Genomic DNA, 57671 nt, shown 5'->3' with positions numbered 1-57671 from the left:
GCAGAAAATAAATCATATTTTTGACTAAATTTTAATAAAATAAGCAGAATTAAAGCTTTTTTATGTTTAAAATTACTACTTCAAGTTTAATATAGATACACAACAGATATTTTAACAACCATAAACTAATGAAAAGTCTAAGAACAATTGCTCTAAAAGAGGCGCAAAACAGAATTTCTCCTGATGTTAAAGCACCTTCTACTAAAATTTCTGAATTTTTCGGTTCAAACGTTTTTGATAAGAAAAAAATGAGAGACTTCTTATCAAAAGAAGTGTTTGAAAAACTGATGTCAACTATCGGTCAAGGAGAATTAATTAATCAAGAAGATGCAAATCAGATTGCCTCTGCAATGAAAACTTGGGCAATGAGCAAAGGTGCTACGCACTATACCCATTGGTTTCAGCCATTAACTGGTTCTACAGCAGAAAAACATGACTCATTTTTTGAGCCAAGTGGCGATGGAGCAATTGAAAAATTTGCTGGTAGCGCATTAGTTCAACAAGAGCCAGATGCATCAAGTTTTCCTAACGGAGGTATTCGTAATACTTTCGAAGCTCGTGGTTATACCGCTTGGGATCCTTCATCTCCGGCATTTATTATGGAAAGCAAAGCTGGTAAGACACTTTGTATCCCTACTGTATTTATATCTTACACTGGCGAATCTTTAGATTATAAAGCTCCATTATTAAAAGCATTAGCTGCAATGGATAAGGCTGCTGTTGATGTTTGTCAATATTTCGATAAAAGCATTAGCAAAGTAAACGCATCATTAGGTATCGAGCAAGAATATTTCTTGGTAGATCTTGCTTTGTTTAACGCTCGTCCAGATTTAGTAATGACAGGCCGAACTTTATTCGGACATATGTCTGCTAAAGGCCAACAATTAGAAGATCATTATTTTGGTTCTATTCCTGAGCGTGTTTTCGCTTACATGGTAGATTTCGAAAACGAAGCTTTAAAATTAGGAATCCCTTTAAAAACTCGTCACAACGAGGTTGCTCCATCTCAATTTGAGTGTGCTCCTATTTACGAAGAAATTAACTTAGCTATCGATCACAATCAATTATTGATGGATTTGATGGAAAAAGTTGCTCGTCGCCATAACTTTAAAGTACTATTACACGAAAAACCTTACGCAGGTATTAATGGTTCGGGTAAACACAATAACTGGAGTTTAATTACTGATACTGGTAAAAATTTATTAGCTCCTGGCAAAACACCTAAAAACAACTTAATGTTCTTAGCGTTTTTTGTAAACACAATTAAAGCCGTTCATGAGCATGCAGATTTGTTAAGAGCAAGTATCACTTCTGTAAGTAACGATCACCGTTTAGGTGCTAACGAAGCTCCTCCAGCAATTATTTCTATTTTCTTAGGTCAGCAATTAGACGAGATTTTAGATGAAATTGAGCATTCACGTATCAGTAAAAAAATTAAAGAAGATAACGGTCTTTGGTTAGGCATTCCTAAAATTCCACAAATTATTTTAGACAATACAGATCGTAACCGTACCTCTCCTTTTGCATTCACAGGTAATAAATTTGAGTTGAGAGCGGTAGGTTCTACAGCTAACTCTTCTGCTCCAATGACAGTTTTAAATGCAATTGTTGCAGATCAGTTAACTAAATTTAAGGTTGATGTAGATAAATTGATTAAAAAAGGCGACAAAAAAGATGTGGCTTTATTAACTGTAATTAAACGTTACATTAAAGAATCTAAAGATATCCGTTTCGAAGGAAATGGCTATAGCCAAGAGTGGGCAGATGAAGCTGCAAAACGTGGTTTATCAAACATCAAAACTACTCCTAAAGCGCTAGATGCTTACGTAAGCGATAAAACTACTGAGTTGTTTACAAAAACAAACATTTTTAGCAAACGCGAATTACATGCTCGTCACGAAATTTTATTAGAAAGTTTCTTCAGAAAACTTCAAATCGAAGCTCGTGTAATGGGTGATGTTACCAATAGTCAAATTTTACCAGCTGCAATTGCTTATCAAAACACATTGATAGAAAATGCTAAAGGTTTAAAAGAACTAGGCTTAAGCAAAGAAGCTATTGCAACTCCTTTAGCTATCATTAATACACTTTCTGAGCATATTGGTATTGTTAAAACTAATATCGATGCGATGCTAGAAGAGCGTAAAAAAACAAATTCTATCGAAGACAGTCGCGATAAAGCAATTGGTTATGACGAGAATGTTAAAGTTTACTTTGATACCATCCGTTACCACGTTGATAAATTAGAGCAAATTGTTGATGACAGCGTTTGGCCTTTACCGAAATTCCGCGAATTACTATTTTTAAAATAGATTATTTTTCCTTAAGGTTAAGGCGTTTCGAAATTTCGAAACGCCTTTTTTTATTGATCACAACCCGTCATACCCAACTTGATTGGGTATCGTAATGCAAACAGACGCTGCTCTATACACTTTTGGAAAAGCAATAACAATCAAAAATTAAAGTCAGTCCTTCTTTCCGCTAAATCTTTTACCCCTAAATCCCCTAAAGGGGACTTTGGTAAAAGGATACCGCTGCAATAAGGTTTATGAAACAAAACCTATGCTACTATGCTTGGTTGCTAGGCGCCTAAAAAAACCTAATTAACTACCAAAATCGGTTTTGTCATCCAGAGCGCAGCGAAGCATCTCAAACAATTATTAGAAAAGCATTAACAATCAAAAATTAAAGCCACTCCTTCTTTCCGCTAAATCTTTTACCCTAAATCTCCTAATGGTGACTTTGGTAAAAGTATATCGCTGCTATAAATGTTAGCCGTGGCTGAATGTTTAAAATGCAAAACCTATGCTACTATGTTTGGTTAAATGGTGCACAAATCCGTTCAATAAAAACTTACGAAGTCTCTGTTAATATGCACAATTAGACTTCTTAATTTTAGGTGTAGCCGCACAAACCCAAGTTTCATAAACGGGATTGAAATGAAAAGCCCACAGGTGAGGAACGAGCCGAGGACTTGAAATGTAAAGCCCGAGTAACAATAAAAAATGTTACTGTCACTGCTTTTCAAAAACATAATGGCAAAATCCAAAATACACCTTTATTCTTTGGTCTTTCAGCTTTAGTGTTTCAGCTTAAAAACTTATCTTTGCAGCAATTATGAGCGATAACAGGTACAACCAACGTGGCGTTTCTGCATCAAAAGAAGATGTGCATGCTGCAATCAAAAATATTGACAAAGGCATCTTTCCTCAGGCATTTTGCAAAATCATTCCAGATATTTTAGGTGCTGATGAAAATTACTGCAACATTATGCATGCCGATGGCGCTGGTACAAAATCTTCACTAGCCTACACCTACTGGAAGGAAACTGGAGATATTTCTGTATGGAAAGGTATTGCTCAAGATGCCATCATCATGAATTTAGATGATTTAATTTGTGTTGGCGCTACCGATAACATTTTGTTGTCATCAACCATTGGTCGTAACAAAAACCTAATACCAGGTGAAGTTATTGCTGCAATAATTAATGGTACAGAAGAAATTTTAGCTGAGTTACGTGAACTTGGAATTTCAATTTATAGCACTGGCGGTGAAACAGCCGATGTTGGCGACTTGGTAAGAACAATTATTGTAGATTCTACAGTTACTTGTCGCATGAAAAGAGATGAAGTAATTAGCAACCATACCATACAAAATGGTGATGTGATTGTTGGTTTAGCATCTTACGGACAAGCAACTTACGAAAGCGAATACAACGGCGGAATGGGCTCAAATGGATTGACTTCTGCCCGTCATGATGTTTTCGAAAAATCAGTCGCAAAGAATTATCCGGAAAGTTTTGATCCAGCTGTTCCATTTGATTTGGTATTTTCTGGCGGTAAAAAATTAACAGATAAAGTTGACATTTCGACTACGCTCAATGTGACAGCGGGTAAGTTAGTGCTTTCTCCTACGCGTACATATGCTCCAGTAATTAAAAAAGTTTTAGATAAGTATAGAAGTCAAATACACGGCTTGGTACATTGCAGCGGTGGGGCACAAACTAAAGTTTTACATTTCATCAATGATGATATTCACGTTATAAAAGACAACCTTTTCCCTGTTCCGCCTTTATTTAAATTAATACAAGAGCAATCTGGAACCGATTGGAAAGAGATGTATAAAGTGTTTAACATGGGCCATAGAATGGAAATTTATGTGCCAGCTGAAATTGCCAATGACATTATTGCGATTTCAAAAAGTTTCAATATAGATGCACAGATAATTGGCAGAGTAGAAACTGGAAGCCAAAAACAAGTTACTATTAACAGCGAATTTGGGGAGTTTGTTTATAACTAAGAGATCACAATTTAAAAAGAAAGGCTTTTTACATTTTGCAAAAAGCCTTTCTTTTTTGCTACCACCACTTACTATAAATTATTTAGAACCATTGCAGATGTAGTGATAGCATCTTATCTTAATTCTAAAACTACAGGATCTTCTCCGTTATATACTATGATTTGGTCTGACATGATCCTAAATACATGAGTTCCGTTTGCTACCTTCAATGTAATTTTCTTGCCTTTCACTGTGTAGGTTCCTCTTTCCATAATATCACCTGCAAATAAAAAGTCTGCTTTACCATCAGGCATAAGCTTTAAGTACATGCCACCATACCCTAAGTTACTACCTACAGTTCCTTTTTGTATATAGGTTTGTTCTACTAAAATATCAAGCTCCTTCTCACAAGAAACCATAAACAACATCAACGCACCAACTATTAAAAATGTAAATTTTTTCATCAATTACTAATTATATTTATTATCCTATTTTTTCCTTAAACAAATCTAAAGTTCTTTGCCAAGCTAATTTAGCAGCTGCTTCATTATACCTAGTTGGCGATGTGTCATTATTAAATGCATGGTTCACACCATCATAAATAAATATTTTGTAATCTTTTTTATTATCCTTTAATGCAGCTTCATAAACTGGGATACCTGCATTAATGCGTTCATCTAATTGACCATAATGCAACATTAAGCTAGCTTTAATTTTTGGCACATCTTCTACTTTTGCCTGGGCACCATAATACGCTACAGCCGCATTTAATTTAGGATCAGCAACTGCCAATTTATTAGCCATACTACCTCCCCAACAAAAACCTACAACAGCAGTTTTACCATTACCATTTTTATGATTTCTTAAAAACTCAAGCCCTTTTAAATAGTTTTGTAAATTTTTATCGGCATCAAGTTTACTAATCAACTCTCTTCCTTTAGCCTCATCCTCTGGTGTACCACCAAAAGGAGATAGTGCATCGATACCTAAAGCAACATAGCCAGCTAAAGCAACTCTTTTAGTTACATCTTTAATATGAGGCGTTAGACCTCTATTTTCATGAATTACTACCACAGTACCCAACTTCTTTTTATTACCTTTTGGCATGGCTAACAAAGCTTTTACTTCACCATCAACACCAGCATATGTAATCATTTCACTATCAACTTCGGCATCGCTAACTGTTGCGGCAGCTGCATAATTGCTTTCTAACATTGGCAAAACGGTTAGCGCTAAAGCAGTGCTTCCAGTTAAAACAGCCAACTTTTTCATGAAGCTTTTTCTGTTAATTTGGCTATGTGTATAGGAATCGTAAAGGTTAATAATTTTCTGATCCATGGTTTTGTTTTATAAAGGATAATTGAATTTACGAATAATATTGGTTAATCAAACGTAAAATAACAGGTACAAAAAAACCCGCTAACAAAAGCTAGCGGGTTTAGTTATTAATTAGGTATTAGTTAAAGTTGTAACGAATACCAAACTGCATATAGTATGTAGAAGATATAGTTTGGTTAACACCAAAAGTTTCTCTTACAACATCTCCATTAGCCTGTGCTAATCTGAAAGTTGGTTTTGTTGTAGCATTAATTGCTGAAACGTTTTGAGGAACTAAAATTTGTGAGTTGTTCACAAAATTCAATTCACCCCAATTTTTATTTAACAAATTACCAAAATTGAAGATATCTAATGAGAATTGTACAGAATTTTTAGATCCTCCAAAATTTTTGAAAACTTCTTGAGTTAATCTGAAATCAACTTGATTTCTCCATGGAGAAGTTGCTCCATTACGCTCTGCATATTGACCTTTACGAGTTTTCAAATATTTATCTTGCTCGATGTAGGCGAAGAATAAATCACTTTGTTGTTGAGGAGTATAAGTAACTGCAGAAGCACCGCTACCGATAACTACGTTACCGCTGAAAGTAATTTCTGAAGGATCTCTTGGTACGTATAATAAATCATTTCCTGATTGACCATCACGGTTAAAATCACCTGAATATACATATGAGAACCTACCTTGCTGAGAACCTTCATAGAAAAGTGAGAATGAAGTAGCTAAGTTCTGGAAGTATTCTTTTTTGTATGAAACTGATGCAATTACACGGTCAGGATTCAAGTTTTGAGAATAACTTAAGCTTGGTACATTAGGGTTACCTGCTGTTGGCGGAATAGACCATAAGTTTAACAATTGATCTCCAGCACCATCACCAAAATTGCGTTGGTCTGATTTAGTATAAGCAACCATTAAGCCTAAACCTTGGCTAAATTGTTTCGATAATTGAGCAGTAACCATCCAGTTATAACCACCTTTAGCATTGCTCATTACAATTGTATTAAATGCATTAGCACCTGTTGCTGCACCATTAGCTACCGGTAAACCACCCGTAGTTAAAGGATTAATAAATTTATCTCTATTTGCGGCCGGGAAAAATGCACGATTATCTGCATAACCACCAACTACAACATTAGGATTAACTAAGTTTACGTTTTTAGCAACCGCTGCATATAAATCCTTACCGTAAATACCTTCTAAAGTACCAACTATACCCCAAGGTAATCTTGCATCAACAGCTAAACTTGATTTCCATGTTTGAGGGAATCTTAAATCTGGTGACATAGCACTAATTGGACTTGGAATTGTAGAACCAGCTGGTGGAGCAGCGCTTGTTAAGTTTGGCGCAATGCTTGGATTGAAGAATGGAGTATTTGCTCCAGAATAAGCTTGAGTATACTGTAATAAACCAGCATCACCAGATTGAGCAACTAACCATACGAATGGTACCCTACCTGTAAAAATACCTGTACCACCTCTAAGTTGTAAAGAACGATCTCCTTTAACATCCCAGTTAAAACCAAAACGTGGAGAATACATTAATCTGTTTTTAGGCAATGTACCAGTATTTACTTTTTGACCGTCTGCAAAAGTTAAATTCGCTACTAATGGATGCGTTCTAATTTCATCAACTCCAGGATAAGAAGCTCTTTCTACTCTCAAACCAGCAGTTAATTTTAAACGATCAGTAACTGTAAATTCATCTTGAATATAAGCTGAATATTGAGCAAACTTAAAGCTTGGGAAAGCTTGAGAACCATCTGCAGTTAATGGATAAGTAACTGTATATTGTGCTGGTCTAGCTCCAGTTACAAAATCATTCCACGATCTGAAAGTATAAAAACCAGTACCAAAACGTTGGAAACCATTTTTAGTTGTACTAAATTCTGCTTGTAAACCTAAAGTCAAATTGTGCTTACCAAAAGCAGCAGTTAAATCATCACTATAAGTATAAGTAGTAACATCTCTTAAGTTACCATAAGTAAATGCCTCATAACCAAAGGTTGTTAAAACATTACCTAAATTGGTAGTACCTCCTGTACCATCCATAATATCAACCATTGGAAATGGAGCGCTATCAGATGTTCTTGGGTCATTTTGGTGTGAATAAGCAGCACGTAAAGTATTAGTGAACTTACTACCAAAAGAGGAATTTAATTCAGCAGTTGCTGAATACAAGTTTTGTGCTTGATAATAATTTGAGTTTGAGAATTGTAAACCTGCTTCTTTGGCTGTACCAGATCTTTGATTTACATAAGCAAAGCCTGTTGTACCCACTAATGAACCTGAAGTAGATGTACTTGCAAAACTTGGATTTTTACTTTCTACTTGGTTGTAACGAATACTAAAACGATGATTTTTTGAAATATTCCAATCTAATCGAGCAAATAATTTATCATTATTACTTAAGTTCTCATAATTCTGATATGATCCTGGATCATAGTTGTATGTACTTAACAAATAAGATCTAACACCGTTTAAGAAGTCAGCTGTTGGTCTTGCAATAAAACTTGGAGAAGTTGTAGTGAAAGGTAAAGCCGGAGTAGAAGCAATTCTATTGTTACCTGGTGATTTAGTTTTTTTGAATTCGGTGTTTACAAAGAAGAATAATTTATCTTTAATAATCGGACCACCAAAGCTAAAGCCAAAGTTTTTTTCGTCTAAACGTTGAATGTTGTTGATGGTAACATCACCAACTTTTTTACCTTGTTGATCATCACCACGCATGGTATAAAATGCATTACCAAAAAACGTATTTGTACCAGAACGTGTAACTGCATTTACTGCAGCCCCTGTAAACCCAGTCTGACGAACATCATAAGGAGTTACATTAATAGAGATTTGCTCTAACGCATCAATTGAAATCGGAGAACCATTTGCAGGAATATTTTGCCCAATACCAAATTGGTTATTATAGTTAGCGCCATCAACCATAAAGTTATTAGAACGATAGTTACCGCCGCCGATAGCGCCATTTGGGCCTCCACCTTGTGGTGTTAAACGGGTAACATCATTTACACTACGAGTAATAGTTGGCAATGATTGTATTTGCGCTTTACCTACTACAGTGTTTGCTCCGCTTTTGTTAGAATTCATTATAGAATTCGAAGCAGTACCTGTAATATTAACAGTAGCTAAAGTAGAACTGTTATCAGCTAACGTTACATTTAATACGAAAGGCTCACCTAATTTAAGTGTTAAGTTTTCGAATTTTTGTGTTTTGTAACCAATGAAGCTTACTTCAACAATGTAAGGACCACCAACACGCATGTTTCCAATAGTGTAACGACCATCTGCATTTGTAATTACGCTGTAAACCGTTCCGGTTGGCGTATGTGTAGCTTTAACGCTGGCACCCGGCATCGCATCTTTTGCATCCCTAATGGTACCTGTTAATGACGTTGTGGTGATCTGTGCATTCGCTGCAGAGATAAATCCAACAAAGGCAAGAACAATTACTACAATTTTTAATAGTAAAGATTTCTTCATACTCTTTTAATTATTTTTTTGTTTTGTTAAAATATGTTAAAATAACGCCACAAAGGTAAATATTTATTTCATTCAGTTGTTCAATTCCAATGTTAAATAATTATTAATTCTACCCAAAACTTATCAACACTTAACATATAGGTTAAATTGTGTAACTATCAGTTTATCAATAGCTTTATATTTACTGTTTTTTCCCTATATTTTTGTTTAGCTAAATGTTAATTAACCTATTTTTGTCAAAACTAGGTTACTAGCAATCTTTAGACTTATTTTAACCAACATTTTTTTTAATTTTGACACCGTATTAATTAAGTTTTCCTCTTTTTTATAAAATATGAACTACGATTTAATTGTAATTGGTAGCGGTCCGGGTGGATATGTTACTGCAATAAGAGCTTCTCAATTGGGTTTAAAAACTGCAATTATTGAGCGTGAGTCTTTAGGTGGCATTTGCCTAAACTGGGGCTGTATTCCTACTAAAGCTTTGTTAAAAAGTGCTCAAGTGTTCGAATATATTAATCATGCAGCAGATTATGGCATTAACGCACCAGAGGCTACAGCAGATTTTGCAGCTGTTGTTAAACGTAGTCGTGGTGTTGCCGAAGGCATGAGTAAAGGCGTTCAATTTTTAATGAAGAAAAACAAAATTGACGTAATTATGGGCACTGCCAAAGTTAAGGCAGGCAATAAAGTAGATATTAAAGGAGCTGATGGTTCTCAAAAAGAATTAACAGCAAAAAATATAGTGATCGCAACTGGTGCTCGTTCTAGAGAATTGCCAAACTTAAAGCAAGATGGTAAAAAAGTAATCGGCTACCGCCAAGCAATGGTATTACCTGAGCAACCAAAATCTATGGTTGTTGTTGGTTCTGGCGCTATTGGAGTTGAGTTTGCCTATTTCTATGCTACGATGGGTACAAAAGTTACTATTGTAGAGTTTATGGAAAATATTGTTCCAGTAGAGGATGAAGATGTTTCTAAACAATTATTGCGTAGCTTAAAGAAAACTGGCATCGATATCATGACTTCAGCAAGTGTTGAGTCTGTTGATACAAGTGGTGCTGGTTGTAAAGTTCAGGTTAAAACTGCATCGGGCATGCAGACGATAGAATGTGACATTGTTCTTTCTGCTGCAGGTGTTGTAGCCAATATCGAAAACTTAGGTTTAGAAGAAACAGGTATCAAAACTGAAAAAGGAAAAATTGTTGTTGATGAGTTTTACAACACATCTGTTAAAGGTTATTATGCCATAGGCGATGTTGTTGGCGGTCAATCTTTAGCTCACGTGGCCTCTGCTGAGGGTATTATTTGTGTAGAAAAAATCGCCGGCCAACATGTTGAGCCATTAGATTATAACAATATCCCAGGTTGTACTTATTGCTCGCCAGAAGTTGCTTCTGTAGGTTACACAGAAAAAGCAGCTAAAGCAGCGGGTTACGAACTAAAAATTGGCAAATTTCCTTTCTCTGCATCGGGTAAAGCAAGTGCTGCTGGTGCTAAAGATGGTTTCGTAAAATTAATTTTCGATGCTAAATACGGAGAATTATTAGGTGCGCACATGATTGGTGCTAACGTAACTGAAATGATTGCTGAAATTGTAGTAGCTCGTAAATTAGAAACAACTGGCCACGAAATGATTAAAGCTGTACACCCTCACCCAACCATGAGCGAAGCAATTATGGAAGCTGCCGCTGATGCTTACGGAGAGGTAATACACTTGTAAATAATGTGAAATGGAAAAGGTATGATGGAAGATGTATCTTAATCCTTTAATAATTTGATAAAAAAACCTGTTAGCCAAGTTAACAGGTTTTTTTTATTTGGTATCGATTATCAAACAACCTATTTTTACAACACATCTTCCATTTTATATCTTACATTTCCCCTTTATGAAATTACACACCATAAATACTGGCTTATTTAAATTAGATGGCGGTGCTATGTTTGGCGTTGTGCCTAAATCTATTTGGCAAAAAAGCAATCCGGCAGATGCCAATAATTTATGTACTTGGGCCATGCGTTGTTTATTGATTGAAGATGGCAGTAGATTGATACTGGTAGATAATGGAATTGGGAATAAACAGGATGAAAAATTTTTAGGCCACTATTATTTGCACGGCGATGATACTTTAGATCAATCTTTAGCTGCTGCTGGATTTAGCAGAGATGACATTACCGACGTATTTTTAACACACTTACATTTTGATCATTGTGGAGGCTCTATTGAAAGATATGGCGACAAATTTCGCCCTGCGTTTAAAAATGCTTTGTACTGGACTAACCAGCAACATTGGGATTGGGCAATTGAACCAAACGCTAGAGAAAAAGCTTCATTTCTTAAAGAAAATATTATTCCAATTCAAGAGAGTGGACAGTTGAGATTTATTCCGTCACAAGATGGTGTTCTTTTTCATGAAGGAATTAAAATCCGCTTTGCGTACGGACACAGCGATGCCATGATGTTGCCGCAACTGCAATACAAAGACAAAACCATTGTTTACATGGCAGATTTGTTACCATCTGTTGGGCATATTCCCCTACCTTACGTTATGGCCTATGATATGTTTCCGCTACAAACACTAAAAGAGAAAAAGAGCTTTTTAGAAGAAGCTGCCGCGAATGGATACATTCTTTACTTAGAACACGATCCAATTAATGAATGTTGTACTGTGCAGCAAACCGAAAAAGGAGTGCGATTATTAGATACTTTTAGTTTAACAGAAATTCTTTAAAATTTACCGAACATTTCTAAACTTCATCTGTTGTAAAACGGATGAAGAAAAACTTACTTTATTTTTTATTTCTTGTATTTGTAATGGGCTGTAATTCTGATGAATATAGTCCGAACCAGGTATTTAACAGAAAAACAGCTAGCAATGTTAACGAAAAACAGATTGCGCTTTTAAATCAAAAAACGCCATCAACAAATATTAGAATTGCATTTTCTGGTGATACCCAAAGAAGTTATGCAGCCGCTAGAGATTTTGTAGCAATGGTAAACGCCAGAAACGATATCGACTTTGTAATGTTAAATGGCGATATCTCAGACTTTGGTCTTTTAGCAGAGTTTGATGCGATTTACGATATTTATGCCAAACTAAAAGTTCCATTTATTAGTGTAATTGGCAACCATGATTTGGTGGCAAATGGTAAAGATATCTACAAAAGAATGTTTGGGCAACTTAACTTCACTTTTAGCTATGGCAATGTAAAATTCGTTTGTCACGATACCAATAGCAGAGAATATAATTTTGATGGCTCTACACCTAACATTAATTGGTTAAAAGACAATTTAAAACTTGGCAATGGCATAACTCATTTGGTTGCAGTTTCTCATGTATCACCTTTTGGAGGTGATTTCGATCCAGCATTAGCCCAGCCTTACAAAACGCTATTCAATCAAACTCCAAATTTGATCGCTTCTTTGCACTCTCATAATCACTCTAAATTGGAAACATTTTATCAAACTGGCACTACTGGAGTACCGTTTATAGTCACAAATGCCATTTACCAGCGTGCTTATACAATTATTAATATCTCTAACGGACAAATTGATGCTCAAGAAATTAACTTTTAGTGTATTTGTACTGCTGTTTTTAGGTAAAATAAGTTTTGCCCAAAATAAGTTTCTAAATACTATAACGCCAGACCATATTAACCTTCAATACGCCGGAAGTATTGGTTTTTTAAGCTTGGGAGCAGGTTACGATTTGTTTAACGAAAAAGCAGAATTAAGCTTTCACATTGGTTACGTACCCGAAAGTTTGGGTGGAGAATTAACAATGGCGGCAATTAAATTCCATTATAAACCTTTTAATATCCCAGTGGGAGATAAAATACTCATAAAACCATTTAACCCGGTATTTTTTCCATCATACACCATCGGCGAAAATTTTGATCTTCAGTTTGATGCACCTCAATATAGAAAAGGTTATTATTTTTGGTCATCAGCTTTGCGCTTACACTTAGGTGCAAGTACCGAGATTAAACTATTAAGCAAACCAAATTCTAAAATTAAGGATTTAAGCATCTATGCAGAAGCCAACACAAACGATTTGTATGCCATTAGTTGGTTTAGAAATAGAACTAGCTCATCGTTTTTAAAAATGTTTAGAATGGGTTATGGCGTTAAAGTTCACTTTTAAATGATTAGAAAAGCTAGCGCAGCAGATGCCGATGAAATTGTAGATTTAATGATGCTGGCCATGGGCGATTTGCCTTATAAATTTGCCGCATCGGCGGATAAATTAATTGCATTTGAGCTATTGAAGAAGTTTGTACTAACAGACGGGAACCAATATAGCCTCAATAATACCTTTGTTTACGAGCTGGATGAAAAAGTTGTAGGATCGATAAATGCTTACAATGGAGGTGCAATTGAACAATTACGCGAACCTTTTTTTAATTACATCCGCAAAACTTTTCATCATGGCATTTTTGATATGGATGTAGAAAGTGAAGCTGGGGAATATTACATCGATACCTTGGCCGTAAATCCATCCTACCAAGGAAAAGGAATTGGCAAAGATTTAATTAAATATGTAATTGATCATGCTGAAAATATTGGCTTTAAAAAAATCGGCTTGTTAGTTTCAAATCCAGATGCAAAACGATTGTATGAAAAGCTTGGCTTTAAAAAAGTGGGCACTAGAAACTTGCTAGGCAATAAACATGAACACTTGGTATTTAGCACCTCGTCATCTCGATCTTAGCGCAGCGAGGAGAGATCTATTTTATTACTCAGTTTCTTCGCATTAAAAGCATCTAAATCGCAAATACCCTAAACTCTAAGATATCACCAGGCTGACAATCTAAAGCTCTACAGATGGCTTCTAAAGTTTCTAATCTTACTGCCTTTGCTTTACCTGTTTTCAATATCGAAAGGTTAGACATGGTAATCCCCACCCTTTCACTGAGTTCCGTTAGCGACATCTTTCGCTTGGCTAACATTACATCTAGATTAATAATTATTGGCATATAAGGATTGCTGCAAAAATACTGCTTAAATTGTTAAATCTTGTTCTTTTTGTAATTCTATTCCTTTTCTTAATACAAATCCGATTATCAACATCGTAATTCCAAAAATCACCAGCCAAAAATCAAAATTCACTCCCACCACTTGCTGATAAATTGAATTAGCATTTAGTTTAATATCATTTTCGAAGAAATAAAAAACATATAATAATATAGCTTGCAAAATGCAAAACCATCCAATCCATGTAATTCTTTCAATATTTACCAAACTGAAAACACTGTCGTTTTGAATGGAATTAATGAAGGAATAAATTTTTAGCACAATACCAATTCCAATAATAGGTATGATTATAAGCATGATAAATGAAACAGGATGTAAACTTTTAGGTTCAACTCCATTCGAGGCATCATTAAAACCTCTTTGCATGTCTCCAAAATCATATATTAGTGCTAAAATTAGAACTAATATATAAGCAAACTTTAACATCAATATCTGATTTTTTGTTTTCATATTTATATCGTTAAATCTTGTTCTTGTTTCAATTTCAACCCAAAACTAAACACACCCGCAAAAATTAAGTATTCTAGTCCTGGCTTTAATTCACGTAATAAATCAAAATAATCCGGTGAAAAAGTCAATCTTGAGTCTACAATTGTTTGATTGTTAAAAAAATATGTAAACACTAAATAAACTAAAACACCAATTGGAATTAGAGATAGTTCAATTATTCCAATTAACCTTAGCCTCTTAACATTTAATTCGGTAAATATCTTCTTATTTATCACATCGCTAATAAATTCCCTAAATAATTTAAGCTGGTAAAGAGCTATCAAAAGACTAAGCAGACCCGTTAAAATGTACCATATTACAAAAGGATCTGCTAATTTAGCTAGCTTAATTTTTGATAATTTAAAGGAAACAGTAGCTGTATCTATTTCCGAAAATAGGTAAGCATTTTTAAAGGTTCTTAAATCAAAATTAGATAGTTCGAATTTTAAAGGAAATGCATTAAAACTCAGCCCATGAAACTCTTTAAAAAAAATCATCCTAACCATATTAACGACAAAATACATAGCTGATACTATGATAATACTGTACCATGCAACGTCTAGTAAGTTCTTATAAATTCTAAGTGAGCGTAATTTTTCCATAACATGATGATGTTTTATTTTTACTTTAAATCAACAATAATTTCTAATGCAAATGAAATCAAAATATATTATAAAACAAAATTTATTTATTGATTTAAAATATATATGTAGTGTAAATCAACTAAAAATTAAATAACTGACAAAATAAATTTGGAATGGTTTTTGTTGTTAGGTAATTGTTAAAAAATGTGACATAAAGCATTACATTTTCAACCATTTACATACCGAAACTGTACTTTTTTTCATACTTTTGCAGCTTCGAAATTTATTAAGAGGACTAAAACACATAAATGAGACAACTCAAAATAACCCAATCCATCACCAACCGCGAAAGTCAATCGTTAGACAAATACTTACACGAGATTGGAAAAGTAGATTTAATTACCGCTGAAGAAGAAGTTATATTAGCTCGTAAAATTCGTGAAGGTGATCAAGCCGCTTTAGAGCGTTTAACAAAAACCAACTTACGTTTCGTTGTATCTGTAGCTAAGCAATACCAAAATCAAGGTTTAACATTAGGTGATTTAATTAACGAAGGTAACTTAGGTTTAATTAAGGCAGCTAAACGTTTTGATGAAACTAAGGGTTTTAAATTCATTTCATATGCTGTTTGGTGGATCCGTCAATCAATTTTGCAGGCAATTGCAGAGCAAAGTCGTATTGTACGTTTACCTCTAAACCAAGTTGGTTCATTAAGCAAAATCAGTAAAGCTTTCTCTAAATTAGAGCAAGAATACGAGCGTGAGCCTTCTCCAGAAGAATTGGCAGATATTTTAGAAACTACGGTTGACAAAATTTCTGACACATTGAGTAACTCTGGTCGCCATGTATCTATGGATGCGCCATTTGTTCAGGGTGAAGAAAATACGTTATTAGATGTATTAGAAAACCACGAACCAAATACAGATAGCAACTTAATTAACGAATCACTTTCTGAAGAGATTAGACGTTCTTTGTCTACTCTAACCGAACGTGAGCGTGAAATTATTGTTTTGTTCTTCGGTTTAAGTACAAATCACCCACTTTCATTAGAAGAAATTGGCGAGAAATTTAACTTAACTCGTGAGCGTGTTCGTCAAATTAAAGATAAAGCTTTACAACGTTTACGTCATACTTCACGTAGTAAAATTTTAAAATCTTACTTAGGATAATCCTAAAAAAAACGACTACTTAGTGTGTTTTAAACACCTTGTAGCACAGATTTTTACAAGAAAATAAATCAAAAAAGATTGGGTACTCGCCCGATCTTTTTTACTTTTGCAGCAATTCTAACCAAATTAATTTTCTTGTATGTTAAACAAATATCAATCAGAGTTTCAGAACTGGATTGAGAAAGAAAAAAAAGCACTCGAGCTGATCAGTGTTGTAGGCAAACTATGGTTCGATCGTTCTATCGAACTTGTTCTCTTTCGAAAACCTTTATTCGATGTTGGCAGTAGCGAAATACTAGCTTATCACCAATACGCAAAAGAAGTAAGTGGCAAAGATATTTCCATTTACGAAACGCTAGAATTGGCAGCCACTATTGCCAAATGCAGTTTAGCTCCTTCTCGCATAGATATTGGTCGCTTGGCAGCCGAATGGCTGGATGAAAAAAATACGCACTCAGGCATGCATAATTTTGTGGTAAGTCAGCTAAGTAAGCACATTGGCAAAGACAAAATTAGTTTAAAGCCTAAAGATGTTGTTTTGTATGGTTTCGGCAGAATTGGCAGAATTGCTGCCAGAGAATTAATTGTACAAGCTGGCAAAGGCGAACAATTAAGGTTAAGAGCAATCGTTACCAGAACTTACAGTGATGAAGAATTGATTAAGCGAGCCGAACTGCTTAGAACAGATTCTATTCATGGCCCATTCAATGGCACTATTGTAGAGGATTTTGAGAATAAAGCTTTGATTATTAATGGGCAAACCATTTACCTCATTGTGGCAAAAAATCCTGAAGATGCAGATTATACTGCATATGGAATTAATGATGCTTTATTGATTGACAATACCGGAGTTTTCCGCGATCGCGAAGGTTTAAGCAGACATTTACAAGCCAAAGGAATTAGTAAAGTTTTATTAACCGCACCAGCCAAAGGCGATATACCTAATATTGTAACTGGCATTAACGATGCAGATTTCAATTATCAAACAGAAACAATTTTTTCAAACGCATCTTGCACAACAAATGCAATTGTACCCGTTTTAAAAGTTATTGATGCTAATTTTAGTATTGAGAAAGGCCACATAGAAACTGTACATTCTTACACCAACGATCAGAATTTATTAGACAATTACCATAAAAAATATCGTAGAGGCCGTTCTGCAGCTTTAAACTTAGTCATTACTGAAACTGGAGCAGATAAAGCTGTGGCCAAAGTCATTCCGCATTTAGCTGGCAAATTAACTGGCAATGCCGTACGCGTACCTACTCCTAATGTTTCTTTAGCTATTTTAAATCTTTCGCTTGCTAAAACCACCACAAAAGAAGAGGTGCAAGAAATCTTAAAAAAAGCTTCCTTATTTGGAGATTTGTCTGAGCAATTGGAATACTCTATCTCTAATGAATTGGTAAGTAGCGATTTAATTGGCAATAGTCATGCTTCAATTATTGATGGCCCTGCTACAATTATAGCTAACGATAATCAGTCAATTGTACTGTACGCTTGGTATGATAACGAATACGGTTATACCCGTCAAGTAATACGCTTGGCTAAGAAATTAGCTGGCGTAGTAAGGCTTACTTATTATTAAAATATTTCCGTCATTTCGAAATGAGCCTTTCGCGATTGAGAAATCTGTAAAATAACTCCACAGTTAGGTTATTAACCTTGTCAGTTATTTATACATGTAGGTTTCTCATTGCTACGCTTCTTCGAAATGACGTTTTATTTATATTTCTATTTGTAAATTCGTAAAAATCACCGATCATGAAATTACCAATTTACCAAGTAGATGCCCTTACCGATAAACTTTACGGCGGAAACCCAGCTGCCATAATCCCGCTTAAAGAATGGTTGCCTGCACCTATAATGCAAAAAATTGCTGTAGAGAACAACCTATCAGAAACCGCTTATTTTGTACCAGAAGGAGATCATTTTGAATTAAGGTGGTTTACACCCGAATACGAAATAGATTTATGCGGTCATGCTACTTTGGCAACTGCACACATTTTGTTTACAGCACTAGGCTACCAAAAAGACACCATTCATTTTCATACACAAAAAGCTGGCACCTTAACAGTTGGCAGAAAAGACGATGTATATACGTTAGATTTCCCATCACGACCTGCGAAAAATACGGATGCACCAGATGGATTGATTGACGCATTAGGTGGCAATGCACCAATAGAGGTGTTAAAATCTAGAGATTATATTTTTGTTTATGAAACAGAAACCGATATTGTTGCACTAAAACCAGATTTTTCTGCACTGGCAAAATTCGATATCATGGGTATAATTGTTACTGCAAAAGGCGATCACAGCGATTTTGTTTCTCGATTTTTTATTCCTTCCGCTGGCATAAACGAAGATCCGGTTACGGGTTCTGCTCATTGCAATCTTATCCCCTATTGGGCCGAAAAACTTGGCAAAACAGAACTGCATGCTTTACAACTTTCGGCACGCCGTGGCGAGTTATGGTGCGAACATAAAGGAGATAGAGTTTTAATGGCAGGTAAAGCGGTAACTTATTTAAAGGGAGAGATTTATTTGTGAGATATGAGATGTGAGATACTAGATGCGGGATGAGATAAGAGTCTATATCAATAATTAGTTTTTTTTTGAAAAAGAATGGAAGTAACTTTTGGGAGAATGTAGCCCTGCTATCCGTTTTATCCCGATAAATCGTGATGTTCACTATCAGGTTTGTATAATAAAATCAGTTTTTCATAACAGTGTTGCATGTTGCAAACCTAAATAGTTGCAAAAAATTTGCTTTGCTGGTGCGAGCTTGCAGCTCTTATCTAAAAAATAAACTTTTTGTAAGTTGTCTCAATTTTAATTATAAATTAGTAATAAAAAGCTACCTCAAAAAATTTAAAAGGCTTATTACAAAATTAGTCCGAGCCACAGGCTCGAACTAGCGTTGCTAAAACTAGCGTTTTGCCTATCGCAAACTTAAATAGTTGCACAGCTTTTGTATAATAAACTGGATTGGAGTGACATCCTTTTTTGCCCTTGAGTATTAAACTTACGAAGTTGACTAGCTAATGCTTTCATACACTTCGTAAGTTTAATTTAATATTCGCAAAAAAGATATAACGAAAAGCCAGTGTTGCTTAAATCTGTGTAGTTATTTGCTTTTCAAAATGTCAATTAAAACGGCGGCAACTCTGGTTTAGTGCCCATTAGCTGATCAATATTTTGCATTACTTTATCAGTTAACAATGGCACAACTTCTAATACGGTTAAGTTCTCTTTCAACTGATCTACTTTAGAAGCACCTAAAATCATGGTGCTCACATTTGGATTTTTTAAGCACCAAGCTAAAGCTAATTTTGCCAATGGTAAATTCATCTGATCTGCCATTTTTTGCAGCTCAATTACCTTGTTCATTCGCTCTTCAGCTAAAACTCGGTCCTTCAACCAATCCATACCTTTCAGCTCTAATCTCGTATTCTTCGTATCACCTTTCGTATATTTACCCGAAAGTAGACCTGATGCCAATGGAGACCAAATGGTTGTGCCCAAACCATAATTTTTAAACAAATGCAGGTATTCTTTTTCTAATTTTTCACGTTCTAATAAATTATATTGAGGCTGTTCCATTGTTGGGCCAATCAAATGATTTTGCTTGGCAATAGAAATAGCTTCCATAATTTCTGATGCGCTCCACTCAGATGTTCCCCAATACATAATTTTGCCCTGTTGCAGCAAAGTATTCATTGCAAAAACAGTTTCTTCAATTGGTGTGTTTTTATCTGGTCGGTGGCAAAAATATAAATCTAAATAATCTACCTGCAAACGTTGCAAAGCAGCATTACAAGCTTCGATAACATGTTTACGAGATAAACCCATTTGGTTTGGGCCTTTTCGCTCTGCCCCAAAAAACACCTTACTTGAAACTACAAAAGTATCTCGTTCCCATTTTTGGGCTTTGAGTATTTTACCCATTACAATTTCAGATTTGCCCTCGGCATAGCCTTCTGCATTATCGAAAAAGTTAACACCAGCATCATAGGCAACACCCATTAATTGGTCGGCAACTTTATCTGTTATTTGGTTGCCAAAAGTTAACCAGCTACCAAATGAAAGCGCACTAACCTGCAAACCTGATTTCCCTAAACGTCTATATTCCATGTTAAATAATTAAAGATCCAAATTAAGATTTTAAAACTAACATTGTTTCATCAATATTAGTTTTTTACAAAAAGCAAATGTGAAATTTATCATACAATATATTTACCTTTAGCTGCATATTACAAAAAAGACACTCGATGAATAAATTATTCCTGATACCGTTAGCTTTTATGCTCAGTTGTAGTACCGTTAAAACAACACAAAATACAACACAAGGAAGTGAGCAGCTGTTAAAAGATGTAGAAGTATTAGCTTCTGATGCTTATGAAGGCCGAAAAACTGGCACTAAAGGTGCTGAAATGGCGAGAACTTATTTAACTGGTCGTTTAAAAGAACTTGGGTTACAACCTTATCCTGGTAAAAGTAATTATGAGCAATCTTTTGAAGTTAAAGGAAGAAATGGCGCTGCTGCAGTAGAAGGTAAAAACTTAATTGCTTATATACCTGGTAAAACAGAAAATGTAATTGTAATTTCTGCACATTACGACCATGTTGGTATTATTAAAAATGAAATTTACAACGGTGCCGATGATAATGCATCTGGAGCCGCAGCATTATTACAGTTTGCCAAATACTTTGCTAAAAACAAACCTAACAACACCTTAATCTTCGCACTTTTTGATGCAGAGGAAATGGGTTTGCAAGGCGCTAAAGCATTTGTAGCTAATCCGCCAGTTGCCTTAGATAAAATTAAGCTAAACATTAATATGGATATGATTAGCCACAACGACAAACAAGAGTTATATGCAGTTGGTACTTTTAAATACCCACAGTTAAAACCCTTTTTGGTTACCACAAACCCAAATTTAAAGCTTTTATTAGGTCATGATGACCCTAAATTAGGCAGCGATGACTGGACAAACCAAAGTGATCAAGGAGCTTTCAATGCTAAAAACATTCCTTTTATTTATTTCGGTGTAGAAGATCATAAAGATTACCACAAAGCTACTGATGAGTATCAGAATATTAACAAAACGTTTTTTGTTGATGCTGCTAATGCTATACAAGAAGTAATTGTTAATATTGATAAGCAAAGAGATATACAAACTATTTTTAGAGAAAGTTTGCAAATGAAAAAACAATAAGCATACTAATTATGTGCTATAAAAAAATGCCCGTTGTATTAACGGGCATTTTTTTTTAAAATTCAATATCAATTAAACTTTTAATTGGGATATGAATACCATTTTTAAGTTGAATGTATTTCTCTGTGACTGACCAAACTGTAGTAATAACTTTTTTTGCTCCTTCTGTAGTGTTAAAGGTAATAGTGGCCTTAGATTTAAATTCATTACCTAGGCGTGGTGCTGTGGCTAATCTATCTGCTAATTCGCCAGAAAGATCTGTTTCTGCTTTTATAATTTTTGTTACGTCTATTGCTTCCTTTTCAATTAATTCGATGGTCATATGTATTCTTATTTTGTGTAAACAAGTTAATTAAAAATTATCATACAACAAGAATGCCAATCGACAAAATGTAAAATAAATGATAGACGTAAGCATAAAAAAAAGGCCATTTTCATGGCCTTTTTAGATTATCTTTTTAAGGTATGCTTTGTATCTATCATCCCATTAAACTCATTTCCATCAATTACGGGTTTCATGGGCTGTAGGCTTTGGGCTTTTACCGCTCTGCCACCAATAGACATTGTAACATTTGCTCTGGCTGATATAGTAGTAACTCCTGGTGCTAAAGCATTTAATGCTAACTCTGTATAGTTTTCTTTAGGATCACCAAAATTATGCAAGGGATCATCAAAAGTATCTGCAACATCAGGTGCAAATCCATCATAATAATCTCCCTGACCTAACGAATTTTTTGTGCTAAACATTGAATAATACACTTCGTATCTGTTTTGTATTCTTATAGGGAAAAACCCAACAGGCTTACCATAAGTTTTGGTACCTACCAATTTTACATTAACGTATGGTTTTAATGAATTAATTACCAATTCACTTGCAGATGCTGTACTGCCCGATACAATGAAAACAATATTGGTAATTCCTGTTAACGGACCAGCTTTTACAAATTTTTCTGTATTAGCAGCTAATGAATAATTTACATCAGCATAGGTAACCATTCTTCCATTTTGAAATTGAACTTTGTCATTTGCATCCAATAATGGTTGTTTAGCTAAAATAGTTGCTGCTCCACTCTGCATCATGCTGTTGTAGTGTTCAGCAAACATAATTGAACCATTAATACTTGATGGAGCAATTTGGTTAATTAAATATTGAGCTGTGTTGATGTAACCACCTCCATTATATCTTAAATCGATAATTAAATCAGTAACGCCATTTGTGCTAAAATCTGCAAATGCAGCATCAAAATCTGCTTTTGAATTTGTTAGAGTAGAGAAGCGAGCGTAAGCTAAGTAACCAATTTTTTTAGACCCTGCAGTAAAAACTTTTGCAGCGTAAACAGGACTGCTTTTATAGCTTGCCTTAGTTAAACTAACTGAAAAAGTTCCATTAACAACTCCATTAACATATTTAGATCCTTCCAATTCTATAGAAGTTCCGGCAAATGCAGTATTGATAAAATCTCTATCGTTGTTAAAGTTTGCCCCGATAGTCCTTCCATTCACCTTAGTAATACGATTACTTCTTACCATACCTGCTTTATCTGCAGGAGAATTTTGATAAACCGCAGTTACGAATAATGCATAGGCGTTGGCATCAGTTGAACTTGTTCCGTAAGCTCCTAATTTTAAACCTAAATCGTTTCCATTACCCTCTAAATCTACTGCACTTTTTGCAGTTTCTATAGAAGCAGATGGGTTTTGAGTAGTAATGTCAGAGATGTATGAATATTTGTTTCCGCCAGAAGCAACATATTCATATGCTCGACCTGTTGTTGGATTAATTTTCTTTTGAACAATTGCGTTTAACTCTATATTATAATTGGCCAACTCAGTCGAACCACTTACATACTGGCGTGGATTAAATGCTTCATAAGTAGGCAAAGCATCATTCCACAAAAACACCTCTTTAGCATACAAAAAAATAGAATCTTTAGACAACTCTTCTCTCGTAGCAGTTGCAGTTGCAGGTGGGGTAGTTGGCGGAGGTGTAACAACATCAGGCGTAACCTTATTTTTTTTACATCCAGTAGCAATACCAATTAAAAGTGCAGATAGCACAAATATTTCTTTCAGTTTCATTTTTAGTTCAGATTTCAACGTAAATTAACGAAAAAAAATCTACAATAGATTTGTTACAGAAAAATAATCTACTTCAATAGGTTTTAATGACTTAACACCTTCTATATCATTACCTATAAATACGATATCTGAATGGTTTAATTGGTGTATTGATTGTATATTTTTAATACATTCATCTAGCGATTTATATTCTTCAACAAAATATAATTTAAGATGTTTTTCTAAACCATGCCATTCGGTTTGCTTTATTTTATTTAACTGTATTGCTGGATCTCCATCTAAAACTAAAAAAATCTCTTTTTGCTCAACTACCAAATCCTGTAATAAAGATAAAATTTGCTGATAGAGTAATAATTTTAAAGGTAATCTTGCTGTTTGGTGCAATAGCTTAAAATTATCTTGGTATTTCAATGGAATATTGAATTTTTCAGCTGTTTTTTCGAAAATTTGACCACTCCCGTTTTGTTCAAATTTTAATTTCATAAAACTTAAGATTTCATTAGAGTTTTGCAACTCAGCATAAGTTAAAAACTCTGAAAACAGATAATAAACTTGCAATAAGTAATCTTTGTGAGGGTACAATACATCATCAAAAGCGAATATAAATGCCTTTTTAGATTTGATATGATCTTGAATATCCATTCTTCTTAAATCGTGATTAATTTTAGCTTATCGTCAGTATAATAAAATGCGCCGTTTAAATGCTCTCCCCTACCATGCAAAATCAATAATTCTTCATCTATTGTGGTAAATGTGATTTCACCACCAAAATAAACTACATAATTGCTTGATTTTACTTTTTCATCAACTGAGAAATAGGCATTTAAAATTTCATTTCTAGGCAATAGCAATTGTATATTAAACTCTTCAAATAACACTTCAGATTTTGAAAGAGGCTCAATTTCAAAGCTTTGCAAAGGTAAAATTGCATCAACTTCGTGATCTAAGCAGCTATTTAATAAATTATGAGCAATGGTATCTTCATTTTTATCTCCCAAGCTAACCATGGTGTAGGTAGCAGATTTAATGTTTGGCACCTGACCATAATCTCCCAAAATAATTTGATGACCATTTAAAGCATTACACAATTTAAGTGCAGCTGCAGAAGTGCCTCCTGTTATTAATATTTTCAATTTGAATGAGTGAGTTTGAATGAATGAATGAGTGAATTTTGAATGAGTGAATGAGTGAGTTTTGAATGAACCATTGAACCGAATGACCCATTGAAACAAATGATACTAGTGAATTGATCTAAACCACCAATCCATCTTTCATAGTCACTACCCTATCGCTTATTTTAGCTAAATCTTCATTATGCGTTACAATAACAAAGGTTTGTTCAAAGTTATCACGCAAGTGGATAAAAAGCTCATGTAATGCTTTGGCATTCTCCGAGTCTAAATTACCCGAGGGTTCATCTGCCAGTACAATTGCAGGATTATTGATTAGTGCCCTTGCCACCGCAACACGCTGCTGCTCACCCCCAGAGAGTTCATTAGGTTTATGATTTGCCCTACCCTTTAAACCAAATAAATCAAGTAATTCGTAAGCTCGTTGCTCAGCTTCCTTTTTTCCCTTTTTTGCAATGTAAGCTGGTATACAAATATTTTCTAAGGCAGTAAACTCTGGTAAAAGATGGTGAAATTGAAAAACGAAACCAATATTTTTATTTCTAAAAACACTTAACATCTCGCCAGAAAGTTTATTGATTAGGGTATCTTTTAGTTCTACAGTACCTTCATCAGGGTTATCTAAACTACCTAAAATATGCAATAAAGTACTTTTTCCGGCACCAGAAGCACCAACTATACTTACAATCTCTCCTTTCGCTACTTCAAAATCTACCCCTTTTAAGATGGCTAGGTTACCGTAGGCTTTTTTTATTCCTATTGCTTTTAGCATGTTGTAAAGTTACATAATTGTTAAATTGCTCGATTGTTAAATTATTAATTTATTTAAAACAATTACTAAATAGCTTTATTGTTAAATTGATAAATTGCTTCATTGTTTTATTTTTAAATTGTTGGGGCTTATCACAGCAACATTAATGCAATCAAACAATATTTAACAATCTTTTTTTTCAAAAATATTTGCAAATTCAATATTGTTAGTTAACTTTGAAAAACAAAGTGCTTTTAAATATGAGTAATCAAGATGAACAACTAAGTGCATTGAGCGACATCAGAAATATGATGGACCGCTCATCGAGATTTATTTCTTTAAGTGGTTTGTCCGGAGTTTTTGCTGGCCTAACCGCTTTAGTTGGAGCATACTTTGCCAATGTCGAATTAAACAAATATATTAATGGCGATTATGGATTTGGCATTGATGCAGATGCAGAAATTGAAGCCAACCTCATTAAAATTGCATTTTTTGTACTAATCATCGCCTTAGCAGGAGGTTTTATCTTCACTTACAGACAGAGTAAAAAGAAAAGCCTCCCATTTTGGGGCAAAACAGCAAAAAACTTAATAGTTAATTTGGCTATCCCTCTGATTGCTGGAGGTCTATTTATTATTGTTTTACTCATTAATTTTCCTAATTCCATAGGCTTAATTGCTTCATCTTGCTTAATATTTTATGGCTTGGCCCTTATAAACGCAAGTAAATACACTTATTCAGATATTCGATTTTTGGGCATTTGTGAAGTGATCTTAGGTTTAATAGCCATGTTTTATATAGGATATGGTTTATACTTTTGGGCAGTTGGCTTTGGGATACTCCATATTTTTTACGGATTGATCATGTACTTTAAATATGAAAGGAACAGCTAATGAACAATCCGATTGGAGCACTTAACAAAATTTTTGATAGCAGGATTAGATTAGGCGTGATGTCTATTCTTATCGTAAATGAAAGCGTTAGTTTTAACGACTTGAAGCAATTACTTGAATTAACTGATGGCAACCTGGCCTCTCACCTCAACACTTTAGAACAGGCAGAGTATTTAAAAATTCAAAAAGCTTTTATTGGCAAAAAAACCAATACCACCTATTATATAACCGAACTCGGCAAGCAATCTTTCAAGGCACATTTAGATGCTTTAGAAAAAATGATAAAAGGCATTTAATTTTTTTTTAATTATTCACTTTGAAATACAAAGCACTTTACAATAAACCATTTAAATATATGAAAACAACAACACCAATAAATTCGAACTTAACACAAAGAGTTGCAATTGTTATAGGCATTGTAGCTCTAATCCTGTTAATACCACTTGTGGCTATGCAATTTACAAAAGAGGTAAAATGGGATTTAACAGATTTTATAACGATGGGTTTACTCCTATTTATCACAGGTATGGGCATTGAAATCGTAACCAGAAAAGTCAAATCGACTAAAATAAAATTAGCGCTCACGTTAACAATCTTATTTATCCTTTTCTTAATCTGGGCAGAATTGGCAGTTGACCTATTCGGGACACCATTCGCTGGTAATTAATCTTAAAACTAAAAAAATGAAAAAACCAATCGATTTGCAACTTTTAGCCATTTTTGGTGGCGGATTGTTATTTAATTTCCTTTTTTGGAACGAAGGACTAGGAATAAATTTATTATTACATTCTTTGTTTGTGATAATCGTACTCTTTGTTGACAAGGCGAATAGAACCAACAAAAAGACGATAACTATTGCTGCTTCTCACCTAATTGCTGCCCTATTGGTCGTTATTAATCATTCGGTATTAAATATATTTGGTTACTATATTACCCTCATTGTATTTATCGGCTTTGTTCATGCCACAAGAATTAAATCTGTATTTGCGGCCTTATTGGCTGGCTTTTTACAGCTGGCTTCCTCTCCGGTAAACCTTATTAAGAAATTAATGAATGCTAGAATTGGCAATGTTTCAGTTAAACCTATTTTAAGGCCGATTAAATATATCATTATACCGATTGCTGCGGTAATATTTTTCAGTATAATTTACAGCATAGCCAACCCTGTTTTTTCAGAATATTTAGGGCTATTTATTTCTAACATTTCCAATTTTATTAATAATGTGTTTTCCTTCATTTTTGGCGATTTAAGTTTTGCCCGTTTCTTACATGTTGTTTTAGGCATACTTTTTACTGCAGGTATACTTTTAGCCTTTAAAGAAACTACGTTAGAAAGAATTGATGCAGAAGCAACTGATGAGCTAATTAGGAAAAGAAAAGTTAGAAATTCAAGCTCATTTATCGACGAGTTAAAATCGATATTTATGGGCTCAATCATCAATAAAAAGATGGCGCTCAAAACCGAATACATTATCGGGATCATTTCTTTTTTAGCGTTAAACCTGCTTCTACTCATACTCAACATTATAGATTTTAACACCCTTTGGCTGGGCAACGTAAGCTCTTTTGATGATACCTATCTGTCAACCCAATTACATGAAGGAGCAAATTCATTAATCTTTAGCATTATTATGGCTATGCTGGTTATTTTGTTCTTTTTTAGTGGTAACCTCAATTTTTTTAGTAAAAATAAAACACTTAAAATTTTGGCTTACGCCTGGATTTTACAAAATACATTCCTTGTTTTTTCTGTATTGATAAGAGATTACCATTACATTAATCTGAGTGGATTAACGCATAAAAGAATTGGTGTAATCGTGTTTTTAACTTTATGTATTATCGGTTTGTTTACGGTTTACATTAAGGTTTCCAAAAAGAAAACGCTTTATTACCTGCTAAAGGTTAACGGACAAACCTGGTATATTTTACTGATTGTATTCGGAATGTTTAATTGGGATTCGCTTATTGTGAATTACAATATCAATAGCAGAAATGAAATTGCATTAGATGTAAAACATTTAATGGAGATGTCTGATAAAACACTTCCCATATTAGCTAAAAACAGGCAATTATTAACTAAATATGCATCAAAATCAAGCGATTACGATGTAATATATACTGAAGCCGAAAGTGCAGTAGTAGCAGTACAAATTGACACAACTGCCACAGCGCAATTACCTCAACCTCCTATTGATAGCGCAAAAGTAAAAAGAGAAATAGCGCAGCAAAGAATGAAAAGTTTTAATGAAGATTTAGATCTGCGTATCGAAAGATTTAAAGAAGAGCAAGAAAGTTTATCTTGGTTATCATGGAATTTTAGAGATTGGAGAACTGAGGAGTATTTTAATTTTAAAAAAGAAGATTAGAAAAGCAATTTCAGTGGAACGATTAATGGTTGGTCGGGCTATTTGCTACAATCTTTTTTGTGCTGTCACACTGAGCGTAGTCGAAGTGCTTTGTGAAACAAAAAAGTATTTCCGCTCCTATCCCGTTTAAAAACAAAGGTTTCTGCAACTATTTGAGGTAGCAGGATGAAGTTATTAGTTCATGAATACGCGAACTAAGGCTTAGAGAACAGACCCATATCTACTACATAAAACTAATACTAATTCTTTAGCTATGCATAATTCATTGTATTGGGTAAATTATTATACCCAAAATTTAAAAAATAAAAGAATAGATTGGAGCATACAGCCAACTCTTTCCGAAGCAGAAAAAAAATCGATTTTAAAATCATTACAAGCTTGGCAACTTGGTGAAACTTCCGAAGGTAAGAACCTGATAGAAGCAGCATCTAAGCACGCAAAACAGCTTGACGATAAGAATTATACCAATGCCATTAAATTATTTATAAAAGAAGAGCAGAAACATGGCAATAACTTAGGTAGATATATTGACTTAATTGGAGAGAAACGAATTGATAAAGATTGGGGCGATAGTTTGTTTAGAAAAGCAAGGGGATTAAATACCCACATGGAATTTTGGACGATAGCCGTAATAACCGTTGAAAGTACCGCTCAACTTTTTTATCAATGCTTAAAGGATGCTACAAATTGTAAACTTTTGAAACAAATTTGTACTGACATATTAATTGATGAAGCAGCCCATATTACCTTCCAGACAGAAAGACTGCGCTTATTGTATAATGTTAAGCATTCTTTTTTCAGGTATTTTAGCTACTATTTTTATACCGTTTTTTACTTCTCTACAACTTTAGTTGTGTGGTTAGCGCACAGAAAATTATTTACGGCCGGTCATTTAAATTTTAGAGATTATTGGCGTAAAATGAAATTAAAGTTCCAGAAAACGATTAAGAAAATAAGGATAGAAAGTTTGGCTGATGAAAATCTTGCAGCCAATAAAAAAGTTAATGGAACAAAATATGTATTTGAAAATTAAACTAAAGAAGCATTTATTTGGAAAGCCATGGTTCGTGTTTCAACGAACCAGAAGCACATTACATAGTGCATTTGCAACCCCTCCTATTTGTACAAGCTTTTATTTTCTAAACCCGGTTGCAGCGTAAATACTTTTTGTAAAGCGAAACAAAGTGGAGCACAAAAAGATTGCAGCGAAAAACGGGACTAACATTAATAAGAGCAAAGACATTGCTTTTCAAAAAAATACTGTCTATTTAAGCAACAATTTTGTGCGATAGGCGCATATCGCAAACTGTTTGCATTTTAATTGATTTTTGGCTTTGTATAAAGGTTTTGAAATTGTAGATTTGAGCAAATTTTTGAACAGATGAATATCCACGAATATCAAGGTAAACAAATTTTAAAGAGTTTTGGCGTTGCCATACAAGAAGGCATTGTAGCTGAAACTGTTGACCAAGCTGTAGAAGCTGCTAAGCAAATGAAAACCGACTATAACTCTGATTGGGTTGTGATTAAAGCACAAATACATGCAGGTGGTAGAGGTAAAGGCGGCGGTGTAAAGCTGGCTAAAAACTTAGATGAGGTTAAACAACGTGCTACCGATATTTTAGGTATGCAATTGGTTACGCCACAAACTGGTGCAGAAGGCAAAAAGGTAAATAAAATTTTAGTAGCTCAGGATGTTTATTATCCAGGTGCTTCTGAAACTAAAGAATTTTATGTTTCTGTTTTGTTAAACCGTGCTAATGGTACTAACATTATTATGTACAGTACTGAAGGTGGTATGGATATCGAAGAAGTTGCAGAACATACGCCACACTTAATTTTTAAAGAAGAAATTGATCCTAAAGTTGGTTTACAAGGTTTCCAAGCTCGTAAAATTGCTTTTAACTTAGGTTTAAGCGGTGGTGCACATAAAGAGATGGTTAAATTTATAACTGCCCTTTATAAAGCTTATGATTCTACAGACTCTTCAATGTTTGAGATTAACCCTGTATTAAAAACAAGCGACGATAAAATTATTGCTGTTGATGCGAAGGTAGATTTAGATGAGAATGCATTGTTCCGTCATCCAGATTATGCAGCAATGCGTGATAAATTAGAGGAAGATCCAACTGATGTTGAAGCTAGCGAAAGTAACTTAAACTATGTTAAACTTGATGGTAATGTTGGCTGTATGGTTAACGGTGCTGGTTTAGCAATGGCTACAATGGATATTATTAAAATTGCTGGTGGTGAGCCAGCTAACTTCTTAGACGTTGGTGGAACAGCAAATGCAACAACTGTTAAGGCTGGTTTTAATATCATTTTAAAAGATCCTAATGTAAAAGCAATTTTCATCAATATTTTTGGTGGTATTGTTCGTTGCGATAGAGTTGCACAAGGTGTTATTGATGCTTACAAAGAAATTGGTGATGTGCCAGTTCCTATTATTTGTCGTTTACAAGGTACAAATGCAGTTGAGGCAAAACAGTTAATTGACGATTCGGGCTTAAAAGTTTATTCAGCAATTGCTTTAAAAGAAGCTGCAGATTTAGTTACTAAAGTTTTAGCTAGCTAGTCGGAAAGTTTTTAGTCCGCGAGTCGGAAAGATATAATTTAAAACCAGTTGATTAATCAGCTGGTTTTTTTTTTGTTTTAGCATTTAGGAATTACAGATAGTTGAGATGATTTCTTTGTTAACCTGATTTATTAAAATCATTAGTTTGAAGCTGTTATTTTTTTAAGGAATATTTATTTTAATTTTTAATAACCTTTTAAACATTATCATTAACGTTAAAATCGATTCTAGATTGAATCGAAAAGACCAGTCGAAAATCGAACTGGTCTTTTACTATAGTTTGGTTGGTTGTTAGTTCAGTGTTAATGTTCAATTGTAAAATATTTAATGAAAAAGCTCTGGCCATCCAACCAGAGCTTTTATCAAACCAAATATAAATGTACTTTTTTGTATGAACACAACAAATATAAACACAATTTTTTAATAATTGTAAAATATTTTAATAAAATTAACTTAAATGTTTATTTATTTCTAAATTTTTGAACAAATGTTATGTAAAAATCAATTTTTAGGAAAAATATAAGTATTTACACCCAGTAAATGCGGGTAAATTTGAATTTCAATTAAATTTTTTCTAAATATTATCCAATAAGTTAAATTTTATCACACCTAAAAGATAAATAATTGGATATTTTATCTATAAATACAAAAAATGTATACTTTTTTGTTTATTATTTGAATTTTTATCTAAAATTTTATTTCTCTGATTTACACTATATTTGCAATTACAAAAAAATAATTGATGAATAATTTTCAGATCCCTAAATCACTAATTCCAGATAATGATGCAGAGCGAATTAAAAAGCTGCGTTCTTATGATATTTTAGATACACCTGAAGAGGACACATTCAATAAGATAGCTATTTTAGCTGCTCAAATATTTAACACTCCCATAGCTCAAGTTACTTTTGTTGATGAGGAACGTGTTTTTTTTAAAACAAATATTAGTCCGCTTGCCGCAACCGAGATTAGTAGAAATGACAGCTTCTGTTCCATTGCAATATTAAATGAAAATGTAACCTTATTTAGCAACATTTTAGAAGTGCCAGAATTACAAACTAACCCTTTTGTAACTATGGAAAATGGAGTAAGATTTTACGCTGGCGCACCTCTTAAAACAACCGAAGGCTTGCAATTAGGCACTGTTTGCGTTTTAGATGTTGAACCTAAAGAAGTTACCGACCAACAATTAAAAATGCTCGAAACGCTTTCTGCTATTGCAATGGATGAGCTTGAATTAAGATTGGCAACTCGTAAGGCAATGCGAACTCAAACCGACATGATGAACAGAATTGTTCACGACTTAAAAAATCCAAACACAACTATTTCTCTTTCTGCAGAGCTAATTAAAAAGAAAGCAAATGATCCGAAAGTTGTGGTAGATTTTGCCGATAGAATTAAAAGATCTGCAACGAGTGTTTTAAACAGCCTAAACAACTTATTAGATCTTTCGCAAAGTGAAAATGCAAGCTTTAGATTAAACGCAGAAGAAATTGATATTTTACATATTTTGGAGCAAGCTAAAAACAATTTTGAGTTAATTGCAGCTCAAAAGCAGCAAATAGTAAATATCAATTGCAACTGTTCATCGTTAATTTTTGCCGATAGCGTAAGATTACAAGATGCCTTTGAAAATTTGTTAAGCAATGCATTAAAATATGCTTATGCCAATACAACTGTCAATATTAATGTATCAACGGTAGATAATGATCTTTTGATAGAATTTAAAGACGAAGGCCAAGGTTTATTACCCGAAGAAATGAGTAAATTATTTACAAAGTTTGCCAAACTTAGCGCTATCCCTACAGGCAAAGAGCATTCTAATGGCTTAGGACTTTCTATAGTTAAAATGCTAATAGAATTGCACCATGGCAAAGTGTGGGCAGAAAGTGAAGGAAAAAACAAAGGAGCATCATTTTTTATTGCGCTACCTATACACTAATCGCCAAGTTAAAAGACAAATAAAAAGCAGAGCCTTGTTGAGGTTTACTATCAAACCAAATTTCACCACCTTGAAGTTCGGTAAATTCCTTGCACAACATTAAACCCAAACCTATGCCTCTCTCATTATTGGTACCGTAAGTAGACGAGGCTTTTAACTTAAATAGCTTTTGTTGTTGAGCCTCATCAATACCCAACCCTGTATCTTTAATAATGATTAAGCACTTCTTATCTTCTACTTTAATATTAACTGTAACATGGCCATCTTTAGGCGTAAATTTAATGGCGTTATTTACTAAATTTCTCATCACCAGCTCGAACATATTTTGATCTGCCATTATTTCAATACCAGCATCACAACTTATATCAAGTTCTACTCCTTTTCGGTTAGCATTATTATGTTCAATGTTTAAACCACTAGCTAAGGTCTGTTTTATGTTTACAGGAACGAGCTCTGCATGTGAGCCTTCTAACTGCGTTTTAGACCACGATAAGACATTTGTTAGCATAGTAGATGTATTCCTCGTAATTTCTAGCAGTTGTTGTTTTAAAACCAAGCGCTCCTCATTGTCTAAATCTGCATCTGCTAAAAGTTCTAAATAACCTTGTATTGAATTTAACGGTGTTTTAATATCATGCGTAACTATAGAAAAAAGCTTATCTTTTTCTATAGAGAGTTTTTCTAACTCTTCATTTTGTTGGAGAATTTTTTTACTCTGTTCTTCTAATGCAATGGTTTTATTAAGAGCCAAACTCCTTTCATATTCATAATTTTTTCTGATGTAGCTTATAGCAAAGTAGGTTATTAAGGTAACTACGAAATAGGTAATACCAAAATCAATCGCCTTACTCAAATTATTAATATAAACATCTGGAGCTATGTTAGGAAACAAATATTCTACAACAAGTATGGATAAAACCAATAACAGATTGAGAGGTATCCAAATTTTAAATTGTTTTTTTGGTATAATGGCTATCACAAGCAAAAAAGCCAAAGAGAATAGCAATAAATTCGGACCAAAAATACCAGAGTTAAAAAAATAATTTATAGCAAAAGTTACATTACATGCAGTTGAAAATAATATTATGCCTAACAAAGATTTCCTCTTGAAGCGGGAAATATAAAATAGCGAAGCTGATATAAATATGCCGCATGCACACAGTATAGTTGGAACCTTTAATCCAATGAAATAATTAAAAGGAACTTCAAAACACATGGTGATGAAAGCTATAATACAAAAAGTATTAAAAATTCTTTCTTCTAACGAGAATAACCTCGGGTCACCAATTAGCTTTTTACCATTCGGGATTTTTTTGAAAGAGAACAAATTGCAAACGTGATTTAGGGATACAACAAACTTAAGATTATTAACCCTAAAGAAAAAAAGGAATTTGCTAAAACTTAAAAATAAAACAAATACCAAATTTTAGCTTTAAATACTTATTTTTGACGCCCTTATAGAGCTAAAAGCATGATACAAAGAGAAAAAATTAAAGACCTGCTGAATTCTACGGCATTTGATACAGAAGTAAAAGTGATGGGTTGGGTACGTACGTTTCGTAACAACCAATTCATAGCCTTAAATGATGGATCTTGCATGGGCAATATTCAAATTGTAGTAGATTTTGCCAATACACCAGAAGAATTATTAAAAAGAATAACTACTGGAGCTGCAATTTCTGTTCATGGAACTTTAGTAGAGTCTTTAGGAAAAGGGCAAAAAGTTGACATCAAGGCGAGGACTATAGAAATATTAGGAGATAGCAATGCAGAAGAATACCCACTTCAACCTAAAAAGCATAGTTTAGAATTTTTACGCGAAAAGGCACATTTACGTTTCCGTACCAATACTTTTAATGCAGTTTTTAAAGTTCGTCATGCTTTAGCATTTGCCATACATCAATTTTACAACGAACGTGGGTTTGTTTACATGCACACGCCTGTAATTACCGCAAGTGATGCAGAAGGTGCCGGAGAAATGTTTAAGGTTACAACATTAGATTTTGATAAAACACCTCGTACTGATGATGGAAAAGTAGACTTTTCTGAAGATTTTTTTGGCCGTGCTACCAACTTAACCGTTTCTGGACAGTTAGAGGGCGAATTAGCAGCGATGGCCTTTGGTCAAATTTATACTTTCGGACCAACTTTTAGAGCAGAGAACTCCAACACCACTCGTCACTTGGCAGAGTTTTGGATGATTGAACCTGAGGTTGCGTTTGCAGACTTAGAAAACAACATGCAACTGGCCGAAGACATGATGAAATATGTAATTAGCTATGCGCTTGAAAATTGCAAAGACGAAATTGCATTTTTAAATGATCGTTTGTTAGACGAAGAAAAAACTAAACCGCAGCAAGAACGTAGCGAATTATCATTAACTGAAAAACTAAATTTCTGTTTAGCTAATGAGTTTGAGCGCTTAACTTATACGGAAGCAATCCAGATTTTAAAACATAGCAAACCAAATCAGAAAAAGCAGTTTAAATACTTAATTGACGAGTGGGGAGCTGATTTACAAAGTGAACATGAGCGTTATTTGGTAGAAAAACACTTTAAAAAACCGGTGATTTTAACTGATTACCCTAAAGACATCAAATCGTTTTACATGCGCATGAACGATGATGGCAAAACAGTAGCTGCAATGGATATTCTTTTCCCAGGTATTGGCGAAATGATTGGCGGTTCTCAACGTGAAGAGCGTATGGATATGTTAACTAAACGTATGGAAGAAATGCATATTCCGCGAGAAGAATTGTGGTGGTATCTAGATACACGTCGTTTTGGTTCTGCACCACATGCAGGTTTTGGCTTAGGTTTCGAGCGTTTAGTTTTGTTCGTAACAGGAATGACAAATATTAGAGATGTAATTGCATTTCCTCGTTTTCCAAAAAGCGCTGAGTTTTAATCTAGTCCGAAAGTCGGGAAGACAGGAAGTTAGAAAGATATAATTACAAGCAAGTCGCTTAGCAGAAATGTTGAGCGACTTTTTTATTTCAGAATATGTAATTTGTCAATCTTTCACAGATTGACAAAGTTTGATAAAGATTTAAAAAGTTTTTTTTTCGAAAAGCAATTACCGTAAAAATATTAATGCTAATCGGGCTATCCACTACAATCTTTTTGTTTTAGCGTCATTTCGAACGCCGGAAGAAATCTGCAAGATAGCAGCTAACTAATAGATACCTCAATCGTGCCTCATTTCGGTATGACGAAAAAAGAAAAACAAAAAGGATTTACGTTGCTATCCCGTTTATAAAATTCAGGCATCTGCTCCTATTTAAAGTTGTATAACGCTAAATAATCAAGCTTAAACAATTAGATCAGTTTTTAATGGTCACAACATCAAAATTTATGATGCTAATTACCTTTAAAAATCTTTCCGAGTTCGGTAGTTAAAGCTGTACCTCTTAAATCCTTAGCTATAATTTTACCCGATGGATCAATTAAAAAACTAGCTGGAATACTCCTAACTCCATAAATTTTAGCTGCTTCATTTTCCCAACCTCTTAAGTCTGATACTTGAGGCCAAATTAGTTGGTCATTTTTTATAGCATTAACCCACTTTTGATGATCGCCCGGGGTATCTAAAGAAATACCAAATATTTCAAACCCCTTATCTTTAAATTGCTGATAAGTTTTTACCAAATTAGGATTTTCTTCTCTACAAGGTCCGCACCAACTCGCCCAAAAATCTATCAATACATATTTGCCTTTATAATCACTTAATTTTAAAGGCTTCCCCTCTGGATTATTTTGTACAATATCTACGGCCATTGCACCTATTTTTGTATTCTTACTTGAAGAAATAGAAGCTGGGATACCTCTACCAATTGGACTCGATTTAAATTTATCAGGCATCGATTTATACAATTGCTCTACATCATTAGCCATTTCTGGCTGTGCCGCAACATGTGCTAAACTTATCAAGCCAGCATAAGTACTTTTGTATTTTTTGGCAAATTCTAAATGAACTAAATATGACTCTTTTAAATAAACTGCCTCTCTTGCAATAAAACCCGCTAACACCAACGAGTCATTTTGTTTATCTTTAGGCAACTTATTGTATTCATCTCTCAAATTAGCAAAATCAGCATTATTCTTCTTTAACATGAGTTTTAAATCATCATATGCCATGTTTTCTAAAGAATTTTTTATTACTGATTTCTTAAGCGAATCGATCGCTGCCAGCTTCATATTTTCTGGCGCCAAGTAAAACATTAAATAATCTAAATTCTCTCCTTTAGCTAATTTATTTACGTAAGGGTTTTTATTTAAAAATAATCTTGCAGCGGTAGGATACTCCAAAGATCCCTTAAAACTAAAACTTCCATTTTTAATTAATGTAGAATCGGTTATTTGCTGATCACCATTTGGGTAAACCAAATAGATTTTATCCCCATCCTTAAGTCCATTAATTTTTCCATCAACAACATAATTTTGTTGTGCACCAGCTATCGTTGGAAACAGCAAACAAAGGACTAAAATTAAATTGAAACTAATTATTCTATTCATGATATGAGGTTACTTTTTGAAAATCTACCGAAGAAACTCTATAATCTGTTGGCGCAAAACTTTCTGCTGTGCTCAATGCCATCACCAATTCATATTGTGATGGATATGGGGTTTGCAATAAACTTCCCTCAGGTATGTAAGGAAAAGTTTCCATGTACGATTGCATTGAACTAGGACTGATCCTTCTGTTGATATATGCTCTAGTTAACTCATACGGATGACGCAAACCTGCAGCACCTAAAAGTTCAACAGCGCTTTGTACCGTTAAACGATGAAAATTAAAAACTCGAACCGTTTTATCTTCAACAACCAAACCTTTCATTAAACTAGGGTCTTGTGTTGCTACACCGGTAGGACAAGCATTACTATTACACAATAGCGCTTGTAAACAACCCAAAGCGAACATCATACCACGAGCCGAATAACACAAATCTGCTCCTAAAGCTATATTTTTTACCAAATCAAAACCTGATGATATTTTACCAGAAGCAATAATTTTAATGTGTTTTTTCAATCCGAAGCCGGTTAAAATATCAAAAACAAATGCAACACCTTCTCTTAATGGCATACCTACTGCATTAGAAAACTCTTGTGGAGCTGCACCAGTTCCGCCTTCACCCCCATCAACAGTAATGAAATCAACATAAACTCCGGTTTCTATCATCGCTTTGCAAATGGCTAAAAATTCCGTTCTACGACCAATACACAATTTAATACCTACTGGTTTACCACCTGATAAACTTCTAAGTTGCTGTACAAACTGAATTAATTCTTTTGGATTTGAAAAGGCAGAGTGTGCAGGAGGTGAGTTTACATCAAAACCTTCTTTTACTAACCTAATTCTAGCTACTTCTGGCGTTACTTTAGCAGCTGGCAACATACCTCCATGGCCAGGTTTAGCACCTTGAGACAATTTTATTTCAATCATTTTAACCTGATCTCTTGATGATCTTTCTGCAAATGCATCTGGATTAAAAGTTCCATCAGCATTTCTACATCCAAAATAACCAGTACCAATCTGCCAAATTAAATCTCCACCAGGTTGTGTATGATAATCACTTATACCACCCTCACCTGTGTTGTGTGCAAAACCACCCATTTTGGCTCCTCCATTTAGTGCCAAAACTGCGTTCTGACTGAGCGAACCAAAACTCATTGCTGATATGTTATAAATACTGGCATTGTAGGGCTGTTCACAACCTGGTCCGCCAACCATTACTTTCGGATTAATATCTAACTCGTGGTGACTTATTGCAGCAATAGAATGACTTAGCCACTCATAACCATTTTCATAAACATCTAATTGTGTTCCAAATGGGATTGTATCATTATCTGTTTTAGCACGTTGATAAATCAATGATCTGTTAAGACGACTGAATGGCTTTCCGTTGGTATCACTTTCGATAAAATATTGATAAATCTTTGGCCTCAATTCTTCCATGAAATACCTCAGTCGCCCAAAAACGGGATAGTTTCTCATGATACTTCTTTTAGGTTGATATAAATCATAAATACCCAAAATCACAAATGGTCCTGTGAATAGAAATGTCCACCATAAAAACGGATGGTAAAGCCCTAACATAATGGTAAACGCTACTAAAAATGCGGCAATAGCTACAAATGCTTTTCTCATAATTTTTTTAAATTGGAGGATTACCCAAAATAGTGATAAATTAAAAATAAACAAAACAAGAAAGTAAGAAGTCTGAAATTACTATCCCATTTCCATTAAGTGACGGATAATAAACAACTGGGCATTTATTTTGTTATTTTTGAGTATGCTAATTAAGATATATCCAGAAAACCCAAATCCGAGGGCAGTTGAGCAAGTTGTAGAAGTTTTAAAAAAAGGTGGTATTATCATTTATCCCACAGATACCGTTTATGGATTGGGCTGTGATATAACCAACCAAAAAGCAATTGAAAAAATTTGTAGGATAAGGGGAATAAAGCCAGAGAAGGCTAATTTTTCATTTATTTGTTCTGATTTAAGGCACATTTCTGATTTTATAAAACCAATAGATACTACTGTTTTTAGGGTATTAAAAAAAGCTTTACCAGGTTCTTTTACTTTTATTTTTAACGCGAACAATAATGTTCCTAAACTATTAAGCTCCAATAAAAAAACAGTAGGTATTCGTGTACCAGATAATGATATTGCCAGAGCAATTGTAGAAGCTTTAGGAAATCCAATACTATCAACATCAATTAAAGATGATGATGAATTAATTGAGTATTCTACCGATCCTGAATTGATTTATGAAAAATACCAAGAACAAGTAGATTTAGTTATTGATGGAGGTTATGGCGACAATGAACCATCAACAGTAATTGATTGTACCACTGGTGATTTTGAGATTATTAGAGAAGGAAAAGGCAATATTGAAGACTATTTGTAAATCGAAAAGTTCTTAACAAAAACAAAAAATTTGCGAACATTTTTATATAGCAAAATTAATTAACGTTAAAATTAACAGAAAATTACTTTTAGTTTTCCACAAACATCATACTTAACAACAAGTTAACATGTAAAATAAAGTTTATCATCTACATTTGTTAAATAAACAAATTAATATGAAGAAACTTTTACTATTTAATTTTTTGGTATGCTTCTTAATTTTTGCTCAAACTTCATTTGGGCAAAACTTTATCGCAACTTATAATTTCGTTGGTTCTACAGCCTCATCTGGCAAAACAGATCCAACCCCTGTGCCAACAGCTACAGGAGTTACATTCAGTTCATTTTCTGCAAGTACGGCTTTGCCAACAAACCCAAATGCAGCAGGAAGATTTTCGTTCACAAATCAACCTGTTGGTGCCACAAATGGCTCTGATACTTTTACAGGAGTAGCAGATTTAAGCAAGTATTTTGAGGTAACAATAACACCAGCATCTGGTTTTTCAATAGATTTATCGAATATTAAATTTCTTGTTCAGCGTTCAGGAACTGGCATAAGACAATATTCTGTGAGATCTAGCAGAGATGGTTATGCAGCTAATTTGTCGGCTTCAATTGCACCAGCAAACGCTGATCTTCAAGTTGTGGCTACAAACATTTTTCAAATTGTTGATGCATCTACTTCAGCAGAGGCTGGAAGTACTGTTACCTTAACTGGCTTTACAGCAATTAATACTCCTGTTACTTTTAGATTTTATGGCTTTAACGCTGAAGCTACAGGTGGTACTTTTAGCATTGATGACGTTGTAATTACGGGAACAGCAAATGCAGGAGGTGACACAACTCCACCAACCTTTACTGCAACTTTCCCGAAAACAAGCAATGTTAGCACTAATGCATTTACTTTAACAAGTAATATAAATGAAATAGGCACAACATATTTTGTTATTGTAGCTGATGGGGCAACAGCACCTACTGCTGCACAAATTAAAGCTGGAAACAATGCAGCTAATTCTTCTGCTCTTTTTGCAGGTAATTTCGCTAACTTAACTGCAAATGCAGATTATTCAATTAACGTTAACGGTTTAGCGCAAAACACTAATTATGATGTCTATGTAGTTGCACAAGACGGTATCCCAAATTTACAAACAAATGCAACCAAATTAGATTTATTAACTACAAATGTAGCTACTCCAGTAATTAATACAACACCAACTGCAATTAATTTTGCTGGTTTTACTGCTCAGAATAAAACATCAAATGCACAGAGCTTTACAATTTCTGGTGCTGATTTGCAGGGCAATGTGCAGATTGCGTTAACGGGTAATTTCTTATTATCTAAAACGCTAAATGGCACTTACTCAAATAGCAACCTAACTTTCTTACAAAATGAATTTGCTGGTGGGGCTAACCAAACCGTATATGTTAAATTCAATCCGCTTGCAAATATTGGTATCCAAACTGGCACAATAACTTTAACTAGTACTAGTGCAGTTACTAAAACGATAAATTTATCTGCAACTGCAATTAACCCTTACATTCAAGATTTTAATAATCCTAATTTCTTAAGCAATTCTGGTTGGAGCCAAGTAAGTGTTAGCGGTGGCTTAAACAGTTGGATTTATACTTCTACAGCACCCAACTCTGCACCTGGAGCAGCCGTAATGAATGGTTTTTCTGACACCAACACACCTAGTAATGACTGGTTAATTTCGCCAGCAATGGATTTAACTGGCTTTAATGGTTTTGCAACATTGCAGTTTTTTAGTCGTGAGTTTTTTGCTGGACCAGATTTAAAGCTAATGGTATCCACCACCTATAACGGTTCTGGAGTTATTAATATGGCAGATTGGACTGAGATAAATGGAAGTTTCCCTAGTAACACCGGAGTTTGGCAATTATCTGATAATATCAATTTAAACAATTATAAATCTGTCAATACCTATATCGCATTTGTTTATCAAACCACAGCTGGAGGAACAAATAATTCATCAGAGTGGAAAGTAGATGATTATAAAGTTGAAAATAAAGCCTCTTATCTTTCTGTATTAGATCAAACATTTAGCTATGCAGAAACTACTATCGGTAACAGCTCTACAAGTACAAATTTTGTATTAGCAGCTGGCGGGTATGGTGATATTACCGTAACTGCACCTAGTAATTATCAGGTATCTTTAAATAATACTACATTTAGCAATAGTGTAATTGTTCCTCAAGCAGATGCCTTAACAGGAAAAACAATATTTGTGCGCTTTACGCCTACTACTAAAGCCATTGTATTAACAGGCAAATTAACTTTTACAGGCACCGCACTTAGTACCAGCTTGATTAGCTTAACTGGCAGTTCGATATTAAGATCCGAAACTTTTGATATCGCTGCATACAATGTTGAATTTTTTGGTACAGACGTGAGAGATGCTTCCAATGTAGAATTCGGCCCAACCAATGATGCATTGCAGATTACAAACGTAACTACCGTATTGCAAAAGCTCAACCTAGATGTAATTGCTGTTGAAGAAGTATCAGATTTACCTTCATTTAACCAATTAGTAGCCAACCTACCTGGTTATGCTGGTACGCTTTCAAGTAGATATTCTTATTCATTTGATCCAGCTGACCCTAACTTTCCTCCGCAACAAATAGGATTTATTTATAATACTGCAACAGTTACAAAAGTTAGCGAAGAGCCATTATTTGTAACTCAATTTGATGCAGCTAGAGCCGGAAATAATAGCATTTTCCCTAACTACCCTACTGGTTCTGGTGCTTCGTTTTGGTCATCTGGGCGTTTACCTTTCTTAACCACATTTACCTCAAACATTGCAGGTAATCCACAAACTTATAGAGTTGTGGTTATTCATGGTAAATCTGCTGGTACAACTGCAGATCATAACCGTAGAGTATATGACAATAAAGTTTTGTACGATTATTTAAATGCAACTTATCCAAATGATAAAATTATCATTTTGGGTGATTTTAACGACCAAGTTGTAGGATCCATTAGTTCAAGCCCTACATCAAGCTATAATGTGTTCGTATCAGATGTAGCAAAATACACCGCCTTAACACAAACGATTAGTCAAGTACCTGGTGCTGGTACTTTTATTGGCGGCAATACACCTAGTTTTATAGATCATATCATCATTTCTAATGAACTAAACAACAGTTACATCAGCAATTCTATTACAGTTGAAGATCCAAGGTCATATATTTCATCTTATTCAACTACAACTTCAGATCACTTACCTATTTACGCTCGTTTTTCTATTCCGCCATTGCCTACTGCAACCATAGCTGGAAATGCAAGTGTTTTAGTTGGTGCCAACTCTCCAAATGTTACTTTTACTGGTGCTAGCGGAACCGCTCCCTACACTTTTACTTATAAATTAAATAACGGCAATAACCAAACCATCACTACAACAACTGGCAACTCCGTTACTTTAGCCGTACCAACTACAATTGCAGGTACATTTGTTTATAGCTTAGTTAGCGTAGCTGATGTAAATGGCAATCAATTACAAACTGGTACAGTAACAGTAAAGGTCAATCCATTAGCTACTGGTACAATTTCAGGAAATAGCAGTGTTTGTATCAACTCAGCATCTCAGAACGTTACATTTACTGGTGTTGTAGGCACTGCACCATTTACATTTACCTATACCGTTAATGGAGGCGCAAACAGAACAATTACCACTACTTCAGGTAATACTGTAACCATTGCACAACCAAGCAATGTTGCAGGTTCTTTTGTTTATACTTTGGTTCGCGTAGCGGATGTTAATGGTTCTCAATTGCAAAACGGAACAGCAACAGTTACCATAAATTCACTTCCTGTTGTAAATATTAACAGTAACAATATTACCTCAGTTTCTAAAGGTACAAGTGTGGTACTTTCTGCAAGTGGCGGAGTAGCTTATAATTGGCTACCAAATACAGATATTGTTAGCGGACAAACATCAGCTACTTTAACTGTTAGACCTAAACAGACCACAACCTACACAGTTACCGTTACAAATGCATCTGGCTGTACTGCAAGTCAATCAATTACTATTCAAGTAGAAGATGATTATAAAGTAAAACCAATAAATATTTTAACACCTAACGGCGATGGCAAAAATGATAGGTTTGTAATCGAAAATATAGATTACTATCCGAACAATACTTTAACGGTATTTGATAGAGCAGGACGATCGGTTTATACAAAAAAGGGTTATGCCAATGAATGGGATGGTACGTTAAACGGAAGCGCATTAGCATCCGACACGTATTATTACATCCTTGATTTTGGACCAAACCTTGGTCAATTTAAAGGCTATATTACATTAATTAGAAACTAAATTGTATTTACAGATCATGAAGATTAACTTTAAAAAATATCAATTCCTTAGCAATACAAATTTATTTTCATTGCTAATTATAGCGCTTATATCTATTTCATCTATTGATATAAAAGCGCAATTAAATCCATTAAGTTCACAATATTTCCTAAATCAATATCAGGTTAATCCCGCATATGCGGGATTAAATGATGGTTTAAATGTGAACTTAAACTATCGAAAACAGTGGAGCAACATACCTGGCTCACCAAGTACACAAAACTTAACTGCCGACTATAAAATAAATAAAGTTGGTTTAGGTGTTAATGTTTACAACGAAAAGGCAGGTTCACTTCAACGCACTAAAGCCATGGTAAGTTATGCCTATCATCTTCAACTAAATAACGATAATCAAAAGTTAAATTTTGGAGCATCGGTTGGTTTGCTTAATGAAAGAGTAGATTTTAGTGGCGTTAATGGAGACATTACAGATCCTTCATTAAGTCAGTTTAATAACAAAGGATCTCTATTTGATGGCGACTTTGGTATTGCCTATACCAGCAATACTTTAAATATTGAAGGCGCCATACCAAATATTAGAAGTTTTATTAAACAAGAAGAGGACAATAACGTAGATCGTTCTCAGTTTTATGCTGCCGCGAGTTATAAAATTACAAGTGGTACAGGTGCTAACTCAGTATTGATAGAGCCTAAAGTTGCTTTTAGAGGGATAAAAGGTTATGATAATATTTTCGATGCAGGCGCAAATGTAACTTTTGCCGAAAAATTATTTTTGATGGGCATGTACCACAGCACCAACAGCGCATCATTTGGGGCTGGTATCAATTACAAAAACTCATTAACTTTCATGGGTTTTTATACCACTGAAACCTCAGCTTTGCAAAGTTCTGCAAATGGCGCATTCGAAATTAGCGTAAAAGCAACTCTATTTGGCAAATAAGTAAAAACAAAACTTACAAAGTCACTTTATGAAAATGAAGTGGCTTTGTATTTGTTTAAAAGTTAAATACATCTAAATTTATACCGTCATTTTTACTAATAAACCATGGTTTTTAAGGTTAAATTGCTTTAAAAAACTTATTTTTGGAACATGTCGAAAAGAATTAACCTTAGCGTTTTTAGAAAGTTTTTCCACTCGGGCAAAGTTGGTGGAATAATATTATTAGTTTGCGTAATTATTTCTTTAGCTATAGCAAATTCTGGATTGGCTACTTCATTTGCAAATTTCTTAGCAACTCCATTTGGTTTTACAAATAATGTAATCGATTTAACTTACACCACATCTGCATGGGTTAACGATGGCTTAATGGCGATATTTTTCTTATTGGTTGGTTTGGAGATTAAACGTGAACTTATTGAAGGTGAATTATCAAATCTAAAGAAAGCATCTTTGCCAGTATTGGCAGCAATTGGAGGAATGATTGTACCAGCTTTAATCTATTTTTTCTTTAATAAAAACGAAACTACCTCTTCTGGTTGGGGCATACCAATGGCAACAGATATCGCTTTTGCATTGGCAATCATCGCCCTGTTGGGCAAAAATGTACCTGCATCCCTTAAAATATTTTTAGCTGCTTTAGCTATTGTTGATGATTTGGGTGCGATATTGGTCATAGCCATTTTTTATACCAACCAAATACATTGGATGTATTTACTGATTGCAGCAACAATTTTTGGCTTATTACTTTTGCTAAACTATTTTAAAGTAACATCGCTTTGGTTTTACTTAATACCAGGTTTATTCTTATGGTATTTTGTTCATCACTCTGGTATACATGCCACTATTGCCGGTGTGCTTTTGGCATTTACTATTCCAACTAATAATACAGCTATAGAATCTCCGCTCGAAAAATTAGAACATTTTCTTTCTGTACCTGTTAACTTTTTAATTATGCCAATTTTTGCTTTAGCAAACACCAATATCACTTTTGAAAAAGGAATGTTAGCAGGCTTAAATTCTCCATTGGGTTATGGTATTATCATCGGTTTATTTGTAGGAAAAACCATTGGGGTTACTTTTTTCTCCTGGTTTGCTGTTAAAATTAAATTAGCTAAACTTCCATCAGGTGCTAGTTGGAAACATATAATGGGAGTTGGCATGTTGGCAGGTATTGGCTTTACCATGTCGATTTTTATTGCACTACTATCATTTTCAGATCCTTTTCATATCACCGAAGCAAAATTTGCTATCCTTTGTGCCTCTATAATTGCAGGTGTAGTTGGTTTTGTATTTTTAAAATCGATAAAATTCAAAGCCAAAAAAAGTTTGGTACAACAGCCTATTTAATAAGTGCATAATGTCTATAACAAAAGAAGAAGAATTAATAGGAATGCAAAAAGCTAGTGAAGCTGTTGCATTTACCTTAAAAGAAATGAGAAACTTCGCCAAAGCAGGTATTTCAACTAAAGCATTAGATGATTTTGGCGCATCGATATTAGCTGACTTCGGTGCCAAATCGGCTCCATTTTTAACGTACAATTTTCCGGGATATACTTGCATCAGCATAAATAATGAATTTTGCCATGGTATTCCTTCAGCAAAAAACATTCTTAAAGAAGGTGATTTGATAAACATTGATGTTTCAGCAGAGCTAAATGGCTTTTGGTCTGACAATGGGGGTTCATTTGTAATTGGAAATGACATTAATCATCATCAAAAACTAATTGATGCTTCGAAATACATTCTTCAAAAAGCCATAAATAACATAAAAGGCGGTGTTAAAATTCAAGATATTGGACATTTAATTGAAACTGAAGCCAAGAAAAATGGATATCGCGTAATTAAAAACTTAACCGGACATGGCGTTGGTAGAAGCTTACACGAAGCACCAAGCGAAATTGCAAATTACAGAGATAGGTATAACCAAACTAGGTTCAAGAAAAACTCTGTAGTGGCTGTAGAAACCTTTATCTCTACAAAATCTACCTATGCAGAAACATTAGCAGATGGCTGGACAATGGTTGGAGATAAAGGTGGTTTTATGGCTCAGCATGAGCATACCATTGTAGTTACTGATGGTAAACCGATCATTTTAACGGAGATGAATGATATTTGGAACTAACATTCTAATTTAAATTTACCACATAGACACATATGATCAAATGTGTCTATGTGGTTAGCTAGAAACAGCTTACCTAAACTGCTGCATAAAAGCACTTACATTTTCTTCTATTTCGCCTTCGGCGGATAATGCTTTTACAAAAGCACTACCAATTATAGCACCGCTTGCATATTCATTTGCCGAATCAAAAGTCTGCCTATCAGATATTCCAAAACCAATCATTAAAGGATTGTTCAAATTCATAGCTTGAATACGGGCAAAGTAAGTTCTTGCAGCTGTAGAAACGTCTAAATTTTTTCCAGTGGTTGCCGCTGATGATAAAAGGTAAATAAATGCATTGCTTAACCCATCAATTTTGCGGATACGCTCTTCTGAAGTTTGTGGTGTTACCAAAAATATATTGCTAATTCCATTCTCTTCGAAACAATTGCGGTACATTTCTTCATACTCGTACATCGGCAAATCTGGGATAATACAACCATCAACACCTACTTCTCTGCACGCTTTGCAAAAATTATCTACCCCATATTGTAAAACTGGGTTAACATAACCCATCAATAAAATTGGAATGGTAATCGTTTTACGTAGGTCTTTTAATTGATCAAACAAAATCTGCAACGTCATGCCTTGATCTAAAGATTGTTTGCTACTTGCTTGAATAATTGGTCCATCAGCAACAGGATCTGAATAAGGAAACCCAATCTCTAAAAAATCTGCCCCAGATTTTTCTAAAGCCTCAGCAATTTTAAGTGTATCTGGCAAATTAGGATAACCAGCTGTATAATAGATAGAAAGAATATCTTTCTTTTTATGTTGAAATAGTTGTTGTAAACGGTTCATATTTTGAGATGTGAGAGATGAGATGTGAGATGTGAGATGTCTAAACCTTATAGGTCTAAAAATCTCAAATCTAACTTCTCCAATCTAAAGATTAAAGTGTTTCATATAAGTTTCCATGTCTTTGTCTCCCCTACCGGATAAACAAATCACTACGTTTTCATCGCCTTTAAAGCTCATATATTCTAAATGTGCAATGGCATGAGCACTTTCTATTGCAGGGATAATGCCTTCTAATTGCGTAAGTAGCAAACCAGCATTTAGCGATTCTTCATCGGTAATGGATACATATTCGCAACGACCAGTTTTAAACAAATGCGCATGTTGAGGCCCAATACCAGGATAGTCTAAACCAGCAGAAACAGAATGTGGCTCTACCACTTGTCCGTCTGGCGTTTGCATCAAAATACTTCTACTACCATGTAAAACACCCTCTTTGCCTAAATAAGTTGTAGCAGCCGAGTATCCGGAACTAACACCCATACCTGCAGCCTCAATAGCAATCAATTTTACATTTTCATCATTTATAAAATGATAAAACATACCTGCTGCATTACTACCACCACCTACACAAGCCAAAACGTAATCTGGCTCTTCTTTACCTGTCTGTGTTAATAGTTGTTTTTTAGTTTCCTCAGAAATTACCGATTGGAAAATAGAAACCATATCTGGATAAGGATGTGGCCCAACAACAGAACCAATGATGTAATGCGTATTAACCGGATTATTGATCCAATCTCTCATTGCTTCGTTTGTAGCATCTTTTAAAGTTTTACTACCAGATGTTGCTGGAACAACGGTTGCTCCCAACATTTTCATACGAGCAACATTTGGTGCTTGTCGTTTGATATCAACCTCACCCATATAAACCACACACTCTAAACCACGCAAAGCACAAACGGTAGCTGTTGCTACTCCATGCTGACCAGCACCTGTTTCAGCAATAATTCTTTTTTTACCTAGCTTTTCTGCCAATAAAATTTGCCCGATGGTATTGTTAATTTTATGTGCTCCGGTATGGTTTAAATCTTCGCGTTTGAGAAAGATATTAGCACCATATTTTTGAGACAATCGCTTTGCTAAATACAATGGCGAAGGACGACCCACGTAATCTTTAAGCAAAGCCCTAAACTCTTCTTGAAAGCTCGGCTCGTTAATAATACCAAGATATTGCTGTCTCAACTCCTCCACATTTGGATATAACATTTCAGGAATGTAAGCTCCGCCAAAATCTCCGTAATAACCTTTTTCGTTTACAAAATAGCTCATAATTTTATTTTTACACGTCATTTCGAGCGAGCATAGCGATGAGAAATCTGTTTGTTTTGCCCTCAATAAAGAACAGATATCTCCTCGTACCTCGTTCGATATGACGAATTATTTCATCTCTTTAAAAAATTCTTTTAACCTCACAACATCTTTTAAACCTGGTTCTAATTCAAATTTGCTGTTTACATCTATCGCGTACAAACGCGGATCAATAATTTCTTTTATTACTGATGTATGCATTAAATCAATGCCACCACTTAAAAAATAAGGTTTGTTGTATGTATAATTTTGTAGCAAGTCCCAATCAAAAACCTTACCTGAACCTCCATGTGCTGGTGTTTGTGTATCAAACAAAAAATAATCAACTACGTTTAAATAACCTGATAATTTTTCGAAATCGAAATTCTCATCTACACCAAATGCCTTAATTATTTCTGCACCTGATGATTTTAAATCTTCACAATAATCTGCAGTTTCATTACCATGTAACTGTACTGCTTTTAAATTGTACTTAATGATATGTTGTTTTACTAATTGCACATCTTCATTTACAAAAACACCTGTTGTTTTAATGGTTGGTGGTACATATTTAATCAACTCTGCCGAAACCTCAGTAATAAAACGTGGCGACTTTTGGTAAAAAATAAAACCTAAATAATCAGGTTGCAATTCTGCCACGGCAGCAATGTTTGCTGCTTGCTTCATTCCACATACTTTTATTTTCAATTTCATATTTTTTTAACATTAAGAAATTAAGATTATTAAGCCTGAAACTTTATTTTTCTTAATCACTTAATGTTTTAATTAAACAGTTACCAATTTTTTAAAACTCGCTAGTGCCTTTTTCTGCATTAATGCCTCCTCGGCTTCATAATAACAATCTGCGAAAGAAGAGCCATCTTTAATAGTTTGTATAGCTAAAGCAGCATTACACAACACCACATTGGTTTGTGCATCTGTTCCTTCTCCATTTAAAATATCAACAAAAATTTTCGCTGATGACTCTACTGTATCTCCACCTTGAATTTCTTTTTCAGTAATTTCATCAAAGCCTAAATCGCTAATTTTGTTTAATGCTTCGCCTTTTTTACTAAAAGTTTTAAAGTCACAAGTCATAGATACTTCGTCAAAGCCATCAACAGCATGTATTATGGTATAATTTTTATCTGTCTGTTGGTATAAATAAGCATACAAACGAGCCAATTCTAAGCTAAAAACTCCAACAATTTGGTTTTTCGGCTGTGCCGGGTTTACCATTGGGCCTAGCATATTAAAAAAGGTTTTTACACCTAATTCCTTTCTTATTGGAGCAACAGTTTTCATCGCCGGGTTAAATAATGGCGCATGTAAAAAACAAATACCTGCCTCAGCTAAGCTTCGTTTCAATTTGCTTTCGTCATTTGTAAAAGTATAACCTAAATACTCCATCACATTTGATGAACCGCAGCCAGAAGAAACTCCGTAATTACCATGTTTAGCAACTTTATAACCAGCTCCAGCAACCACAAATGAGGCTAATGTCGAAATGTTAAAAGTGTCTTTTCCATCTCCACCAGTACCACAAAGATCAACCAATTCAAATTCAGTTAAGTCAATTTTAAGACATAAATCTAACATCGCATCGCGAAAACCTTGCAATTCTTCTACTGTGATATTTCGCATACCGAAGGCGGTAATAAAGGCTGCAATTTGAGATGTATTAAATTCTCCTAAAGCGATAGAAGTAAGTATTCGCCGTGCTTCGTCTTTACTAAATGTTTTATTTTCGAACAGGTGGTTAAGTATTTTTTTCATGGTTTTAAAACAAAAAAGGTTGCTTTTTTACGAGCAACCCTTTATATATTTTTTTTAAAAAATAAACGTACAACAAGGATTACATCACGCCAATGCGTTATGCCACCACCAGTTTGTATTTACGTTTACTTGTATCATTCTGTTGGCAAATATGTGATTGTTTTTGGTTAATTGCAAAAAGTTTTGCAATTATTTACGTTTAACTTCTGTCATTAATTCTTTAAAAGCAATTAAACGTTGTTCATCTTCGTCAATATCTCTCACCTACTTAACTTTTTTACTTTCCAGATTGAATTTTTTTGAAATGTAAAATACGTAGCTAAATCCAAAACAAAATTTTTACGCAAAAAATTTAAAATTATTTACAGCATTGTAGCGTTTGCTGAATTTCTAACGTTATAATAATTGAACTAAAAATTTAACCAAAGAAAAATTGAGCTTTGCAAAGTTCAATGCATATGGTATAATATTTGACTGTTTTTAAAATAGCTTTATAAAAAAGTAATTTTTATGGATTATGTGCTAAAAATGCAACAATTATACGTTGTTGGTATGAAAATTAATCCATGTAAAAATTTTATAACTTAAAACTATATTAATAGTTATTATAAAACCTAAAATATATATTTGTTACTAATCATTAACCCTTTTAACAATCTCAAATGCTAAAAATCATCAAAAACCTAAAAACTTTAATTGCAATATTAACTATTGCAACTGTATCACTATCATGCGAAAAAATTGAAGAACCAATTAAATTTAGGGTTAATCAATTTAAGCAAACCGCAGTTGGTGTATCGCCTATAATGACCCTGTCTGTACAACAAGGAAGCCAAATTGGAACTAACAATTGGTCGCCACTTTATAATGACATAGTTGGTTTTACATATGAACCCGGCTATATTTATGAGCTATTGGTTACAGAAACAGATGTGTTAAATCCACCAGCAGACGGAAGTTCTAAAGCTTACAGATTAAAGCAAATTTTATCCAAAACTAAAGTTGCTACGAATGACGCATTTACATTAAACCTAAAGCTAAACGATACGGTTTTCGTTAAAGGAGATGTAAATACTGGCTACAATATTTTAGAAGAGGTAAAGATTGATTGCGGCAATTTGTGCAATGAATTTAATTTGGCTTTGCAATCTAATGCGACAAACCTTAAAGGTAATTTTGTATTAAATGACGACGGATCAATTAAGTTAATAGAAATTACCTCCTTTTAATTTCAAATTAACTAAAACAATACTTTACAAAGAATGTTCATTTAATGAATTGTATAATTCAATAGGATAAATTCTTTTTCTATCGGATGATGTAAAAGACTTTAATAAACATCTACCAATGTTTAACGAAACCCTTGTCAATTGGCAAGGGTTTTTTATTTTATCAGTTTAATACTACTTGGTATTCTTTAAAAAGGTTAATATCTCATTATAGAGGCGATTGCTGCCCCAAATCATTTGAGCTATCATTGGCACGTGCTTTTTACCTTCGATAACATTAAGCGTTACTGGTACTTTTTTTTCTTTCAAGATTTGATAAATGCGTTCTGATTGAATTTGAATTGCTGGATAGGTTTTACTTCCGTAGAAAATTACATGTGGATTTTTAATCTCCTTAACATAAAATAATGGAGATCCAATTTGCCAAATTTTAGAATCAGATGAAAATGTTCTGGTAAAATCATCGTAATAGCTGTCTTTTTCTGCTTTACTTAAATATCCCTCCATATCGAGACCAAAAGCATCATTTAAAATTACTCCTTTAATTGGATTTGAGATTTGAAGAGCTTTAAAATATTGTGCATCAGCATTAATGAGTTCTGCTAAATGACCACCAGCAGAGTGGCCCATTAAAAAAATTCTTTCAGGATCACCACCATACTTTGCTATATTATCCTTTACCCATTTTACAGCTTGAGCGCTTGCCTGAGCCATTTCCTTATAAGTTGCATTTGGCGCTAATGGATAATTTATAATGGCAGTAACAATGTTATTTTTTGCCAAATTGCGACCTAACCACCAATAAGTTTCTTTTTTTCCACTACTCCAAGAGCCGCCGTGTATAAATACAATTACATCTTTGTGCTCAATTTTATCTTTCTGATGATATACATTTAAAGTGTAAGCCTCATCTTTATTTGCTGCATAATTGATATCTTTTTGTACACGAATTTGTGCTGAACTGGTAAAAACCTGTCCAATAAATGCGAAAAGCATAACGATGGTTTTAAAATTGGAGATGTGAGTTGTGAGATATGAACACAATCTATTTTTGCCTTTTATATTTTCCATTTATTTTATCAAAGGATTTTTCTCTTTCGCGAAAAGTTCGAAAACTTTTCTGTCTGTAAACTTTGGAAACAATTTATTCATCCAGACAGCTAATTTTCCTTGTCCTGTCATTATTAAAGTACGTTTTCTTGCTACGATGCCATCCGCAATTATTTGAGCTACTTCTTCTGCCGACATCATTTTGCCTTCCTCCATGCTGGTTTCTCCATGCGAAGATCCATCTTGAGCTAATGCTGCAACGCGAATATTTGAGGTAGTAAAACCCGGGCAAGCAACCATTACATGTACTCCAGTTTTTAAATTTTCAGTCCTTAGTGATTCCATAAAGCCATTCATTGCAAATTTAGAAGAAGAATAACCAGTTCTGCCTGGTAAACCTCGGTAACCTGCAATAGAAGATACGCCAACAACACTACCTTTGGTTTTTAAAATTTCTGGCAATGCATATTTTGTGCAATAAACGGTACCCCAAAAGTTAACATCCATTAAATTCTTAAGTACAGTTAAATCAACATCATTAAATAATGCACGCATAGATAAACCAGCATTGTTAATTAAAACATCAATTTTACCAAAGGTGATTAAAGTTTGTTTAATCAGCAATTCACAATCTTCTTCTTTACTTACATCACACTGTACTGCCAACGCTCTTACTTTATATTTTTCTTCCAGTGAAGCTGTGATTTCACAAAGTGTTACGTATTGGCGGGCAGCTAAAACTACATTTGCACCACGGTTAGCTAATTCTTCAGCCAATGCTTTACCAATACCAGATGATGCACCGGTGATGATGATTACTTTATCTTTATAACTCATTTTTATTTTCGAACAACGTTTTGCATTCTATAATTTTATCAGTGTTAATTATTACCAAACCTAAATCACTAAGTTGTTGCCAGCAATTTTGGCTATCTGGAGCGCCCCAAAACCTAAAATATCTATTCTTTTTGTTGGCCATTTCTACCGCATTAAGCAATTTCTTTTTATCAATTGCTGTAATATCTCCTATCCCATTCCATTTGGTGTAATTGCTAAATTTATCACTAATCATACTTACCCGCTTAAAATCAGCTTTAGTATAATCGATATTTGGTAATCCATCAAAAAATAACCAATTAGGGTAGTTATGAAATGTGCTATCAATGGGTCTATTTCCACTAATAACAATCTGAATATTCAACTTACCTTTGCTTCTGTTAAATATTTCACCATACTTTTCAATCTCTTCTTTTAATACCGGATATACTTTCCCCCAATCATCTTTAATATCAATCATTAAGCTAAAAGTATATTTCTTATCGATGCTAACTCTATTTCCATATTTAGTAAAAAGGTTGGCAATTGGTTGCAAGTAAAGCTTTCCTAAAGTATTTTCAAGATTGATTTCCTTTCTGCTATGCGCAACAACTAAAGAGTCGCTTGCTAAAAAAACGTCTGCCTCAATCTCAAATACTTTGTTTTGGTAAGCCGTATAAAATGGGTTTTGTTGTGCGTAATCATTATGCGAATGAATTTTAACTTGAGCAAAACAAGCTAAACCAAATAATAAAAATAGCGTAAGGCATATTGATTTCTTCATCGCAAATTATTTGATGAATGAACCCTCGTAAGGCACACGAGTAATAATTGAACGGCCTAAAGTTATTTCATCAGCGTATTCTAATTCTCCGCCAAAGGCGATACCTCTTGCAATAGTTGTAATGGGTATTTGAAAATCTTTTAACCTTTTATGAAGGTAAAAAAGTGTAGTATCGCCTTCCATATTTGCACTTAACGCTAAAATAATTTCTTTTACTTGAGTAGTTGCCACACGCTGCACTAAGCTATCTATAAACAAATCTGAAGGACCAACCCCATCCATCGGAGAAATTAAACCGCCTAAAACATGGTATACTCCAAAAAACTGATTGGTATTTTCAATTGCCATTACATCACGGGTATCTTCTACCACACAAATGGTTTCTTTTTCTCGTTTAACCGATGTGCAAATACTGCAGATTTGGTGATCGGAAATGTTATGGCAAATGTTGCAATGTTTTATCTCTTCTTTTAATTTTATTAAGGTGTTACCAAAATGAGATACCTCAGACTGCTCTTTACCTAACAAGTGCAATACTAAACGTAAAGCGGTTTTTTGCCCTACGCCAGGTAATTTAGAAAATTCGTTTACGGCATCTTCAAGCAGTTGAGAAGAGAAATTCATTTTACAAATTTAAGATTATTTATACCATCTAAAAAATAAGTTATACGCTGAAACTAATTATGTTTAAAAACTACTTACTTAACCAATAGTTAAGTTAAAATATGATATCGCTATTTGTAGGTTGTAAAGAATAATTATCTTCGCTAAATAGAATACGCTCTAAATTCTTACTTTTAACAACTAAATATAAATTATGAGTCCAACCGTACTATTGTGTTTTTTAATTGGCTATTTTGCCGTTTTAATCATTATCGCTTTCGCAACTTCCAAAAATTCGTCTGATAATGCTACATTTTTCTTAGCCAACAAAAATTCTAAATGGTATTTAGTTGCTTTTGGAATGATAGGAACTGCACTTTCTGGTGTAACTTTCATTTCTGTTCCGGGAGAGGTTGGTGCACCAAGTGGTAACCAATTTCAGTATTTTCAGTTCGTTCTAGGTAATGCGGTAGGTTTCATCATTATTGCCACTGTGCTTTTGCCGCTCTATTATCGGATGAATTTAACATCAATATATAGCTATATTGAACAGCGATTAGGGCATTATAGCTACAAAACAGCGGCTTCTATCTTCTTATTAAGTCGTACATTAGGTTCTGCAACAAGGTTATATTTAGTAGTTATTGTATTACAACGTTTTATTTTCGATAGTTACGGTATTCCATTCTGGGCAACAGTTCTAATATCTTTAGGGTTAATCTGGTCTTACACTTTTAAAGGCGGCTTAAAAACCATTATCATTACCGATACACTTCAAACATTCTTTTTAGTATTATCGGTATTTCTAACCATCTATTTCGTTTGTGATGGATTAGACTTAAGTATACCTCAAGCATTTGAAACCATCAAAAACAGCAGTTATTCTAAAATCTTTTTCTTAGATGATTTTGCTTCGAACAAGTTTTATTTCAGTAAGCAATTTATCGGTGGTATTTTTGTAACTATTGCCATGACGGGTTTAGACCAAGATTTAATGCAAAAAAACTTGAGCATGAAAACCATCGGCGAAGCCAAAAAGAACATGTTTACTTTTACTGGTATTTTTGTAGTATTAAACATTTTCTTTTTAAGTGTTGGTGCTTTATTGTACGTTTTTGCAACCAAAAATGGCATCGAAATACCATTAGATCAAGTAACTGGTAAACCACGTACTGATTTTCTTTTCCCAGAAATTGCGCTTAACCACTTAACAACTGTACCTGCCATTATTTTTATGTTGGGTTTAACAGCGGCAACTTTTGCCACTACAGATAGCGCTTTAACTGCTTTAACAACTTCTTTTTGTGTTGATTTTTTAGGAATGAATAAAAAAGAAAATTTAGAGAAAGCCGATGCTGTTAAAAAAAGACACATGGTGCATGTTGGTTTTTCGCTATTAATGTTTTTGGTAATCATTGTTATTAATGCGCTAAACAGCTCATCTGTAGTGAGTTTAATTTTCCAAATTGCCTCGTATACGTATGGCCCACTTTTGGGTTTATATTCATTCGGTTTGTTTGTAAGAAACCGTGGTTTGCACGATAAATTAGTTCCAATAGTTTGTATAATTGCTCCGTTTTTATGCTTTTTATTGGCTTCTAACTCAAAAGAACTATTAGGCGGATATGTTTTTAGTGTTGAG

General features: G+C 34.1%; 50 protein-coding genes (1 of these 50 only partly in view). 27 read left to right on the top strand and 23 right to left on the bottom strand.

Annotation, left to right across the window (positions count from 1 at the left end; all coding sequences use genetic code 11):
• The first annotated feature begins 128 nt into the window (after positions 1–128).
• Together AC07XU_RS16585 and AC07XU_RS16580 are read left to right on the top strand one after the other, a co-directional pair.
• Positions 129–2312, top strand: coding sequence for a glutamine synthetase III family protein (locus AC07XU_RS16585; protein ID WP_494944752.1), 2184 nt, complete (start codon positions 129–131; stop codon positions 2310–2312).
• A gap of 805 nt (positions 2313–3117) precedes the next feature.
• Positions 3118–4299 carry an AIR synthase related protein gene (locus AC07XU_RS16580; protein ID WP_494944751.1) on the top strand — a complete coding sequence of 394 codons (1182 nt, stop codon included), beginning with the start codon at positions 3118–3120 and terminating at the stop codon, positions 4297–4299.
• Between the two features lie 113 nt (positions 4300–4412).
• Here the strand turns inward: AC07XU_RS16580 and AC07XU_RS16575 are convergent, their stop codons facing one another.
• The 3 genes from AC07XU_RS16575 to AC07XU_RS16565 form a co-directional block, all read right to left on the bottom strand.
• Positions 4413–4742 carry a hypothetical protein gene (locus AC07XU_RS16575; RefSeq protein ID WP_494944750.1) on the bottom strand — a complete coding sequence of 110 codons (330 nt, stop codon included), beginning with the start codon at positions 4740–4742 and terminating at the stop codon, positions 4413–4415.
• A gap of 19 nt (positions 4743–4761) precedes the next feature.
• Positions 4762–5616, bottom strand: a complete 855-nt coding sequence (locus AC07XU_RS16570; protein WP_494944749.1) for a dienelactone hydrolase family protein — start codon at positions 5614–5616, stop codon at positions 4762–4764.
• 118 nt (positions 5617–5734) lie between these two features.
• On the bottom strand, positions 5735–9103 hold the full coding sequence (locus tag AC07XU_RS16565) for a TonB-dependent receptor (RefSeq protein ID WP_494944748.1): 3369 nt from the start codon (positions 9101–9103) through the stop codon (positions 5735–5737).
• A gap of 334 nt (positions 9104–9437) precedes the next feature.
• On the opposite strand from AC07XU_RS16565, the gene lpdA reads away from it, so the two are divergent.
• The 5 genes from lpdA (at position 9438) to AC07XU_RS16540 (ending at position 13815) form a co-directional block, all read left to right on the top strand.
• The gene (gene lpdA / locus AC07XU_RS16560) at positions 9438–10826 is read left to right on the top strand and encodes a dihydrolipoyl dehydrogenase (RefSeq protein ID WP_494944747.1); all 1389 of its coding nucleotides are present in this window, start codon (positions 9438–9440) and stop codon (positions 10824–10826) included.
• Between the two features lie 166 nt (positions 10827–10992).
• Entirely contained in the window at positions 10993–11835 is an 843-nt protein-coding gene (locus tag AC07XU_RS16555; protein ID WP_494944746.1) for an MBL fold metallo-hydrolase, read from the top strand.
• A 41-nt stretch (positions 11836–11876) separates the two neighbouring features.
• Positions 11877–12680, top strand: a complete 804-nt coding sequence (locus AC07XU_RS16550) for a metallophosphoesterase family protein (RefSeq protein ID WP_494944745.1) — start codon at positions 11877–11879, stop codon at positions 12678–12680.
• On the top strand, positions 12658–13248 hold the full coding sequence (locus AC07XU_RS16545; protein WP_494944744.1) for a hypothetical protein: 591 nt from the start codon (positions 12658–12660) through the stop codon (positions 13246–13248). Before AC07XU_RS16550 ends, AC07XU_RS16545 begins: the two co-directional genes overlap by 23 nt.
• Positions 13249–13815, top strand: a complete 567-nt coding sequence (locus tag AC07XU_RS16540) for a GNAT family N-acetyltransferase (RefSeq protein WP_494944743.1) — start codon at positions 13249–13251, stop codon at positions 13813–13815.
• A 52-nt stretch (positions 13816–13867) separates the two neighbouring features.
• Here AC07XU_RS16540 and AC07XU_RS16535 read toward each other — a convergent pair whose 3' ends face one another.
• From AC07XU_RS16535 to AC07XU_RS16525, 3 genes are read right to left on the bottom strand one after another with little or no spacing between them, the layout of a single operon-like run.
• Positions 13868–14080 carry a helix-turn-helix domain-containing protein gene (locus tag AC07XU_RS16535; RefSeq protein WP_494944742.1) on the bottom strand — a complete coding sequence of 71 codons (213 nt, stop codon included), beginning with the start codon at positions 14078–14080 and terminating at the stop codon, positions 13868–13870.
• A gap of 25 nt (positions 14081–14105) precedes the next feature.
• Positions 14106–14588, bottom strand: coding sequence for a DUF2975 domain-containing protein (locus AC07XU_RS16530; RefSeq protein ID WP_494944741.1), 483 nt, complete (start codon positions 14586–14588; stop codon positions 14106–14108).
• A gap of 2 nt (positions 14589–14590) precedes the next feature.
• A complete protein-coding gene (locus tag AC07XU_RS16525) occupies positions 14591–15229 on the bottom strand; it encodes a DUF2975 domain-containing protein (protein WP_494944740.1) in 639 nt (212 codons plus the stop codon).
• Between the two features lie 290 nt (positions 15230–15519).
• Here AC07XU_RS16525 and AC07XU_RS16520 point away from each other — a divergent pair, with 290 nt between their 5' ends.
• The 3 genes from AC07XU_RS16520 to AC07XU_RS16510 all read left to right on the top strand — a co-directional run bounded on the left by AC07XU_RS16520 (position 15520) and on the right by AC07XU_RS16510 (position 18930).
• Positions 15520–16380: a sigma-70 family RNA polymerase sigma factor gene (locus AC07XU_RS16520; RefSeq protein ID WP_136842759.1), complete on the top strand. Its 861-nt coding sequence runs from the start codon at positions 15520–15522 to the stop codon at positions 16378–16380.
• A 139-nt stretch (positions 16381–16519) separates the two neighbouring features.
• The gene (locus AC07XU_RS16515) at positions 16520–17968 is read left to right on the top strand and encodes a glyceraldehyde-3-phosphate dehydrogenase (protein ID WP_494944739.1); all 1449 of its coding nucleotides are present in this window, start codon (positions 16520–16522) and stop codon (positions 17966–17968) included.
• Positions 17969–18144: 176 nt separating this feature from the next.
• Positions 18145–18930: a PhzF family phenazine biosynthesis protein gene (locus tag AC07XU_RS16510; RefSeq protein WP_494944738.1), complete on the top strand. Its 786-nt coding sequence runs from the start codon at positions 18145–18147 to the stop codon at positions 18928–18930.
• 600 nt (positions 18931–19530) lie between these two features.
• Here AC07XU_RS16510 and AC07XU_RS16505 read toward each other — a convergent pair.
• Positions 19531–20514 (bottom strand): potassium channel beta subunit family protein, encoded by a 984-nt coding sequence (locus tag AC07XU_RS16505; protein ID WP_494944737.1) that lies wholly within the window; start codon positions 20512–20514, stop codon positions 19531–19533.
• A 137-nt stretch (positions 20515–20651) separates the two neighbouring features.
• On the opposite strand from AC07XU_RS16505, the gene AC07XU_RS16500 reads away from it, so the two are divergent.
• Positions 20652–21599, top strand: a complete 948-nt coding sequence (locus tag AC07XU_RS16500; protein ID WP_494944736.1) for a M28 family peptidase — start codon at positions 20652–20654, stop codon at positions 21597–21599.
• A gap of 55 nt (positions 21600–21654) precedes the next feature.
• On the opposite strand, the gene AC07XU_RS16495 is transcribed toward AC07XU_RS16500, so the two are convergent.
• The 5 genes from AC07XU_RS16495 to AC07XU_RS16475 all read right to left on the bottom strand — a co-directional run bounded on the left by AC07XU_RS16495 (position 21655) and on the right by AC07XU_RS16475 (position 25580).
• Positions 21655–21921 carry a hypothetical protein gene (locus AC07XU_RS16495; RefSeq protein ID WP_494944735.1) on the bottom strand — a complete coding sequence of 89 codons (267 nt, stop codon included), beginning with the start codon at positions 21919–21921 and terminating at the stop codon, positions 21655–21657.
• Positions 21922–22049: 128 nt separating this feature from the next.
• Positions 22050–23678, bottom strand: coding sequence for a S41 family peptidase (locus tag AC07XU_RS16490; protein WP_494944734.1), 1629 nt, complete (start codon positions 23676–23678; stop codon positions 22050–22052).
• A 39-nt stretch (positions 23679–23717) separates the two neighbouring features.
• Positions 23718–24320 carry a haloacid dehalogenase gene (locus AC07XU_RS16485; RefSeq protein ID WP_494944733.1) on the bottom strand — a complete coding sequence of 201 codons (603 nt, stop codon included), beginning with the start codon at positions 24318–24320 and terminating at the stop codon, positions 23718–23720.
• Positions 24321–24325: 5 nt separating this feature from the next.
• Positions 24326–24811 carry a hypothetical protein gene (locus AC07XU_RS16480; protein WP_494944732.1) on the bottom strand — a complete coding sequence of 162 codons (486 nt, stop codon included), beginning with the start codon at positions 24809–24811 and terminating at the stop codon, positions 24326–24328.
• A gap of 118 nt (positions 24812–24929) precedes the next feature.
• Entirely contained in the window at positions 24930–25580 is a 651-nt protein-coding gene (locus tag AC07XU_RS16475) for an ABC transporter ATP-binding protein (protein WP_494944731.1), read from the bottom strand.
• A gap of 239 nt (positions 25581–25819) precedes the next feature.
• Between AC07XU_RS16475 and AC07XU_RS16470 the strand changes: the two genes are divergently transcribed.
• The 7 genes from AC07XU_RS16470 to AC07XU_RS16440 all read left to right on the top strand — a co-directional run bounded on the left by AC07XU_RS16470 (position 25820) and on the right by AC07XU_RS16440 (position 33335).
• On the top strand, positions 25820–26452 hold the full coding sequence (locus AC07XU_RS16470) for a hypothetical protein (RefSeq protein WP_494944730.1): 633 nt from the start codon (positions 25820–25822) through the stop codon (positions 26450–26452).
• Entirely contained in the window at positions 26452–26748 is a 297-nt protein-coding gene (locus AC07XU_RS16465) for a winged helix-turn-helix domain-containing protein (RefSeq protein WP_494944729.1), read from the top strand. Before AC07XU_RS16470 ends, AC07XU_RS16465 begins: the two co-directional genes overlap by 1 nt.
• A gap of 59 nt (positions 26749–26807) precedes the next feature.
• Complete coding sequence (locus tag AC07XU_RS16460) at positions 26808–27119, top strand: hypothetical protein (RefSeq protein ID WP_494944728.1); 312 nt, start codon at positions 26808–26810, stop codon at positions 27117–27119.
• 16 nt (positions 27120–27135) lie between these two features.
• Positions 27136–28818, top strand: a complete 1683-nt coding sequence (locus AC07XU_RS16455; protein ID WP_494944727.1) for a DUF4153 domain-containing protein — start codon at positions 27136–27138, stop codon at positions 28816–28818.
• 253 nt (positions 28819–29071) lie between these two features.
• Complete coding sequence (locus AC07XU_RS16450; RefSeq protein ID WP_494944726.1) at positions 29072–29851, top strand: ferritin-like domain-containing protein; 780 nt, start codon at positions 29072–29074, stop codon at positions 29849–29851.
• A 348-nt stretch (positions 29852–30199) separates the two neighbouring features.
• Positions 30200–31393, top strand: coding sequence for an ADP-forming succinate--CoA ligase subunit beta (gene sucC, locus AC07XU_RS16445; RefSeq protein WP_494944725.1), 1194 nt, complete (start codon positions 30200–30202; stop codon positions 31391–31393).
• A gap of 742 nt (positions 31394–32135) precedes the next feature.
• On the top strand, positions 32136–33335 hold the full coding sequence (locus AC07XU_RS16440) for a GAF domain-containing sensor histidine kinase (protein ID WP_494944724.1): 1200 nt from the start codon (positions 32136–32138) through the stop codon (positions 33333–33335).
• On the opposite strand, the gene AC07XU_RS16435 is transcribed toward AC07XU_RS16440, so the two are convergent.
• A complete protein-coding gene (locus AC07XU_RS16435; protein ID WP_494944723.1) occupies positions 33325–34188 on the bottom strand; it encodes a sensor histidine kinase in 864 nt (287 codons plus the stop codon). The two genes, AC07XU_RS16440 and AC07XU_RS16435, sit on opposite strands and share 11 nt — an antisense overlap.
• A 25-nt stretch (positions 34189–34213) precedes the next feature.
• Between AC07XU_RS16435 and AC07XU_RS16430 the strand changes: the two genes are divergently transcribed.
• Both AC07XU_RS16430 and asnS read left to right on the top strand, forming a co-directional pair.
• Complete coding sequence (locus AC07XU_RS16430; protein WP_494944722.1) at positions 34214–34378, top strand: hypothetical protein; 165 nt, start codon at positions 34214–34216, stop codon at positions 34376–34378.
• Positions 34379–34806: 428 nt separating this feature from the next.
• The gene (asnS, locus tag AC07XU_RS16425) at positions 34807–36243 is read left to right on the top strand and encodes an asparagine--tRNA ligase (RefSeq protein ID WP_494944721.1); all 1437 of its coding nucleotides are present in this window, start codon (positions 34807–34809) and stop codon (positions 36241–36243) included.
• A 452-nt stretch (positions 36244–36695) separates the two neighbouring features.
• On the opposite strand, the gene AC07XU_RS16420 is transcribed toward asnS, so the two are convergent.
• Positions 36696–37850, bottom strand: coding sequence for a redoxin domain-containing protein (locus AC07XU_RS16420; RefSeq protein WP_494944720.1), 1155 nt, complete (start codon positions 37848–37850; stop codon positions 36696–36698).
• A complete protein-coding gene (locus AC07XU_RS16415; protein ID WP_494944719.1) occupies positions 37843–39483 on the bottom strand; it encodes an FMN-binding glutamate synthase family protein in 1641 nt (546 codons plus the stop codon). Before AC07XU_RS16415 ends, AC07XU_RS16420 begins: the two co-directional genes overlap by 8 nt.
• Before the next feature lie 145 nt (positions 39484–39628).
• Between AC07XU_RS16415 and AC07XU_RS16410 the strand changes: the two genes are divergently transcribed.
• The 5 genes from AC07XU_RS16410 to map all read left to right on the top strand — a co-directional run bounded on the left by AC07XU_RS16410 (position 39629) and on the right by map (position 47647).
• Positions 39629–40249 carry an L-threonylcarbamoyladenylate synthase gene (locus tag AC07XU_RS16410; protein WP_494944718.1) on the top strand — a complete coding sequence of 207 codons (621 nt, stop codon included), beginning with the start codon at positions 39629–39631 and terminating at the stop codon, positions 40247–40249.
• A 175-nt stretch (positions 40250–40424) separates the two neighbouring features.
• Complete coding sequence (locus AC07XU_RS16405; protein WP_494944717.1) at positions 40425–44585, top strand: T9SS type B sorting domain-containing protein; 4161 nt, start codon at positions 40425–40427, stop codon at positions 44583–44585.
• 16 nt (positions 44586–44601) lie between these two features.
• Complete coding sequence (locus AC07XU_RS16400; RefSeq protein ID WP_494944716.1) at positions 44602–45525, top strand: PorP/SprF family type IX secretion system membrane protein; 924 nt, start codon at positions 44602–44604, stop codon at positions 45523–45525.
• A gap of 150 nt (positions 45526–45675) precedes the next feature.
• Positions 45676–46872 (top strand): Na+/H+ antiporter NhaA, encoded by a 1197-nt coding sequence (gene nhaA / locus AC07XU_RS16395; RefSeq protein ID WP_494944715.1) that lies wholly within the window; start codon positions 45676–45678, stop codon positions 46870–46872.
• Positions 46873–46882: 10 nt separating this feature from the next.
• Positions 46883–47647, top strand: a complete 765-nt coding sequence (gene map / locus AC07XU_RS16390) for a type I methionyl aminopeptidase (RefSeq protein ID WP_494944714.1) — start codon at positions 46883–46885, stop codon at positions 47645–47647.
• Between the two features lie 69 nt (positions 47648–47716).
• Here the strand turns inward: map and trpA are convergent, their stop codons facing one another.
• The 4 genes from trpA to trpD form a co-directional block, all read right to left on the bottom strand.
• Positions 47717–48487: a tryptophan synthase subunit alpha gene (trpA, locus tag AC07XU_RS16385; RefSeq protein WP_494944713.1), complete on the bottom strand. Its 771-nt coding sequence runs from the start codon at positions 48485–48487 to the stop codon at positions 47717–47719.
• An 84-nt stretch (positions 48488–48571) separates the two neighbouring features.
• On the bottom strand, positions 48572–49753 hold the full coding sequence (gene trpB / locus AC07XU_RS16380) for a tryptophan synthase subunit beta (protein ID WP_494944712.1): 1182 nt from the start codon (positions 49751–49753) through the stop codon (positions 48572–48574).
• Positions 49754–49861: 108 nt separating this feature from the next.
• Positions 49862–50485 (bottom strand): phosphoribosylanthranilate isomerase, encoded by a 624-nt coding sequence (locus AC07XU_RS16375; protein ID WP_494944711.1) that lies wholly within the window; start codon positions 50483–50485, stop codon positions 49862–49864.
• Positions 50486–50557: 72 nt separating this feature from the next.
• Positions 50558–51547, bottom strand: a complete 990-nt coding sequence (gene trpD / locus AC07XU_RS16370; RefSeq protein ID WP_494944710.1) for an anthranilate phosphoribosyltransferase — start codon at positions 51545–51547, stop codon at positions 50558–50560.
• A gap of 662 nt (positions 51548–52209) precedes the next feature.
• Between trpD and AC07XU_RS16365 the strand changes: the two genes are divergently transcribed.
• A complete protein-coding gene (locus tag AC07XU_RS16365; protein WP_494944709.1) occupies positions 52210–52776 on the top strand; it encodes a DUF4377 domain-containing protein in 567 nt (188 codons plus the stop codon).
• Positions 52777–52950: 174 nt separating this feature from the next.
• On the opposite strand, the gene AC07XU_RS16360 is transcribed toward AC07XU_RS16365, so the two are convergent.
• From AC07XU_RS16360 to recR, 4 genes are read right to left on the bottom strand one after another with little or no spacing between them, the layout of a single operon-like run.
• Positions 52951–53847 (bottom strand): alpha/beta hydrolase, encoded by an 897-nt coding sequence (locus AC07XU_RS16360; protein WP_494944708.1) that lies wholly within the window; start codon positions 53845–53847, stop codon positions 52951–52953.
• A complete protein-coding gene (locus AC07XU_RS16355) occupies positions 53848–54663 on the bottom strand; it encodes an SDR family oxidoreductase (protein ID WP_494944707.1) in 816 nt (271 codons plus the stop codon).
• Positions 54653–55426 carry a PI-PLC domain-containing protein gene (locus AC07XU_RS16350; RefSeq protein ID WP_494944706.1) on the bottom strand — a complete coding sequence of 258 codons (774 nt, stop codon included), beginning with the start codon at positions 55424–55426 and terminating at the stop codon, positions 54653–54655. The genes AC07XU_RS16355 and AC07XU_RS16350 overlap by 11 nt, the downstream gene beginning before the upstream one ends.
• Positions 55427–55432: 6 nt before the next feature.
• A complete protein-coding gene (recR, locus tag AC07XU_RS16345) occupies positions 55433–56050 on the bottom strand; it encodes a recombination mediator RecR (protein ID WP_494944705.1) in 618 nt (205 codons plus the stop codon).
• A 193-nt stretch (positions 56051–56243) separates the two neighbouring features.
• On the opposite strand from recR, the gene AC07XU_RS16340 reads away from it, so the two are divergent.
• Positions 56244–57671, top strand: the 5' portion of a protein-coding gene (locus AC07XU_RS16340) for a sodium:solute symporter (RefSeq protein ID WP_494944704.1). It continues 81 nt past the right edge of the window; only the first 1428 of its 1509 coding nucleotides appear in the window; its start codon is at positions 56244–56246; the stop codon falls past the right edge of the window.

The sequence above is a fragment of the Pedobacter sp. GW456-11-11-14-TSB4 genome (assembly GCF_059424425.1).
The sequence above is the reverse complement of the archived record's forward strand: the minus strand, read 5'-3'. Positions and strand labels throughout refer to the sequence as shown.

What these genes read in the sequence shown, in the direction of transcription:
- AC07XU_RS16585 (WP_494944752.1), top strand. Translation starts at nt 129, where the DNA reads ATGAAAAGTCTAAGAACAATTGCTCTAAAAGAGGCGCAAAACAGAATT.
- AC07XU_RS16580 (WP_494944751.1), top strand. Translation starts at nt 3,118, where the DNA reads ATGAGCGATAACAGGTACAACCAACGTGGCGTTTCTGCATCAAAAGAA.
- AC07XU_RS16575 (WP_494944750.1), bottom strand. Translation starts at nt 4,742, where the DNA reads ATGAAAAAATTTACATTTTTAATAGTTGGTGCGTTGATGTTGTTTATG.
- AC07XU_RS16570 (WP_494944749.1), bottom strand. Translation starts at nt 5,616, where the DNA reads ATGGATCAGAAAATTATTAACCTTTACGATTCCTATACACATAGCCAA.
- AC07XU_RS16565 (WP_494944748.1), bottom strand. Translation starts at nt 9,103, where the DNA reads ATGAAGAAATCTTTACTATTAAAAATTGTAGTAATTGTTCTTGCCTTT.
- lpdA (WP_494944747.1), top strand. Translation starts at nt 9,438, where the DNA reads ATGAACTACGATTTAATTGTAATTGGTAGCGGTCCGGGTGGATATGTT.
- AC07XU_RS16555 (WP_494944746.1), top strand. Translation starts at nt 10,993, where the DNA reads ATGAAATTACACACCATAAATACTGGCTTATTTAAATTAGATGGCGGT.
- AC07XU_RS16550 (WP_494944745.1), top strand. Translation starts at nt 11,877, where the DNA reads ATGAAGAAAAACTTACTTTATTTTTTATTTCTTGTATTTGTAATGGGC.
- AC07XU_RS16545 (WP_494944744.1), top strand. Translation starts at nt 12,658, where the DNA reads ATGCTCAAGAAATTAACTTTTAGTGTATTTGTACTGCTGTTTTTAGGT.
- AC07XU_RS16540 (WP_494944743.1), top strand. Translation starts at nt 13,249, where the DNA reads ATGATTAGAAAAGCTAGCGCAGCAGATGCCGATGAAATTGTAGATTTA.
- AC07XU_RS16535 (WP_494944742.1), bottom strand. Translation starts at nt 14,080, where the DNA reads ATGCCAATAATTATTAATCTAGATGTAATGTTAGCCAAGCGAAAGATG.
- AC07XU_RS16530 (WP_494944741.1), bottom strand. Translation starts at nt 14,588, where the DNA reads ATGAAAACAAAAAATCAGATATTGATGTTAAAGTTTGCTTATATATTA.
- AC07XU_RS16525 (WP_494944740.1), bottom strand. Translation starts at nt 15,229, where the DNA reads ATGGAAAAATTACGCTCACTTAGAATTTATAAGAACTTACTAGACGTT.
- AC07XU_RS16520 (WP_136842759.1), top strand. Translation starts at nt 15,520, where the DNA reads ATGAGACAACTCAAAATAACCCAATCCATCACCAACCGCGAAAGTCAA.
- AC07XU_RS16515 (WP_494944739.1), top strand. Translation starts at nt 16,520, where the DNA reads ATGTTAAACAAATATCAATCAGAGTTTCAGAACTGGATTGAGAAAGAA.
- AC07XU_RS16510 (WP_494944738.1), top strand. Translation starts at nt 18,145, where the DNA reads ATGAAATTACCAATTTACCAAGTAGATGCCCTTACCGATAAACTTTAC.
- AC07XU_RS16505 (WP_494944737.1), bottom strand. Translation starts at nt 20,514, where the DNA reads ATGGAATATAGACGTTTAGGGAAATCAGGTTTGCAGGTTAGTGCGCTT.
- AC07XU_RS16500 (WP_494944736.1), top strand. Translation starts at nt 20,652, where the DNA reads ATGAATAAATTATTCCTGATACCGTTAGCTTTTATGCTCAGTTGTAGT.
- AC07XU_RS16495 (WP_494944735.1), bottom strand. Translation starts at nt 21,921, where the DNA reads ATGACCATCGAATTAATTGAAAAGGAAGCAATAGACGTAACAAAAATT.
- AC07XU_RS16490 (WP_494944734.1), bottom strand. Translation starts at nt 23,678, where the DNA reads ATGAAACTGAAAGAAATATTTGTGCTATCTGCACTTTTAATTGGTATT.
- AC07XU_RS16485 (WP_494944733.1), bottom strand. Translation starts at nt 24,320, where the DNA reads ATGGATATTCAAGATCATATCAAATCTAAAAAGGCATTTATATTCGCT.
- AC07XU_RS16475 (WP_494944731.1), bottom strand. Translation starts at nt 25,580, where the DNA reads ATGCTAAAAGCAATAGGAATAAAAAAAGCCTACGGTAACCTAGCCATC.
- AC07XU_RS16470 (WP_494944730.1), top strand. Translation starts at nt 25,820, where the DNA reads ATGAGTAATCAAGATGAACAACTAAGTGCATTGAGCGACATCAGAAAT.
- AC07XU_RS16465 (WP_494944729.1), top strand. Translation starts at nt 26,452, where the DNA reads ATGAACAATCCGATTGGAGCACTTAACAAAATTTTTGATAGCAGGATT.
- AC07XU_RS16460 (WP_494944728.1), top strand. Translation starts at nt 26,808, where the DNA reads ATGAAAACAACAACACCAATAAATTCGAACTTAACACAAAGAGTTGCA.
- AC07XU_RS16455 (WP_494944727.1), top strand. Translation starts at nt 27,136, where the DNA reads ATGAAAAAACCAATCGATTTGCAACTTTTAGCCATTTTTGGTGGCGGA.
- AC07XU_RS16450 (WP_494944726.1), top strand. Translation starts at nt 29,072, where the DNA reads ATGCATAATTCATTGTATTGGGTAAATTATTATACCCAAAATTTAAAA.
- sucC (WP_494944725.1), top strand. Translation starts at nt 30,200, where the DNA reads ATGAATATCCACGAATATCAAGGTAAACAAATTTTAAAGAGTTTTGGC.
- AC07XU_RS16440 (WP_494944724.1), top strand. Translation starts at nt 32,136, where the DNA reads ATGAATAATTTTCAGATCCCTAAATCACTAATTCCAGATAATGATGCA.
- AC07XU_RS16430 (WP_494944722.1), top strand. Translation starts at nt 34,214, where the DNA reads ATGTTAGGAAACAAATATTCTACAACAAGTATGGATAAAACCAATAAC.
- asnS (WP_494944721.1), top strand. Translation starts at nt 34,807, where the DNA reads ATGATACAAAGAGAAAAAATTAAAGACCTGCTGAATTCTACGGCATTT.
- AC07XU_RS16420 (WP_494944720.1), bottom strand. Translation starts at nt 37,850, where the DNA reads ATGAATAGAATAATTAGTTTCAATTTAATTTTAGTCCTTTGTTTGCTG.
- AC07XU_RS16415 (WP_494944719.1), bottom strand. Translation starts at nt 39,483, where the DNA reads ATGAGAAAAGCATTTGTAGCTATTGCCGCATTTTTAGTAGCGTTTACC.
- AC07XU_RS16410 (WP_494944718.1), top strand. Translation starts at nt 39,629, where the DNA reads ATGCTAATTAAGATATATCCAGAAAACCCAAATCCGAGGGCAGTTGAG.
- AC07XU_RS16405 (WP_494944717.1), top strand. Translation starts at nt 40,425, where the DNA reads ATGAAGAAACTTTTACTATTTAATTTTTTGGTATGCTTCTTAATTTTT.
- AC07XU_RS16400 (WP_494944716.1), top strand. Translation starts at nt 44,602, where the DNA reads ATGAAGATTAACTTTAAAAAATATCAATTCCTTAGCAATACAAATTTA.
- nhaA (WP_494944715.1), top strand. Translation starts at nt 45,676, where the DNA reads ATGTCGAAAAGAATTAACCTTAGCGTTTTTAGAAAGTTTTTCCACTCG.
- map (WP_494944714.1), top strand. Translation starts at nt 46,883, where the DNA reads ATGTCTATAACAAAAGAAGAAGAATTAATAGGAATGCAAAAAGCTAGT.
- trpA (WP_494944713.1), bottom strand. Translation starts at nt 48,487, where the DNA reads ATGAACCGTTTACAACAACTATTTCAACATAAAAAGAAAGATATTCTT.
- trpB (WP_494944712.1), bottom strand. Translation starts at nt 49,753, where the DNA reads ATGAGCTATTTTGTAAACGAAAAAGGTTATTACGGAGATTTTGGCGGA.
- AC07XU_RS16375 (WP_494944711.1), bottom strand. Translation starts at nt 50,485, where the DNA reads ATGAAATTGAAAATAAAAGTATGTGGAATGAAGCAAGCAGCAAACATT.
- trpD (WP_494944710.1), bottom strand. Translation starts at nt 51,547, where the DNA reads ATGAAAAAAATACTTAACCACCTGTTCGAAAATAAAACATTTAGTAAA.
- AC07XU_RS16365 (WP_494944709.1), top strand. Translation starts at nt 52,210, where the DNA reads ATGCTAAAAATCATCAAAAACCTAAAAACTTTAATTGCAATATTAACT.
- AC07XU_RS16360 (WP_494944708.1), bottom strand. Translation starts at nt 53,847, where the DNA reads ATGGAAAATATAAAAGGCAAAAATAGATTGTGTTCATATCTCACAACT.
- AC07XU_RS16355 (WP_494944707.1), bottom strand. Translation starts at nt 54,663, where the DNA reads ATGAGTTATAAAGATAAAGTAATCATCATCACCGGTGCATCATCTGGT.
- AC07XU_RS16350 (WP_494944706.1), bottom strand. Translation starts at nt 55,426, where the DNA reads ATGAAGAAATCAATATGCCTTACGCTATTTTTATTATTTGGTTTAGCT.
- recR (WP_494944705.1), bottom strand. Translation starts at nt 56,050, where the DNA reads ATGAATTTCTCTTCTCAACTGCTTGAAGATGCCGTAAACGAATTTTCT.